Source organism: Plantactinospora mayteni (assembly GCF_016862935.1).
Classification (GTDB): Bacteria; Actinomycetota; Actinomycetes; order Mycobacteriales; family Micromonosporaceae; genus Plantactinospora; species Plantactinospora mayteni.
Map to the genome: position 1 here is coordinate 57,672 of NZ_BONX01000054.1, position 57,671 is coordinate 115,342.

Below are 57,671 nucleotides of genomic sequence, written 5' to 3' on the forward strand. Positions count from 1 at the left end.
CGCGACCGCGGTGACCGTGGCCGCCCCCGACGTCGCCGCGGCGCAGCCCGCGACCCGGCCGGTCGCCGCGCCGGACGTCGTGGGGAAGGCCGCCGCGATCCCCACCCCGGAGCAGTACTTCGGGTTCCGGATCGGCTCCGACGGCAGGCTCGCCACCTGGGACCGCATGGTCCCGTACTTCCGGCTCATCGCGGACCGCAGCGACCGGGTCAGCTTCCAGGAGGTCGGCAAGACCACCAACGGCAACCCGTACGTGCTGCTCACCATCACCTCGCCGAAGAACCACCGGAACCTGGACCGGCTGATCGCGATCAACGACCGGCTGGCCGACCCGCGCGGCCTGTCGCCGACCGAGGCCCAGGAACTGGCCCGGACCGGCAAGCCCTTCTACTTCGTGTACGCCGGCATCCACTCCACCGAGGTCGGCAACTCGCAGGCCACCATCGAGTGGGCACACCGGCTGGCCACCGAGAAGTCCGAGTATGTGACGGAGATCCTGGACAACCTGGTGATCCTGCTGGTGCCGGCGCAGAACCCGGACGGGCTGGTGCTGGTCAACGACTACTTCGTGGCCACCGAGGGGACCAACTACACGCGTACCTACCCGGACCTCTACCAGAAGTACACCGGGCACGACGACAACCGCGACTGGTTCATGTTGACCCAGGTCGAGAGCCATCATGCCGTCGCGATCCAGGCGAAGTACCACCCGCAGGTGTTGCAGGACTCGCACCAGGCCGGCGCGGGCTCGCCCCGGATGTTCACCCCGCCCTACCTGTCGCCGTACGACCCGAACATCGACGCGATCACCGTGCAGCAGACCGACGCGCTCGGCCTGGCGATGCAGCGCGGCATGACCGCCGCCGGCATGAAGGGCGTCGGCTGGGGCATGACCTACGACTACTGGACCCCGTCCCGGCAGTACTGCGTCTACCACAACACCGTCCGGATCCTCACCGAGGCGGCGAGCTGCTCGAACCTGGCGTTCCCGAACGTCAGCGACCGGCCGATCGGCAGCCAGGAGTCGTCGATCAGCTTCATCGAGCCGTACGACCAGAAGACCTGGACGCTGCGGCAGATCGTCGACTACGTCTCGCAGGCGTTCTATTCCGGCATCGAGTCGGTCGCCTACGACAACTACAACTGGCTCTACAACTTCTATCGGGTCGGTCGCAAGGCGGTGACCCGGACCAGTCCCCGGGCCTACGTCATCCCGGCCGGTCAGCGCGACCCGCAGGCGGTCCGGGACGCCCTCGACATCCTGCACCGGGGCGCGGTCGAGGTACGCCAGGCACAGTCGGCGTTCACCATCGGCGACCAGCGCTATCCGGCCGGCTCGTACGTGGTCTACCTGAACCAGCCGTACGGCGGCTTCGCCAAGACCCTGCTGGAGGTGCAGGAGTATCCGCACCTGCTGCAATATCCGGGCGGCCCGCCGCAGCGCCCGTACGACGTGACCGCGCAGACCCTGCCGATGCTGCTCGGCTTCCGCGCCGACCTGGTCGACACCTCCTTCGCGGCCAGCACCAAGCTGCTCACCGAGATCAGGCCGGCCCCGGTCAGCATGCCGGCGGCACCGCCGGCCACCGGTGCGTACACCATCGGCCCGGAGTCCTACGGCGTGTTCCGGATCGTGGCCCGGCTGCAACGGCAGGGCATCCCCGTCTTCCGGGCCGCCGCCCAGTTCACCGACGGCGGGCGCACCTTCCCGGCCGGTACCTTCGTGCTGCCGCCGACCGACGCGGCCCGGCAGATGCTCCAGGAGCAGTCGCGCGACACCGGCATCCCGGTGGCGGCCATCTCGACCGTGCCCCGGGTCGCCGGGGCGCAGCTCAAGCCGGGCACCCGGATCGGGCTGCTCAAGCCGGCCAACAACATGCAGTCCGGCTGGCTGATGTGGCAGTTCGACCAGTACGGGGTGAACTACTCCGTGGTACGGGCGCAGGACTACCAGAACCTCGCCGGCCGGTTCGACGCGATCGTCATGCCGCACGGGGTGAGCCGGAACTCGATCGTCAACGGGCTGAACCGGAACAACTATCCGGCGGAGTGGAGCTGGGCGTTCGGGGTCGGCGAGGAGGGCTGGACGAAGCTGCGCGAGTTCGTGACGGCCGGCGGCACCCTGGTGGCGTACGGCAGCGCGACCCCGACCGCACAGGCGCTCTTCGAGTTGCCGCTCCGCTCGGTGCTGCCGACCGACTCGTCGGTCTTCTACTGCCCGGGGGCGCTGCTCAGCCAGGAGATCGACACCTCCGAGCCGGCCGGCTGGGGCATGGACCCGGACAACCCGGTCTGGTTCGACGAGGACCGCGCCTACGAGGTCACCGACCCGGACAAGTACCCGGTGCGGGTGGTCGCGAAGTATCCGGACAGCGGGGAGCAGTTGCAGAGCGGCTGGCTGATCGGCGGCGAGTATCTCAACGGCGCCGTCAACGGTCTGAGCTGGACGGTCGGCACCGGCTCGGTGGTGACCTTCGGCAGTGAGGTCGCCTTCCGTACCTGGAACCGGGGCGAGGCCAAGATGGTCTTCAACGCCTTGTACCACGGTCCGTCCGCGAAGCTCACCCCCGAGCAGTTCGCCCGGCTCGGCCGCTAGGAAACGTCCGGGCGGGACCGGGTTGCCGGTCCCGCCCGGCGCAGCGCAGGATCAGCACCGCCAGGGTGCCGATCGGTCAGCCGCCGATCAGGTCGAACCGTTCCCACGGGCCGATCGCCGTCCGGTTGGCGATCAGCGGGGCGGCTCCGGCGTTCTCGGCGACCACGTACCGGTTGTTCACCGTGGCGCGCAGGCTGACACTGCCGTCACCGTTGCGGACCAACTGGAACGTCTCCCAGCCGCCGACCGCCGTTCGGTTGGCGACCAGCGGGTTCGCCCCGGCGTTCTCGGCGGCGACGTACCGGCCGTTGGCCCGGGCACGCAGCGCGACGTTGCCGCCGCCGAGCTCCACCAGCTCGAACTGTTCCGCCGTGCCGATCGCGGTCCGGTTGGCGATCAGCGGGGCGGTACCGGCCGGGTCGGCGGTGACGTACCGGCCGTTGGCGTGGGCACGCAGGCTCACCGGGCGACCCGGTTCCGGCTGCGGTCCCGGACCCACCGCCGGGTTGTACTGGCGCACCCAGTACCGGGTCCGGTCCAGGTAGGCGGTCTCGGCGGCGGCGCCGGTCTGCCCGTACGCCCCGGAGTAGGTCAGGTAGCCGTGTCCGCCCGGCGGGCTGCTGCTGGCCGGTTCGATCGTCGAGCCCTCGTGCCACTCGTTGAACGAGGTGATCGAGACCCAGCTCGGCGGTCCGCCGTTCGCGGCGCTCAGGGCGTTGCCCCACTGCCGGTCGTAGGCCGCCCCGTTGGCCCGGTCGACCGTCGGGGTGGTGTTGCCGGGTACCGCCCGGTCGTCGAGGTAGCCGGGCGCCACCGAGGGGGCCCAGACCAGGCCGTTCGCCTTGCAGAAGGCGTTGGCGTTGGCCCAGCCGGGCGCGGTCGCCCCGGCGATCCCGTCGTAGGTGTACATGCCGCCGAAGTGCGCGACCTTCGTGGTGTCGGTGGTCTGGGCCAGCACGATGCTGTTCCCCTTGACCTGCTCCAGCGGCGTCCAGTCGGTGATCCGCAGGCTCTCGAAGACGTAGAACGCCGACCGGTTGCCGTGCGCGGCGTCCCGGTGGAAGGCGGGGTGGCCGCCGTACCGGTTGTGGATGTAGTTGATGTCGGCGACGGTCGAGGCGGCGGTCCGCCCGCTGTACGGCTCCAGGTGCCAGGCGACCTGGAGGCCGTGTTCGGCGGCGGCGTCCAGCACGATCGGGGTCAGGTTGTCCTCGAAGGAGCCCTGTCCCCACCAGCTGTAGACCAGCACTCCGACCCCGGCCCGGCTGATCCAGGCCATGTGCTGCCGCACCGCCGCCGGATCACCGGAGTCGTACGCCCCCAGCGTCGGATAGAAGTTGGCGCCGACGTCCTGCGGCGGGGTGTGGTTGCCCTGCTGCCAGTGCCGGTAGCTGCCGGAGTGCGCCGGATTGCCGTACCACGAGTAGTAGAAGATGTGCACGTTGTCGGCGGTCTGCGGCGGAGCTGCCGCCACGGCCGGTACGGCGGTGCCGGGCGGCGCGGCGGCGGCCGGCGGTGTGGCCGGCGCGGCGAGCCCGGCCGCCAGCAGCAGGGTGGCGGCGGTGCTCCGCAGCCAACGCGTTCTCAGGTACATCAGGATTACCTCCGTTGTCGCGCCGGAACCAGGGGCGGTGCGGTCGGTGGCCGCCGACCGCACCGCCCGGCCCGGCGGTGCTCAGCGAGCCCCTTCCAGTTCCCGCTGCGGTCCGTCGTGGCCGCAGGTGGAGGTCGGGGCGCGTGCGCCGCGCGGTTCAGGTTGGCAAGGGTCCAGCTATTGACGAGGGGTTCAGCCGGTTGGCAAGGGATCAGCTATTGACGAGGGTTCAGCCGTCGACGAGGGTGAACTTCTCCCACGGGCCGATCGCGGCCCGGTTGGCGACCAGCGGCTCGGTGCCGGCGTTCTCGGCGACGACGTACATGTTGTTCACCGTGGCCCGCAGGCTGACCGTGCCGTCCGGGTTGCGGACCAGGGCGAACGTCTCCCACGCCCCGGCCGCCGCCCGGTTGGCGACCAGCGGGTTCGCCCCGGCGTTCTCGGCGCAGACGTACATCCCGGTGTTCCGGGACCGCAGTGCGACGTTGCCGCCGCCCAGGTCGACCAGGTCGAACTGTTCGGTGGCCCCGATGCTTGCCTTGTTGGCGATCAGCGGGCTACTGCCGACGGCGCTGACGTACTGGTTGTTGGCCGTGGCCCGCAGCCCGGTCGCCGGTCCGCCGCCGGTGCTGCCGGTGGCGAAGGTGAACGAGTCCACGTCGAAGAGGTTGCCGGCACCGCCCTTGAAGACCAGGAAGAGCGTGGTCGTCCCGGACGGCTGGTTGGTCAGGTTGGTGGAGACGTTGGTGAAGGTGTCCCAGCTACCGGTGTTCGGCACGGCGACGGTGCCGAGCAGGGTACCGGTGGCCGAGCCGGTCCGGACCTCGATGGTGCCGCCCGGCCCGCCGGAGGAGACCCGCGCGGTGAACCGGGTGGCGTTGCCGAGCTGGTACGGCTGGTACGAGATCCAGTCGTTGTTGTCGATGAATCCGGCGGTCCGACCGCCCTCGGCGGCGGCGTGCTCGGCGGTCTGCACCCCGCCGGACTGGGCGCCGAAGTGCTCACCCTGGCGGTGCCTCGGTTGCAGCGTCCGGATGCTGTGCGAGGTGAGGTTGCCGTTGTCGGTGTAGCTGGCGTCGAAGACGCCGTAGATGTTCGCGGCGGCGTCGTGCTCACCGTCCACCGGCACGCTGATGGTGCCGGAGCAACCGGTCTTGGAGGTGATCTCGTGGGCGTGGCTGTCGTGCCCGAGGGCGTAGGTGAGCCGGACCCGGGCGCAGTCGATCGTGCCGTCCTCCGGATCGCTCACCGTCACCTGGAACGGAACGGTGTCGCCGAAGCTGAACAGCGCACCGTTGCCGGGCACGGTCAGGTTCACCGTCGGCGCCGAGTTGCCGACCGTCACCACCAGGCTGGCGGTGCCGGTCAGCCCGGCCGGGTCGGTGACCCGCAGCGTCGGGCTGTACGTCCCGTTGGCCGTGTACGTCTTCGTCGGGTTCGCCGCTGTCGACGTCGTCCCGTCGCCGAACGTCCACAGGTAGCTCAGCGCCCCACCCTCCGGGTCCGAGCTGCCGGCCGAGGAGAAGTTCACGGTCAACGGGCTCGGACCGGAGGTGCGGTTGGCGGTGGCGACCGCGATCGGGTTCCGGTTGCCGCCGCCGATGTACTCGATCCGGTACAGCGCCTGGTTGTTCGCGCCGGTGCCGTAGTCGAGCACGTAGAGCGCGCCGTCCGGGCCGAACGCCTGGTCCATCACCTGGGTACCCCGCCACGGGAAGTCGCTGATCTCCCCGGGGGAGCCGTCGGCGTTCACCGCGATCGCCTTGATCCAGCGCCGGCCGTACTCACCGGCGAAGAAGCGGCCGTTGAGCGAGGCCGGGAACTTGACGCTGGAGTTGAGGTTGGCGTCGTACCGGTAGACCGGGCCGCCCATCGGTGACTCGGAACCGCTGCCGAACTCCGGCGGTGAGCCGGCGTCGCCGTACTTGATCCAGCTCGGCTTGGCCGGCGGCAGGGTGGTCAGCCCGGTGTTCCGGAACGAGTTGTTGGTCGGCCCGCCGGCGCAGTTGTACTTCGCCTGCGACGGCCCGGACGGGAAGGTGTACTCGTTGTACGTCTCCGCCGTGGTGTTCGTGCCCGTGCAGTACGGCCAGCCGTAGTTGCCCGGTGAGGTGATCCGGTTGAACTCGACCTGCCCGCCCGGCCCCCGGTTAGCGTCGCCGACGCCCGCGTCCGGCCCGTAGTCGCCGAGGTAGACGATCCCGGTCGCCTTGTCGACGCTCATCCGGAACGGGTTCCGGAAGCCCATCGCATAGATCTCCGGCCGCGTCCCGGCGGTGCCCGGCGCGAACATGTTCCCGGCCGGGATCGTGTAGGTGCCATCGGCCTGCGGCTTGATCCGCAGCACCTTGCCCCGCAGGTCGTTGGTGTTGCCCGACGAGCGCTGCGCGTCGAACTGCGGGTTCCGGTTGGTCCGCTCGTCGATCGGGGTGTACGAGTTGGACTCGAACGGGTTGGTGTCGTCACCGGTCGACAGATAGAGGTTGCCGGCGGCGTCGAAGTCGATGTCCCCGCCGACGTGGCAGCACTGCCCCCGGTCGTTCGGCACCTGGAGCACCACCCGCTCGCTGCCCATGTTCAGCGTGTCGTCGGCGTTCATGGTGAACCGGGAGAGCCGCAGGTGCCCCTTCCAGCGCTCGAAGTCGGCGGCGGTGCCGGTGGTCGGGGCGTCCCCGGCCGGGGTGCTCAGCGGCGGCGAGTAGTAGAGGTAGACGTAGCGGTTGCTGGCGAAGTTCGGGTCGGCGGCGACGCCCTGCAACCCCTCCTCGTCGTGGGTGTAGACCGGGATGGTGCCGGCGACCTTGGTGTTGCCGGCCGCGTCGGTGACCCGGACCGTGCCGTTGCGGGCGGTGTGCACCACCGACCGGTTCGGGAGCACGGCCAGGGACATCGCCTCGCCGATCTCGGCCGAGCCGGTGGCGAGGGTGACCTGCTGGTAGTCGGCGGCGGGGACCGGATCGGCCTGGGCCGCCACCATCGGCAGCGCGGCGAAGATCGCGGCGGCGGTGGCGACCGTCGCGGTCGCGTACGACCACGGTCGTCGTCTGGTGGGGTGCGGTGTCACGGGGGACCTTCCTTCGGGTGGCGGGGGTGCGCGGGCCGCGCCCCGGGTCGCGGGGCGCGGCCCACGTGTGGTGGGGACGGGCGGAGTGGCGGTCAGCCGCCGTAGACGTTGAGGTCCCAGAGCGAGTAGCCCCACTGGGTGGCGCGCTGGGTACCGGTGATCCGGACGTACCGGCCGGACGCCGAGATCGGCACGTCGTCGACGCCGCCGTCCCCGGTGGTCGTCGCGTAGACCTGGGTCCAGGTCGAGTTGTTCGGCGAGACCTGGATCTGGTACGCCCGGCCGTACGCCGTCTCCCAGTTCAGCCGGACGCGGTTCAACGGGTACGACGCGCCGAGGTCGACGGTGATCGACTGCGGGTCGCTGTACGCGCTGCCCCAGCGGGTACCGGAGTTGCCGTCGACCGCGTTCGCCGCCACGTGCGGGCTGCCCGGCTCGACGCTGGTGGCCGTGACCGACTTGCCCCGGGCCAGGTCGGTGGCGGGCGGCTGGGTCGGCCCGTCGGTCTTGATCCGGACGTTCCGGTAGTTGATGTCCAGCCCGGCGCCGTCGTTCTGGAGTCCGATGTAGCCGTTGGCGATGTTCCGGCCGCTGGTGTAGTCGTTCACCTTGACGCCGTTGAGCCAGACCTCGACCCGCTGGCCGTGCACGCCGATCTCGTAGCTGTTCCACGAGCCGGGCGGGTTCAGCGCGGCGTCCCGGATCGCGGCGTTCGGCGCGGAGAAGCTGTAGACGCTGCCGGTGGTCCGGGACGGGTCGCCGTCGGTGGCGTCGATCTGGATCTCGTGGCCGGCGTCGACCGGCCGCCACGGGTCACCCTGCGGGTCGGGGAAGCCGATGAAGACCCCGCCGTTGTCGTCGCCCGGCATCATCCAGTCGACCTTCAGCGAGTAGTTCGCGTAGGTGCGGACCGGGAACCAGAGCAGCCCCATCCCGCCGAACGAGGTCAGCGTGCCGTCGGCCAGGGTGAAGCCGCCCGGCCCGGCCTGCCGCCACTGCCCGAAGGTGGCCTGGGTGCCGTCGAAGATCGCCGTGTAGCCGGTCTCGGGCCGGCAGTCGGCCGGGGCAGCGCCCGCGGCGATCCGCAGGCCGCCGAGCAGCATCCGGGTGAAGTTCGGATCCGAGTACGACTCGTCGGTGTGCCCGAGCCCGGTATACCAGGCACGCCCGCCGCCGTAGTTCTGGCACCAGGTGATCGGGTGGTCGCCACCCATCGACCCGCCGCTGTACGACGACTCGTCCAGACTGGCCAGCACCTTCACCCGGGACCGGGGATTGGTCCGGTAGTTGTACCACTCGTCGGTGCGGGTCCAGCTCGCCGGCAGGTGCGAGGTGGAGACGTTGCCCCGGTCCTCCACCCGGATCCTCGCCTGCTGGGTCGCCGGATGCGAGGCGAAGTACGCCCCGACCAGCCCGCCGTACCAGGCCCAGTCGTACTCGGTGTCGGCGGCGGCGTGCACCCCGACGTACCCGCCACCGCCCGCGATGTACGACTCGAAGGCGCTCTGCTGCCCGGCGTTGAGTACGTCGCCGGTGGTGTTCAGGAAGACCACCGCCTGGTACTGGCCGAGGTTGCCGGTGCTGAACGCCGCCGCGTCCTCGGTGGCGGTCACGGTGAAGCCGTTGGCGGTGCCGAGCTGCCGGATCGCGGCGATCCCGGGTGCGATCGAGGAGTGCCGGAAACCGGCGGTCTTGGAGAAGACCAGCACCCGGGTCAGCGGGGCGGCCTCGGCCGGTGCCGGTGCCGGTGTCAGCACCGTGATTGCGCCGGCCAGGGCGAGTCCGGCGGCCACCGTGGCGGCTGCCGAGGCGAGAAGACGTCTGCGCATTTGCGAACTCCTAGCGAGGGGGTTGGGGCCCGGGGGCTGCCTGTCGGCAGGGGCAGCCCCCGGGCGGTTCCGTCGCCCGGGACACGGGCGGCGGTACCGACGACCGGCCATCGGCGTAGCCGGCCGCCGGGTCGGATCACTGGGGGATCAGCCGATCGACGGACGTGGTTCGGTCGGGGTCAGGGCAGGGTCCAGTTCTGTGCGCCGGAGGCGTTGCAGTCGTAGATCTGCAACTGCCGGCCGTTGCTCGGGTTGGAGGCGGGGATGTCCAGGCACCGGTTGGCCTGCGGGTTGCGCAGGCTGCCGTTGGCACCGGCCGCCCACTGCTGCGCCCCGGTGCCGTTACATGTCCAGAGCTGCACCAGCGTGCCGTTGGTGGTACCGCTGGCCGCCACGTCCAGGCACTTGCCGAGCGCCCGGACCGTGCCGTCGCCGGGCAGCGTCCACTGCTGGTTGGCCGAGCCCGCGATGCAGTCCCACATCTGCACCCGGGTCCCGTCGGCGGTGCCACCGGCGTTGACGTCGACGCACTTGTTCATCCCCCGGATCGGCCCGGTACGCGGCCCGGGTCCACCGCCGGCCGGGGTGCTGACCCCGGCACCGGTGAAGGTGTAGCTGTCCAGGTCGAGCAGGGCGCCGCCGCTGCCGCCGGTGAAGACGACGTAGAGGTCGTGGGTGCCGTCGTCCGGCTTTGTCACCGGGGCGGTGACCTCGGTGTAGTTGTCCCAGCCGCCGGTGTTCGGCACGGTCACCCTGGCGACCTCCGGGCCGGTCGGCGAGTCGTACCGGAAGGAGACGACGTTGCCGGCCTTGTCCGACGAGACCCGGGCCCGTACCCCGGTGATGCCCTTCAGGCTGACCGCGTGGTGCCGGACGTACTCGCCGGTCTGGATGTCGCCGAGCCGCCGGCCGCCCTCGGCCCCGGCGGCGTTGATCACCTGCGGGCCGTTCAGCGAGACGTAGTGCTCGGCCTGCCACTGCTTGGGCCAGAGGGTGATCTCCTTCTCCCCGGTCAGCGGCACCGATCCGGTGGCGCCCCGGTCGGTGTAGCTCGACCGGAGCACGAAGAAGAGCACCGCGTCCGGGCCGGCGTGCACCGGTCCGGTGTTGACGGTGAAGCCGCAGCCGCTGCCCTGCCCCTCCTCGTGTGCGTGCTCCTGGTGGCCGAGCGCGGCCCGGATCACCACGTTGGCGCAGGGCACGGTGCCGTCCTGCGGGTCGCTGGCGGTGCCGGTGGAGGTGACGTTCTCGTCCCAGGAGATCAGGCCGCCGTTGGGCAGTCCGTCCAGGGTGACCGTCGGCCGGTTGTTGCCGACCACGATGGCGACCTGGGTGGTGCCGGAGCGGCCGGTACCGTCGTTGACGGTCAGCCGGGCCCGCTTGTCGCCGTTGCTGGTGTAGGTGTACGTCGGGTTCGCCGCCGTCGAGTCGACGGTCCCGTTGCTGTCGAAGTCCCAGGCGTACGTCAGCGGGTCGCCGTCCGGGTCGGAACTGCCGGCGCTGGAGAAGCTGACCTGGAGCGGGGCGAGCCCGTTGTCCCGGTTGACCGAGGCGACGGCGGTCGGGGAGCGGCCACCGGCGACGTAGTTGATTTTGTAGAGCCCGGCGGCGACGTCACCGGAGAAGTAGCCGTTGCCGTACTCCAGCAGGTAGAGCGAGCCGTCCGGGCCGAACTCCATGTCGATCGGGTGCACGAACTGCATCCCGGCGAGCACCGGCTCGATGATCGTCGGGCTGCCGGTACGGGCGTTGCCGTTGTCGAACTGGACCTCCTTGATCCAGTTGCGGCAGTACTCGGTGATGATCAGCTTGTTGTCGTAGTACGCCGGCCACTTCACCTCGGAGTTGAGGTTCGGGTCGTAGTGGTAGACCTCGGCGTGGTTCGGCGAGCCGCAGCCGCCCGGGTTGTCCAGTGCCGGCCACTCCTTGCTGCCGCCGTGCTGCTCCCAGACCAGCGCGCCCCGGGTCGCCGGCAACTGCCGCTGGCCGGTGTTGTTCGGCGAGTCGTTGACCGGACCGGTACCGCCGCCGCACGGGAACCAGCCGCGCGGCGAGTTGGTGGCGAAGTTCCAGTCGTTGTAGGCGACGTTCGGCCCACCGCAGTACGGCCAGCCGTGGTTACCCGGCGCGGTGGCCCGGTTGTACTCGTCGTACGCCGCCGGTCCCCGGTTGGCGATCGTGGCACCCGCGTCCGGCCCGACCTCGCCCCAGTACAGGGTGTTCGAGTTCTTCCTGTCGACCCAGATCCGGTACGGGTTGCGTACCCCCATGATGTAGACCTCGGGCCGGGTCTGCGCGGTGCCCGGCGCGAAGAGGTTGCCGGCCGGGATCGTGTAGGTCCCGTTGTCCTCCGGATGGATCCGGTTGATCTTCCCGCGCAGGTCGTTGGTGTTGCCCGAGGTCCGCTGCGCGTCATACTGCGGGTCGCGGCCGGGGCGCTCGTCGATCGGCGCCATCCCGGCCGAGTCGCCGCCGGAGTTGGTGTTGTCACCGACCGCGAAGTAGAGGTTCTCCTGACTGTCCCAGGTCATCGAGCCGGCCGAGTGGCAGCAGAGCCGCCGCTCCGTCGGCCACTCGATCAGCCTCGTCTCGCCGCCCAGTTGCAGCGTGCTGGTGTTGAAGGTGAACCGCGAGATCCGGTTCACCAGCGGGGTGGCGACCGGCGAATAGAAGAGATAGACCCAGCGGTTGGTGGCGAAGCGCGGGTGCAGGGTGATGCCGATCAGCCCGTCCTCGAACCGGGCGTCGAGCGGCAACGTCAGGGCGACGGTGGTCGAGCTGGTGGCCGGGTTGTAGAGCCGGACCTGCCCGCCGCCGGAGCTGGTGCCCCGGTTGATATAGAGCACCTTGCCGTCGGGCAGCACGGACAGCTCGATCGGTTCGCCCATGGAGAGCCCGCCGTCGAGCTTGACCTTCTCGAACTGGGTGGTGGGTGGCGGTGCGGCGGTCGCCGGTGGGGCGGCGACGCTGACCGCGACCAGCGGCGGCAGCAGCGCGGCGACGGTGGCCAGCACGACGGCGGCGACGGTACGACGCGGAGGGGTTCTTCGGTTCATTGGCGCGCTCCGGCGGTTTCGGTTGGTGGTGGGTGGGGTGCGGCCCGGTCGTCGACGGGCGTACGGGCCCGGGGCCGGGACCCGACCGGGCCCGGTCACCCGGGACAGGGGTGCAATGGTGCGGTGTGGTCCGGGGCGGGGCCGCCGACGCCCGACCCGGAGGTGCTGCCGGCGGGACACCCGGGATGCGACTGTCCCGCCCCCACGGCCGACGGGTCGGGGGTGGACCCGCCGGCCGTGGCACGTCTCAGACGGAGACCAGGTCGAACCTCTCCCAGGGGCCGATCGAGTCCCGGTTGGCGATCAGGGCCGCCGCGCCGCCGTTCTCGGCGACGACGTACTTGTTGTTCACCGTCGCCCGCAGGCTGACCGAGCCGTCCGAGTTGCGGACCAGGGCGAACGTCTCCCACGCCCCGGCCGAGGGCCGGTTCGCGATCAGCGGGTTGGCCCCGGCATTGTCCGCGCAGACGAACTGGTTGTTCACCCTGGCCCGCAGCCCGATGTTGCCGCCGCCGAGGTCCACCTGGTCGAACTGCTCCCACGACCCGACGGCTGCGGCGTTGGCGATCAGGTTGCCGGCACCGGCGTTGCTGGCGCTGACGTACTGGCCGTTGACCTGGGCGCGCAGCGCCACCGCGCCGGTCGGCTGGGTGCCGCCGGTGAGGATCCGAAGCGCGTCGATCATGCCGACCGAGGTGGTCTTGTTGACGATCCGGATCGTGTGGCTGCCGTTGGGCAGCCCGGTCCTGCGCCAGACGACCTGCTGGGCCTGGCGGGCGCCGGAGGCGTTCAGGTTGACGTTCGCCTGGAACACGTTGTCGAGATAGACGTCGACGTTCCCCATGTCGCTGAAGCGTTCGGAGAGATATTCGACGCCGGTCCCGGTGAAGGTGTAGGAGGCGGTGGCGTTGACGGTGTTGCTGTGGTGGGTGTCGTCGTTGTAGTCGCCGTAGCCGCGTGCGGTGGTGAGGTGCCAGTTGGCGTCGTAGGTCAACAGGGTGTTGTTGACCAGGTCGCCGCCGCCCGGGTTGCCGGGGCCGCCGCCGAGGCCGAGCGTCGAGGCGGTGCCGGAGAGCGACTTCACGCCCTGGTTGGCGCTGCCGGTCAGCGTGGTCGCGGAGTAGCTGGAGAGCGGCTTGCCGGTCCGCTCCACCACGTAGTTCGTGTTCGCCGCCGTGGCAAAGGTGATCTCGCCGGCCGAGCTGGTCGTCAGGATGGCGTTGTCCGAGGTACGCCGGACGCGTACCTCCTGGCCGCCCCACGGGTTCACCACCCGGGCCTGCTTGCCGTGCAGGCTGCGCAGCCCGACGTACTTGATCTCGCCGGCCTCCCGCTCGGAGCTGACCACGAAACCGTCCTTGGCCAGTAGGCTGAACTTGCCGACGAAGCTGGAGTCGGTCGGCACCGCCGGAAAGACCCGGATCTTGTCGTTGTACGACTGCATCAGCGACTCGTTCATCGCCGCCAGGTGGATGCCGAGATACTCGAAGACCCCGTTGGTGTTGTTGGTCATCCCGTTCGGGTAGTTCTGGTATTTCTGGAGCATCGTCTTCATGCCCTGGAACGCCTGGTTGCCCAGCCCGAGCCGGGCGGCGTGCACGTGGTCGTTCGACCAGACGTTGCCGTACGGGTGCGGCCGGACGTTCCAGGTGTTGACCGCGGTCTGCTGGTCGGGGTAGCCGATCCCGGTCTGGTCGTAGGGCCAGACGAGTTCCAGCGCCACGTTCTCGTTGTTCCGGGTCTGCGAGATCGGCGGGTCGTGCGGCAGGTACGCCCCGTTCTGGATCTGGTACGGCGCCAGGTTGTTGACGATGTTCTGCCAGTTCGCCCGCAGTCCCGGGTCCAGCCCGAGCTGCTGGCTCACCTGGATCGTCAGCGGGAAGAGCAGCCGTACCGCCGCCAGGTCGGTGATCGCGTTCCGGACGTCCCAGTACGTCTCGTGCGAGTTCGAGTTCGCCATGTAGTAGCGGCCGGAGGAGTCCCGGCTCAGGATGTCCTCGTAGAACTTCACCGCCTCCCGCATGTACGGGTACGCGGTGTTCCGCAGGTACGCCTCGTCGTTGGTGTACCGGTATTGCAGGTACATGTTGTAGGCGGCCTCGGTACCGGTGGAGTAGAGGTCGTTGACGTAGTCGCTGTTGATGGTGCCCCGGGCGTTGCCGTCCCAGCCCATCGTCTCCGGTACCCAGAGCCCGTCACTGCCGTAGCGGGTCGTGGTGTAGGACTTCAGCGCGGCAAGATTGCGGCTGTAGAGCCGGTTGAACCCGGCCATCAGGTCGACGTGGTTGCTGGCCAGGAACGAGTTGTAGACGTCGCGCTGGTTCCAGTACCAGTAGCCGTTGCTCCATTTCGAGTTGTCCTGGGTGGCCCGGAAGACGCCGTTGATGAAGTGCAGCGGATAGTTGCCGAACCCGCCCGCCGCGATCATGTAGGTGGCCAGGTAGTAGACGTTCTCCAGATAGTCGGCGTCCCCGCCCGCGTTGGAGTACTGCACGAACGACTTCGCCCAGAAGTCGTGCCACCAGTTGCGGTAGTTGTTGAGCGTGGTGTTGTAGCCGGTCGACTTCACCGCCGCGAGCTGGTTCTTCGCCTGCTGCACCGAGTTCTGCCCCGGGGAGTTGACCCGGGAGGCGGCGGTGAACCAGACGGTGTAGCTGCTGGTCGGGGTGATGTTCAGGCGTACCCGGGTGCCGTTGACCACCTGCGACGTATAGCTCGCGCCTTCGACGGTGGCCGCCAGGGTGTAGCCGAAGTTGTTCGGGTCGGCCTGGCCCCGGCTGATCCCCACCCCGGTCGAGTCGGCGAAGGTGCTCGCCGTGCGCCAGGTGGTCAGGTTGGGTACGTCGGCGATGTTCTGGACGCTGTTCAGGTCCCAGAGGCTCAGGTCGAGCCCGACACTGGTCACCCCCGGCCGGCTGTCCTCGACGTGGATGCCCATCACCTCGGAGTTGGGCGAGCCCATGATGGTGATGGTGCGATTGTTGTCGTAGCGGGTGGTCAGCGTGCCGTCATAGAGCGACAGTCGCTGCTGGTAGGTGCTGTAGCCGCTGTCGAACTGCGGATTGCTGAACAGGTTGACGTTGCCGGCCGCATAGGTCGACTGCTGGGCCAGGTCGACGTTGGAGACCTGCATCGACAGGCCGTTCTGGCTCCACACCATCGCCCCGGTGCGCCCGTTGCCGACGGTCAGCCCGTGCAGCGGGTTGGTGTTCGGCCGGTTGTAGACGATGTCGTGCTTCGACAGGTAGTTGGCATAGTTGACGTTCAGCGCGCCGGTGCTCGAATTGAACGCGGCGTCCGTGGGCGCCGCTGCGGCCGGGACGGCCGGGCCGGTGGCGACGAGGCCGCCCGTGAGCAGGGCGGCGAGCATGACGCGGATCGGCGTACTCACCTTCATCGACACGATCCCCTTCTAGATCGTCCGGTGGGAAGATGTCTCGCGCCCCGGAGGCCGGTGCAGCTCCCCATCCGCCGAAAACGGGGAGCGACGTCGAGACGGACCGGGCCGGTGAGCCACCCGAGGTCGCTGACCTGTGGGTAACCATCGACTCATGTCTGTGACTTGCAGTTAACATTGGATGTCTTGCATCCGTCAATCCCTTGCCGTGATGTTTTTGAACGCTCTGGCGCTAGGGGATGCCGCGAGATCGCCTACATACATCGGAGGTATGGCCCGACCTGGGCCTGGCCGGAGTGCGGCAAGCGGCCCGCCCCGGACCGGGGGAGGCGGTCCGGGGCGGGCCAGGGGGTGATGAGGCGGTCAGGGGCAGGGGATCAGCGGCGGCGGCGGGGCACCCAGTAGAGGAGTTGGCCGGCGATCAGCGCGGGGTGCGTGTCTGGCAGGGCTTGCAGTGCGCGGGCGAGGTGGGAGGCGAGGTACATCATCAGACCCACCCGGTCACCCCGGAAGCCGATCAGCAGGGCAAGGCGGGCCGGCGCGCACGGCCAGGGGTCGGAGCAGGTCTGACACTGGTACGACTGCGTCGGGCTGTGCCGACCGGCCGGGTAGCGCCGCGCGTTCCGCCGCATGTGCCGGTACCAGCGCTCCTGCGGCCCGATCACGCGGTCACGACCGGGCGGCGCTGTGCCGGGACCGGTGCTGCTGTGCCGGAGTCAGGCCGCCCGCGCGGCCGTTGGCCAGGTGGGAGTGGGTGGGTCCGTCCCAGCCGTGGCGACGGTTGGTGGCCCTGGTGCGGGGTGTGGTCGGTGGGGCCGGCACGGATGCCGTCGCGCGGACGGCGGCCCGGTAGTCCGCGCGGGACAGCGGCGGAGTTGGTGGTGGCTGGTAGGGCATCGGCACCAGCTCGACCGAGTCCGGGCAACGCCACCGAAAGCCACACCGGCAGTACCGCCAGAGTCGGCGCCAGTCGCGGCGGTGATACGGCCTGATTCTGCGGCGCAATTTCATGCTGCCTCCCGTCGGCGGAATGTGGACGGGGGCGGCGCCCGGCTCCGACCATTGGCACCGCCCCCGTAGGCACCCACCCGAATTGGAAGGTCACGGGGGCGGGCAAGTGCCTGGATTCCACCCTGGACCGTGGCCCCATTACGGCGGAAGATGCTGGTCGGGCACGGGAAACCCGCAGGCAAGCCATCGAATATGACCATGAACGCCGAAGTCATTTGGGGGACGTGAAAGCCTATGTCTGCAAGCGAATATCTGGTAAAGGACCTTCGCCGCACACGGGATCTCCTCGGCCTGACCCAAGAGGCGTGGGCGGGGCGGGTCCACTTCTCCGCAAAGCACGTCGGCGCCGTGGAGCGAGGCGAGCGCGCAGCGCTCCCGGACTATCTGACAGCCGTGGATCGCGCGTTCGGGACCACGTTCATGGAGTTCTACCGGAAGTTCGTGATGGGGGAACTCACTCCGATCTGGTATCGGCCGTTCTTCGAGAGCGAGGGCCGGGCGAGCCTGCTCAGGGTCTATCAACCTCTGCTGGTCCCGGGCATCCTGCAAACCGAGGCATACGCGCGGGCCGTCCTGGCGGGATACCGTGTCCACCCGGACGCCGTGGATGGCATGGTGGCGACGCGGCTCGGTCGACAGGAGATCCTGTACCGCCGGCCCGACCCCTGCCAGTTGGTCGCGGTCGTGGACGAAGGGGTCCTGCACCGCCAAGTGGGCGATGCGACGGTCATGCGTGACCAGTTGAAGGCTCTGGTGACAGTCTGTGAGCATCCCAACGTTCGGGTGCAGGTCGTTCCGTTCGGCGCCGGCGTCTACGCCGGGCTGGACGGCCCGATGGTGCTCGCGACCGTCGACGGCCGGTCGGTCGGCTTCCTCGAAGGACACCTGAAGGGTCACGTTGTCGAGAGCCCGGACGCCACGGCGGACCTTGAAGGCGCATGGGAGGCCATCCGGGACTACGCTCTGCCCGGTAACCAAAGCCTGGAACTGATCATGAGGACGGCCGAGAAATGGACGTGAACACCGCCCCGAACTGGCACAAGTCGTCGCGCAGCGACACCGGACAGTGCGTCGAGGTGGCCGACAACCTCCCCGGCCGCGTCCTCGTACGGGACAGCAAGAACCCGGAGGGGCCAGTTTTGACGTTCAGCTCCCGACAGTGGCGCGGGTTCATCGCCCAGACCACCGCTGGCTTCTGAGTGGGTAAGGCTCGCGGTCTACCTGCTGCCATCGGTTACGAGGGGTCGTCCCGCCCGATGCCGGTGGTATTCGGCAGGTCGTGTGAATCTGTCGGGGTCGTTGAGCGAGTCCCTGTATGGCCGCACGTTCCGCACGTTCCGGACGTTCCGCACAGTCCGACTGACGGCGTCCCGGTGCGGCTCGGATCGTGGTCTCCTACTACCCCTCAGGGGGCAGTAAGAGACCACGCAACGACAGCCGTACGGTTAGGAAGCCTGCTCCCCGCGCACGCGGGCCGTCGGCTGATGCTTACCCAACCGATCCGGCCGCTCCTGTCCGGCTGTCCCGGAGACGGCCGTCGCCGCCCGCGCCGGCCGCAGCATCCAGGACCTCCGCGAATCGCCCCGGCTCTCTGATGCCGTATCAGGCGCCGTCCTGCGGAACCGACGCGACGATGCGCTGGTAGCCGTCCCGGTCACGCGGGACGCGGGGCTCCTCCAAGGCGCGAACCGCGACGGGATCGCCGGTGGGCTCGAGCACCGCTCCCGCGATGTTCTCCCAGGCGAGTCCCTCGGCGTAGAAGTCGATCCCGTACTGCGCGACGATCTTCGGCTCGCCGTCGACCTCCATCGCCCTGTACTGGTACGCGTAGGCGATGTAGTTGGTCTCCTTGCCGCCGCCGACGTCGGCCGCGAAGCAGGTGCCCCACCCGGGCACGTCGTACTCCACGACCAGGTACAACGGGCGGCGTACCGGCGTCGACGCCTTCTCCGCGATCTCGGCCAGTTCCTCGGCCGGCAGACCCCGAGGACGCATGAACGGGGACGTCATGCTGGTGCCGGGTGAGGAGTACATGAAGCTCTCCGTACGCGCGACCCGTTGTTCGAGCTGATCGTCCGGCTCCGCGAGGTTGGCGACGTCCTGCTCGTACACCGCCGTGAGGAACTCCTGGAAGAAGGTCACGGCCTCGTCGATGTTCACGTCAACTCTCACTCTTTCTCACGAGGTGCCACACATCGAGCATTGTTCAGAACGGTGCGTCCACTGACCAACCAGGGCATCACCCCTCGGACACGAGGGTTTCCAGTGCGAAGAGCACCACGTGCTGCCAGAACATGGCCGGGCTGTCGAAGGACGGCCGGTCGACGTCGCGGATCTCCCCGACCAGGCGGCGCACCTCGTCCCCGATCTCTTCCTGCGACTCGTCCTCGTCCACGCTGTAGAGCAGGTCGAGGCCCTTGAACTTCAACCGGAGCTGGTACGCGGTCTCAAGGAATCGCTCCAGGGACGTGTTGATCAGCGCGAGCTTCCGGTCGCCGCTCCCCGGCTCGTACCAGTAGATGTGGTTGTCCGACCGCGACAGGCAGGCGAAGCCGCCCATGCCTGCGGCGATCACGATGTCATCCCGAACCTCCGGCGGGAACTTGTCCGGAGTCGCGGTGTCAAGGGCCTGGCTGATGGTCTGCGGCGGGTCGGTCCGGACGTTGCCGAAATACAGTTGGCCCAGGAGTGACTGGGGCATGCCGACTTCGGTCAGCAGCCGCCGGTCCTCGGGGTTGGCGAAGTGGCGCTCGGCGACCTCCGGCGGCATCGTCTCGACCCAGAGCGGGCCGAACGCCGACACCAGTGCCGCATGCGTGACCATCTCGGGCTCCTCAGCCGGTCATCGAATCGGATATAGAACGTGCTGGAATCTGTGCGGACTCCGGCATCCTACGTAGATCGTCCGGCCGGTCCTCGCCGTAGCGACTGTGCGCGACCTACTCCGACGCGCTCCGGCCGCCCTGCTACGGCCTGGCGACGATCTACTACGAGGCGGTCCGGATCTTCGGCGCGTCGCATGCTCCCGCGCCGTCGCCATGACCTCGACACATCCCTCGCACGCCCGCTCCCGGTCCAGGCCCGCAACATCGCGCGGGCTTCGCGGGTGGCGACCTCGATCATCGGGTACGGGCTCAAGCGCGAAGCCGATCTGAAGTCGGTGCGACATACCGTGCCGGTGCACGTTGACCGCAACCAGTTGCACCCGGCGCCGACGGCCGTGGTCCGCCAACCACCGCCCGACGGCGGTGCAGGCGTTGGCCCCTGCCCGGCTCACGTACGAGTACCTCGGCGGACCCAACTCGCCCCGCCGCGTACGGAAATTTCTCGACGAAATCTCGGCGGAGCGTGTCGGATCGAGGCTGCGCCGTTCGTAGCAGAAGTGAAGGCAGCCCGAGGACGGCCATACCGAACGACGATCAACCAAGGCCATCAAACGACGGGAAGGGAACCACGATCATGAAGCTGACCACCACCACGATGGTCACCGTCGACGGAGTCATGCAGGGACTCGGCGCGCCGGACGAGGACCGTCGGGGCGGATTCGAGCGTGGCGGATGGCAGGCGCCGACGTGGGACGACGAGGCCGGGACGTTCCTGAACCAGGTCTACCGGCCCACCGGCCGCCCGCAGTACGCAACGGCGACGGCCGACTCGACCACGTGACGTAGCTGCCGCACCGGCCCTGACCTGCCGGTCGGGTGAGCAGTGACCGAAACACGTCGATGTATTGGGCAACTCGACGGGTGGCCAGTCTGTCCCACCGCACCCCGATCAACCGTTACTCGATTCGAGGAGAACATCATGACCGCTACCTACACCTTCGACATCTTTTCCAGCCTCGACGGCTTCGGCGCCGCCAGCGGCAACTGGACCGGCTACTGGGGCAAGCAAGGCCCGGAGCTGCTCGACCACCGCCTCGCCCTGTACGACCAGGAGCAGCGGATGGTCTTCGGGGCCAACACGTATCGGGCGTTCGCGCAGATGGTTGCCGCGAGCACCGAGGAGTCCGAGGTGCGTGACCCGTGGGTCACCCGGATGCGGAACCTGCCGGCGACGGTGGTGTCGAGCACGCTGGAAGGATCCCTCGACTGGCCGGACGCGACCGTCGTGCGCGGCGACGCCGTCGACATCGTCGCCCGGCTCAAGAAGGAGTCCGAGGTGCCGTTGCGCTCGCACGGCAGCCTGTCGCTGAACCGGGCGTTGATGGCCGCCGGACTGGTCGACCGCGTCCAGGTGACGATCTTTCCGGTGATCACCGGGCAGACCGGGCTGGACCCCATTTTCCAGGGTGCGGCCGACTTCGACCTTGAGCTGATCGAGAGCCGGACGCTCGACGGCCACACCCAGGAACTCATCTACCGGCCCATCCTGCATATCTGAGTCCGTGCTGTTGTTGGCGCGTATGTGATTTTCCGATATGCCGACGATATGTCGCGGCCGGTACGGTGAACCAGCCTCTGTGTTGCTACCGCCTCGGCTGTGTTGCTGCCGCCTCGGCGGGGCGCCGCACTGGAAGGAGAACACATTGGCTAATGACGGAGAATGGGATCGGCGTTCGGTGTTGCGGGGCGCTGCCGTGCTGGCCGGTGCCGCCGCGACCGTCCCATTGCTGGGTGAGTCGGCCATGGCACAGGCCAGCCCCGGCGGTGACGCGGACGCACTGTTCAAGGCCGGGAAGTTCGAGCGGGCCGGGCGTGCGTACGAGGCGATCCTGAAGAAAGACCCCACGAATCTGCACGCGGCCCGCCAGCGCGGCTATGTCGGGCTACTGGCCAACCGGTTTCCCGAGGCTGAGAAGTATCTCGGGATGGCCCTCGAACTCGCACCCGACGACAAGGACACCAACCAACTCCTGGGTGACTGCTACATCCGGCAAGACAAACTGTCCCTCTCCATACCACGCTGGCAGGCGGCCGGCGAGGGAATCTATGCCGAATGGTTCGCGGCGGTCCGCGGCACGCCGTATCAGATCAACGGCGACGTCGCGCGGCTCCCATGGCAGCAGCTCGACCCGTTTCCGCTGGTAGAGGCCACCGTCAACGGCGGACCGCCGAAGCGCTTCACGTTCTACACCGGGGCCCCGTGGCTGGGCGTGTCCTCGACGGTAGCCGAGGAGGCCGGGCTGAGCGCCGTGGCCAAGCAAAAGATCGATTACAAAGACGGCGCCATATGGATGTACTTCGGGGTGCTGGACTCGTTCAAGATCGGCGGCATCGAACTGCGCAACATCCCCGTGGGCTGGTCGGAGTCGGAGTCGGGTGGAGATGTCACCACCGAGCACGACGGCATGATCGGCACGTGGGTCTTCTACCACTTGCTGACCACCTTCGACTATGCGGGCCGGTCGCTGATCCTGCGGCGCAGCACCCCCGAAACGACCAGGAAGGCACGCGCCGACGCCGACCGGGTGGGCGCGAAGCCCCTGCCGCTGTGGCTGGCCCGTGAGCACATGCTCCACAGCAGGGGCAGCATCGCCGGCTCCGGCACCCGGGTGATGGCCGTGAACTTCGGCGGAACCGGCGAGATCGCCGCGGGCATGTCCGTCGAAACGGCCGAGCAGTTGCGGATCCGCACCGACTACGACCGCCCGGTCGAGACTTTCGCCCACAGCCACCCAGCCGTCGTCTACCCCTGCTATCCGAAGGAGGTCCGCATCGGCACCGCCGCCGCCAGGGACGTCTACTGCTACGCGAACGAAAACCGTAAGCCCGCCCCGTACGGGTTCGACGTGCTGGGCCACTTCTCCCACAGCTTCTGGAAGCCCTACCACATCACCGTCGACTTCACCGGCATGAACGTCTACATCGCCCGAGGCAGAGCCGCCTGAGGGCGCGGGCCGGGGCCGTCCGGTCATGGGGGGCGCAGAAACGCGGCCTCACCATCGAGACCTCCGGCGACATCACCCCGACCATCGGCTCCCACGCGCTCCTGCTTCAGATGACGGCGAACCTCGTGCACAACGCGATCGTCCACAACCTGCCCGCACAAGGCGCCGTCTGGGTCACGACCCGTGTCCACGCCCGAACTGTGGTGCTCACTGTCGACAACATCGGCGAGCAGCTCACCCGACAGATGGTTTCCACGCTTGTCGAGCCGTTTCAGCGCGGTACCACACGCATCCGCACCGACCACTCAGGCGTCGGCCTCGGCCTGGCAATCGTCAAGAGCATCACCCAGGCACACGACGGAACCCTCACCCTCACCCCCCGCCCCGATGGCGGGCTCCGTGTCACGGTGCAACTACCCGCCGCGCCACCGCACCCTGGCAGATGACGGGCAGGGGAAGTCTCGGACGGTCTTCGCACAGACCTGCCGGCCCCTGGCGAGGCCGGCAGGCGAGGACGCTCTTGGTGGCTCAGGGGCTCAACGCTGTAGCACCCAGAGTTCATACGGCGTCAGTGGCTTGTTCTGGTTAGTGGAGCATTCAAAACCAACCCACTTGTCAGGATGATGGTCAACTAGGTAACTGCCCTGCTCTAGGCATTGTCCCCACCACGCGTAGTCACCCCAATGCACCCACGCGTCGACCGGAGCCTGCGTCTGCGTCTGCTTCGGGGCTGTGGTGATGCTGGCCGCAGACGCCTGTCCTCCGACGGCAATCGGCGCCATGAGCGTCACTGCTGCGGCCAGTAGCGTCAGGATCCTTCGCATCGTTCACTCCTTCGGATCAGATGGTGCGTTGGTCCCCGGTTACCGATGCGAACTCAGCGGGGATATCCCCACAGCTCGTACGGATACTGCGGCGTGCCCATGTTCGTCCTGCACTCGACTGCGGAGTACCAGTCGGGGTGCTGTCGGACAATTTCTCGACCCCAGTAGATGCAGTCCTCGATATAACCAAAACGCCCGAGGTAAACCCAGTCGGCCGCCTTCGCTTCTGCTGACGAGGTGATCGTGGCGGTATCGACCGTTGATGCCGACGCCGGCGCGGCGCCAGCAAAGGGGATCGCGAGAGCGCCGATCATTGCCAGCAGTGCGAGAAACTTGCGCATCACTCACTCCTTCGGGAGGCGTATCAGACGTGGTGGAGCCAGAGTTGCCAACTGCCGTCCACGTTCAGGCTGCACTGCCAGTTGTCGTAGAGGTGAGGGTAATGCATGGCGAACTTGGCTCCCCAGTCATTGCAGACGGTCCAGTTTGCGAAATACGACTGGGTGTCAAACCAGAACCCGCTGGTCGTACTCGCGGTCTGCGTCGACGCCTGTTGGGCGGGCTGTGGCGGCGTGGCCGCGGAGGCCGGTGCCGCACCGGCAAACGAGATGGCGACGGCGGCTACAGCAGCCGGCAGTACGGTCAGGATCTTCCGCATCAGTCGTTCCTTTCAGGTGATTGTTCGGGCTAGTTGGCCTGCGTGTCGTGCGCGCTCAAAGGTATTGCAGGGTTTTCACCTCCCTAGATGCCGCGCCGGTCAGCTCTCGATGACGGATCCGTACGGCGGAACCGTGATAGTGCGGGCTCCGGCGGTGCCACCGAGGACGATCTTGCGTATAACCCTGTTGTTGGATCCCGTTGTCTCGACGAGGTTCCCGTTCGGATTGGCGATGATTTCGACGAAGTACTCGCCGTTGGGGAGGTCCGTGACGTCGAAGGACTGACCGGGAAGAGTCTGCGCGTAGGTGTCTCCCCAGCCAACGGCCAGCGCCTGGCTGACGGCGAGCGACGAGACGTTCCCACAGGACGAGTGCAGATCCCGGTTTCCTGGATCGAGGCTGGCATTGTCGACAAGAGTGTCCACGGCGTCGGTATTCGCGAGACAGAATGCCTCTTTCTGGCTGCGGACGATCTCCTGTTGATCAGCGCCGAGTAGGCTGTAGCGAGCGAAGTCCGTGAAGTGCCAGTGCTCGTGCCCCCGCCGTGCGTCCCACTCCATCGTGCCGACCTGCTCGAACCCGGACGGCCGACCAGACCCGTCGACGGCGTACTGATATGCGTCCATTACGTCCTGACCCGGCCGACGATAACCACGCACGATCATCGGCGCCGGTCCGGCGTTCCAGACTGTCGCGCTGAAGATGACGTGGTCCCGGCCGTTCCTGCTGTCGATGGCGAGCCCCTTGGGTGGCAGTGGCCGAAGATCCGGTCGTTGGTGGCTGGCCTTGGCCGTTGAAGGTGCCCGGGCCGCTGAAGGTGCGTGGTGTGGTGGGTCCGCCGACGGGACGCCGGCCGGGTGCGAGGCGGGACCAGCGGGCGTGACCGGTCCCTGGCTGATCGTTCGCACCGTGACGTGTACGACCTTCACCTCGGCAGGCATGTCGAGGAAACCGCGATACGGCTCGTTGACCGAGATGGTCGCCGTGTATTCGCCGTTCGGAATGTCAGGTCGGAAGGTCTCCGAGGAGTTCACCGGCGCGGCCCACCCGGTGTTGATTCCCCAGAGCGCGCCAAGCGCAAAGGGGTTCGTGGCGCACGCGGTCGGGAAAGACGAATTCTGGACGGCGTCAGGTCGCGCCGCAACGGCCGCCGAGTTGGGACAGAATGTCTGGTCACGATCCAGGGCGATCACACCCGCCGCATTGGTCAGGGTGATGTGGAAGAAGTTCGTCAGACCCGAGAGGTCCTGCACCAGACCACTCGGAAGTGGCCTTTGGACAGTTCGGCCGCCCTGGTTGATCACCTGAGTTGCCGTAACCGGTTTGTCGTACGAGCTGCGTACGGCCCGGACTTGGAACGATAATCCGTCGGCTCTGATGAATGTGCTCAGATCGAGCCTGGGTGGAATGACCACCCCTGGAGCCACCTGAATCCGGTCCAAGGTAACCGAGGCTGCTCCGACCACAAGCCGCAGCCCTGACGCCGATGAAGGCGCAGCACCTCCCGGCGCCGAGCTGAACAGGGTCAGCGTCAGGGCGATGCTCACGACCAACCGGCAGACGACTCGCACGCGGCGCACCTCCGTGGTGTAGACACAGGGCCAGCGAGGGCACACAATTCCAACGTGATTTGCCGTGTGCGGCGATCAGGCTGGCTTTGTAGCTGTCACTTCACTCTGCGGCGAGCACCTTTCAGGCACCTTTCACAAGACTTTCGGAGGACGTCATCCGCGTGGGGTCAGATAGCCCCGGGAGAAGGCGGTGGCCACGGCTGCCGCCCGGTCGTTGACGCCGAGTTTCGCGTACACGTGTAGCAGGTGGGTTTTGACCGTCGCCTCGCTGATGAAAAGCTGCCTGGCGGCCTCGCGGTTGGTCGACCCCTGGGCGATCAGCTCCAGGACCTCCAGCTCGCGCTGCGACAGCGGCTCCGAGGCCGGCTGGCGGATCTGTCCCATCAGCCGGGTCGCGACGGCGGGGGAGAGGACCGCCTGTCCGCGCGCGGCAGCCTCGACCGCCCGGAACAGTTCCTCCCGCGGGGCGTCCTTCAGCAGGTACCCGGTGGCGCCGGCCTCGATCGCGGGCAGCACGTCGCTGTCGGTGTCGTAGGTGGTGAGCACCAGGATCCGGGCCGGCACCCCGCGGCTGGCCAGCTCCTTGATCGCGGTGACCCCGTCGGTCCTCGGCATCCGCAGATCCATCAGGATCACGTCGGGTCGGAGCCTCTCCCCGGCGATGATGGCCTCGGCGCCGTCACCGGCCTCGCCGAGCACCTCGAAGCGCGGATCGGTGCTGAACATGCCCCGCAACCCGTCCCGCACCACCGGATGGTCGTCGACGATCAGCAGCGATATCAGTGAACCTTTTTCAACCTCCCCTTGCGGTCCGCCGTGGCCGCAGGTGGAAGTCGGGGCGCATGCGCCGCGCGGTTCAGGTTGAAAAAGGTTCAATCCGCACCCCCGGCGGGGATGGCCGGCACGACCGCCGAGATCGCCGTGCCGCCACCCGGCTCGGACTCGATGTCCAACCGGCCCGCGAGGCGCTGCACCCGCTGCCGCATGCCGGCCAGTCCGAACCCTCCGTTCGGGGCAGCGCTGGCCCGGTTGGCGCCGGGCTCGAAGCCGACCCCGTCGTCCCGTACGTCGAGCGTCACCAGATCCTCCATATAGGACAGCGTCAGGCCGACCCGGCTGGCCCGCGCGTGTTTCGCCACGTTGGCCAGCGCCTCCTGCGCGGTACGCAACAGCGCCACCTCGACGTCGGCGTGCATCGGCCGGGCGTCGCCGGTGGTGGTCAGTACCGTGTCGACGTGGTGCACGTCCGCCCAACGCCTGGCCACGTCGTTGATCGCGTCCGGGAGCCGGGCCTCGGCGAGCATCGCCGGCTCCACCGCGTGTACCGTCCGACGCGCCTCGGTCAGGCTCTCCCGGGCCAGGTTCATCGCGTTCGTCACGTACCGGCGTGCCGTCGACGGCTCGTCCAGGGTCTGCTCGGCGGCCTGGAGCTGGGTGAGGATGCCGGCGAGCCCCTGGGCGAGGGTGTCGTGGATCTCCCGGGCCATCCGCTGCCGCTCGTCGAGCACCCCGGCCTCGCGGGCCTGTACCAGCAGTTGGGCGTGCAGGCCGGCGTTCTCCTCCAGCGCCGCCTCCAGCTTGACGTTGGCCTCGTGCAGCTCGGCGAGCGCCCGCTTCTGCCGGTGGTTGCGCTGGTCGGCCAGTTCGGCGAAGTAGAAGAACGCGCTGGCCAGCACGACGCTGACCAGGCTGACCGCGATCCATTCCCACCACGCCCCGGCGATGACGTCGGCGGCCCGACCCAGGTAGCCCACCGCCGAGATCGTCGCCGTGGCGGCCACGCCGGCATAGCGCCAGCGGCCATTCAGGTACAGGAACGCCTGGGGATACCCGACGAAGATGAAGATGGTGAAGAAGGGCGCGACCGCCACCAGGCCGGCGGCCAGCACCATCAGGCCGGTGTAGTAGAGGCCCATCAGCGGGCCGTTCTGGTGCCATTCCGGGTGGAGGGTGTGGAAACAGATCAACCAGAGCGTGACCGCGAGCGTCAGCCCGAGCACGGTCGGGACGTGCACCGGCATGTCCCAGGTCGGCTGGAGCAGCGTGAGCAGGGTGCTGGCCGCCAGGAGGAGGTAGGGGAGGACGTTGAGGACCCCGATCTCCCTGCGCTCCCAGCGGTCGAACTCCGCACGCAGCTCCGCCTCGATGCTCACGACCTACTCCCAGCGGAAGTACCGCGCGGCCAGCCCTCCGGCCACGATCGTCCATCCCAGCATGACAGCCAGGTGTAGCGGCTGCGGCCAGTGCCCGGCCGTCGCGTCCTGCAACGACTGCACGGCGGGGCCGAGCGGGGTGAGGTCGCTGATCGTCCGCAGCACGCCGTTCATGTTGTCGCGTGGTATCCAGAGGCCGGCGAAGAAGACGATCGGGAAGAACAGCACGGTTCCGATCGCGCCGGCGCTCTTGCCGGTCGGCGCGAGCGAGGCGACGAGCAGGCCGATCGCGAACATCGCCAGCGCTGCCAGTACGTAGCCCAGCAGGTAGGCCGGTAGCTGCCGGGGCAGGCTCACGTCGAACGCCAGCCGGCCGACGGCCAGTACGACCACCATCGTCAGCACGGACAGGATCGTGGACATCAGCAACTGCGCGCCGAGCATCGTCCCCGGCTTGACCGGGGTGGTCCGCATGCGCCGGAGCACGCCCTTCTCCCGGTAGGTGGCGAAGAGCTGGGACAGGCCGTTGAGGGCGAACGTGGCGAGGCCCAACGCGACGACGATCGGTACGTACAGGTCGATCACCCGCAGGCCGCCGATGGACGGGTCGGGTTCCCGGAACGACGGGACCGCCCCGAAGATGACGAGCAGGATCGGCGGGAACGCGAGCGCGAAGAACACGATCATCGGCTCGCGGAAGAAGAGTTTGGTCTCGGTGACGGTGAGCCGGGACAGGGCGGACACGATGTCGTTCTCCTCAGGCGTCGAAGGGTCGGCCGGTCAGCGCGACGAAGGCGTCTTCCAGCGAGGTCTGCTCGACCCGCAGGTCGGCGGCGACGACCTGGTTGCGGGCGAGCACGGTGGTCACCGCGAGCAGCAGATCTCCGGTACCGCTCACCACGAGCTGGCTGCCGGCCCGCTCCACCGACGTGACCTCCGGCAACGCGGTCAACACGGCGTGGTCCAGCGGTGCCGACGGCCGGAACCGGATCCGCTGCCGCTCGTCGACCCGGGAGACCAACCCGGCCGGGGAATCGAGCGCGACGAGCCGACCAGAGTCGATTACGGCGAGCCGGTCACAGAGCCGTTCCGCCTCCTCCATGAAGTGCGTGACCAGCAGGATCGTCACGCCCCGGTCGCGGATGTCCTCGATCAGGTCCCAGGTGTCGCGCCGCGCCTGCGGGTCCAGCCCGGTGGTCAGCTCGTCGAGCACCGCCACCCTCGGGTTGCCGACCAGCGCGAGCGCGATCGACAGCCGCTGCTTCTGCCCGCCGGACAACCGCCGGAACTGCGTGCCGAGCTTGCCGCTGAGCCGCAGGGTGTCGACCAGATCCCGCCAGTCGGCCGGGTGGCGATAGAAGGAGCTGAACAGCTCCATCGCCTCGCCGACCGTGAGCTTGTCGGGCAGCTCGCTCTCCTGGAGTTGCGCACCGAGCAACTGCCGCAGCTCACCGGTGTCGCGTCGCGGGTCGATGTCGCAGACCCGGATGGTCCCGCCGTCCGGGGTACGCAGCCCCTCGACGCACTCGACCGTCGTGGTCTTGCCGGCCCCGTTGGGACCCAGGATGCCGAAGATCTCGCCCTGCTCGACGGCGAAACCGACCCCGTCCACCACGGTGTGGTCGCCGTAGCGCTTGACGAGGCCGTCAACCTCGATGATTGCCATACCAGCAGCGTGCCGTCCGCGCTCCGGCGCCGAATCGACCACGCGGTCACGGCCGGCGCGGGCCGCGATGGGTACGCCGATCAACCGATCGGTGGATGCCAGCCGGACCACCCGGGCGGCTGCCCAAGCGGGGCAGCTCGACAGTCTGCTGACCGGACACCTGGCGGCTCGTCGGCTCTGTCCGGCAAGGCTGCGTCCGGGTGATGCCGGCGGCCCGGCTAACCCATCGACTTGGCCCCGTCGATCGCCTCCCGGACGATGTCGGCGTGCCCGGCGTGCTGCGCCGTCTCGGCGATGACGTGCTGGAGTACCCGCCGCGCGCTCCACCGCGCCCCCGGCTCGAACCACGGCGCGGGCGGCAGCTCGTGGTCGGCGTCGAGATCGGGGAGCGTACGCACCAGCTCGTCCGTACGCCGCGCGACCTCCTCGTACTCCTCCAGCAGCCCGGCCAGGGTCTCCCCGGCTTCCATCCGGAACCCGGCCGCATACGCCTCGTACGCGGCGGGATCGTCGCCGGCCGCCATCGCCGAGCCTCCCTCGACGATGAACCGGGTCCACTGCCGCTCCGTCGCCGTGACGTGCTTGATCAGCCCGCCAACGCAGAGCGCGCTGACCGTGCTGCGGGTGGCCGCCTGCTCGTCGCTGAGCCCGCGCGCGGTGAAGCGCAGGAAGAACCGCGCCTTGCCCAGGGACTCCAGCAGGTCGGCCCGCTCGCCGGTCAGAGTCTTCTCGGAGGTCGTCGTCGCCATGGTCGTCTTCCTTCGTCTCGAAGTGCCATCGCCGTGTTCTGCCCTGACGCTACGACCCATTGCGGTCACTTCCTGGCCGCTATGGCTCGTACCGACGCGAAGTTCGTCGGTCGTTGCTGGCACCATTCGCCAGATGCAGAGCATGACGTCTCCCGATGGTCAACGGGTGTGGGTCCCGGCCGGCGACGGATACGAGCTGAGCCTGGACGGCACGGGTCTGGCATGTCGCGACCGGCAGGGCCGACCCTGCGCGCCGATCCCGCGCCAGGTAGGGGCGACCAGGACCTATCCGGCCTGGGCGCTGATCCAGGACCCGGACGGGGCTCAAGCGGCTCTCGCGGTCATACCCGGCCTGGACCGAGCCGCCAGCGGCAAGCCACACGACGCCGCGGCCGTCTACAAGGAACTGTCCAGCCGGCTACCCGTCGCGCACCAGCCGGTGTTCCTGGAACACGCCGGCCGGGCGCTCGTTGCCGCCGGTGACCCGAAGCGAGCCGCCGTGATGTTCGCCCGGGCGCGCGAGGTCGAGGAGGCGCACCACCTGCCGGTCGACCCGGCGATCTGGTTGGCGGCACACCGGGAGTTCGCGACGGCCGGGGCGTTGAGTGCAAAATCCGCCGACTCGTTCGGGCGCCGGTTGGCGGATCTCCTCGATCCGGAGCCCGCTCTCACGGCGCTGGTCGAGTTGGCGGTGCTCCGTACCCGGAGCGGGCTGCCGCCCTGGCCCGCGCTGCCCCGGCAGCTCACGTCGGCGACCCGTCGGGCCGGCCGGGACGTGGGAGCCGAACAGCAGCGACTCGTCGATCGGCTGCTGCCGCTGCCCGCCTTCCGCGAGTCGCCCAGACCGGTCTGGTCGTACTGGCGCCCGGCGATCATCGCCCTGGCGAACTCCTCCCCGGAGGTGCGGAGCCGGTTGCTCGACCTGTTCCCGGTCGTCGACGGTGGCTGGTGGCTGGGTGTGCTCCAGGACGGCGGCGCGCTGACCACGTTCAGCAGCGATGTCGGGGCCCCGGCCGACTGGCTCCGCCGGGCTCTGCTGCAAGCGAAGAAGCTGCGGGGGGTCGTGCCGGTCGAGTTCGTGGGACTGATCGCCCGGTTGAGTGCCCGACTGATCGCCGACGGGGTGCCGGTCCGGCTGCATGGCCTGGGCGGTTGTGGCGTGCGGATGCTGGAGGTGTGCCTCCAGCATGGCGTATCCGTGGTGGCGCCGGCCGAGGACAGCTTCCCGGGCGACCTGCACGACTGGCTGCGTTACCGGCGCCCGAACGAGGACCTTCCCATGCTGGCCGCCCATCCCACCTTCGCGCCTCTGTTGGACCAGGAGCTGAGCGACCCGTCCGACCGTGACCGTGCCGATCTGGAGCGTGTTCCGGCGCTTCGGGCCCGGCTCCGGAAGGTTGCCGGCACCCGGTCGGCCGCCCTCGCGGAACTGCCCCGGCATCCGGCGGACGACGCTGCGGTCTTCCACGCGCTGTCCGGGCTGGAGGGCCGGGGCAGCGCCGAACCCGGAATGCTGTACGGCATCCAGTTCGCCAGCCGGATCCTGGCCGGCTCGCCGGACGTGACCGGGTGGGACAACGGCCCTGACCTGCCGGGCGGCGACACCTGGACGTCCCTGATCGGCCGTATCGGTGTGGTGGCCCTGCGCGCCGTGGCCGCCTCGACCCGCCCCGAGCGTCGCGAGCGGTTGCTGGCGCTGTTGGAGGTGTGGGCGGAGACGATCTTCGCCGAGCCGGACGGCCGGTTACGGGTCGGGGTGGCCGAGGCCGAGCGCGTCCTCGCCGCCGACGCGACCGGAACGGCCATCGCGACGGGTTGGGGCGAGAGAACGGGCGAGCGCCGGTTCGTCGACCTGCGTACCGGCGACGGCGAGCCGCCGTCCCTGGGGCGGGTGGTCGAGGTGGCCGACGTACCGCGCGGCTGGGGCGGTGCCGACCGGCTGCGTCGGCTCGTCGCCCTCGTCCGGGACCGGGGTCCGGTGCCGTGGGACACGGACGCCGTACTGCTGCTCGCGGAGCGTACCGGGCTGAGTCGCGCCGGGGCGGCACTCGTCCTGGCTGGGGTACCCGGCGCCTGGCGCTACTACACGCCGTTGCTGGACGCGACGGAACGCGACGTCCTGCGGATCACGACCGTCGAGGTCGACAGGGCCAAGGAGGAACTGCACCGGGTCACCGACGAGCAGCGGCTCGACCTGCTGGCCGACGTGCTGCCCGATGAGCCGGCCGAGCTGTGGGAGCCGGGCGGCCTGCGCACGGTGGCCGAACGGGTGGCGGAGACCTGGGTCTGCTTGTTCGGTCGCAGGGTTCGGATTCCGGAGGAGACCGTGTCCTCGGCCGGATCGCTCGCCACCGAGATGTCCGCCGTCGACCTCTGTGCCTCGCTCGCTGAGCCACACACCGTTCCGCTGCTTACCACCGACGTGGACACCTGGTTGGAGAAGGCTGGTTTTGAGCACTACCGCTACCTTCGCGTGGCGAGCGCCGATGACGAGGCCGACGTCGAGCGGTTGGTGGCCACCCTCGCTCTTGGAGTCCGCTGGGCCTACGCCGCGTTGCCGGCTGGCGATCCGGTCCGCGCGGGCGTACCCGCAACGGTAGAGTTGCTGCGTGCGCGGCTGGCCAATCCGGGGCTGATCCTGACGGCGGGCTCGCCCGCCTTCGGCTATCGAACCCCCGGGGAGGCTCGCGCCGCGTTCGGGGCCGAGCCGTACCGTGGCCCGGTGCCGCTCGAGCTGGAGACCGTCGACGACGGGCTGGCGATCGTCGTGCCACAGGGCGGGGACGTTCGGGAGCGCCTCTATTTCCGGCCCGCACTCCTCACCGGTGACGACCGATGCCGACGCCTGCTGGACGTGTGCCAGTACCCGGAGGCACTCGACGTCGTCAGGTGGCTGCTCGGCGAGGACTGCGATCGAATGCTTTCGCGGATCAGGTCCGGCGCCCTGCCCGAGGGCGCCTTCGAGGCGGATCCGTCGGTGACCGTGCCCGACCTGGTGGCGGAGGTGTCTGAGCGGTTTGATCTCAAGCCCGAACCGGCCGCTCTCTACCTGCAACTCCTGACGCTGCTCAACCCCACCGATCGGCACGTACGTCGCTGGAACGGCTGGCAACCAGTGCGGCACAAGCAGGCGGTCGCGGCGCTGGTCGAGCGGGGGCTGGTGGTCGAGGCGAAGCGGGCGCGGGCCGGGCGCGGGGTGTTCCTGCCGGGCGGCTGGACCGAGTGGGCGAAGCCCAGCCTGCCGCTGGAGACCTGGAAGGCGGACCTGTACGGACTGAAGCTCTATCACGGCGAGGTGACGTCCGACGGCGTGTTCTGGCCCCACCGGCCGCTACCCGAGCTGTACGCCACCGCCTGGCAGCGGGTTCGTACCGGCGACCAGCCCGGCTAGCTGGCGCTGCTGCGGATTCTCGCGGACCGGGCCGGGTTGACCGGGGCGTTGTCGGCCGGGCTGGCGCGCAGATAAACGGCGCCTTGCCGGACCTGTACCTCGGTCGGTCGTGCTCGTCCGCCGCCACGAGCGCGGTCTTGACCCGGGCGTACTCGGTGGCGAGGTCCGGGTGGCGGTGCAGGTGGTCGCGGAAGAGCGGCAGGTGTCGCCAGTGCGGGGAGGGCGGCCTCCCAGATGTGCAGGTGGTGGGTGGTTCAACAAGATCGCCGGACCACCCCCACGGGCGTGGGGGTGGTCCGGACGGCGTCGCTCTTGCCGTGCGCCATGACCCAGACGCTGCCACGGCAGACACCCTGGCAGCTACAAGGCAGCCGTGGTCTTTTCCAGGATGCTGGCAAGTGCGCTGTAGTCGACGTCCTGCCCTTCTTTGATGTCGACGGTCTTGCGCTCGCCGTTGCCCATCGCCCGGAGGAATCCCTTGACCTCAGGGATGTCCGTCGCGTTGAACACCATGAACGAGACCTTGGCCTTGGCTATCGCGATGACGGCCGCGTGGTGTCCGTTCTTGACGTAGTGCGGCTTGCCGTACTCAAGCCGTTCCTCGACACCTGGAATGGCCTGGCCGATCATCGCACGTAGTTTCTCGCATACGTCGATCTGCCACGGCTGTGCCTTGTTGATGTACTGGGTGACGTCGTCGTTCACGGTCTTCTCCTGGCTTGCTGCTCGCGGGAAATCGAAGTTGCCTTCGCGGGGCGCGCCCGAGCGGATCCGGGTGGTGTTCGTCAGTCGGTGGTGGGGTGGTAGGTGAGGACGACGACTCCCGAGGTGAATGTCGTCGTGCCGGTGAGTTGCACGGGGGTGGCGCTGTCGGGCCGGAAAAGGGGTTCGCCCCCGCCCTTGATGACGGGGTAGATCCAGATGCGGTACTCGTCGAGCAGCCCGTGCTTGGCGAGGTCGTCGGTGAGCCGGCCGCAGCCCCAGGTGAGGATGTCGTTGCCGGGTTGGGACTTCAGCTCGGTGACCTCGGAGATCAGGTCGCCACCCGGGATGATCGTCGAGTTGTCCCAGTCGGCGGGCTTGTCCAAGGTGGCGGAGACCGCGTACTTGGCGATGCTGTTGACGTGGTCGCCGTAGGGGTTGCCGCCCATGTTGGGCCAGGTTTCGGCCATGCCCTGGTAGGTGACGCGGCCGAGTAGCAGTGCGTCGCAACCCAGAGTGAGCTTCAGGGCGTACTCCATGGCGTCCTGGCTGTTGTGCTGCATAGACCACAGGTGGGGGTTGTCAATGTACCCGTCGAGCGTGGTGTACGTGGAGGCGATGATTTTCCGCATGGCTGGTTCCTTCCGAGTGATTTGTGGCAATCAACTGATACGGCATGTGCGATCGTGATCGCTGGCCGTCGAATCTGCCTGGTGACCTCCTAGGGTCGGCGATGCCCCATGGTGCGGGTCGGGGCGTGCCGCGCGAGGCGGGCGTCGCGGGTGGCCGGTGCGCCTCTACTTGAGACGGAAGACGTGGACCATGTGGGGTGCGTCGATGAGGGTGTGCGGCGCCAGTGCGTGGTATGCCCAGACGTGAACCCATGCGTTGCCGGTTCGCACCGTGAGCACCGTCTTGAACATTCCCGGCGCGAAGTAGGTCAACAGCAGGAAGGCGACCGACAGGGCGGCGTTGCTCGGTGTGGTGAACACCGTCCATGCGTCCCAGATGTGCAGCGCCGTATAGGTGAGCCCGCCCAGGATTACCGTGGTCGCGGTCGATCCGGTGAGTCGGAGAAAGCGCGGCACCAGGATTGCGTAGATGAAGATCATGGCGGGTAGCACGGCGCCAGCGAGGTACAGCGTGAAGGTGAGGGAAGCCCCGAGCACGAGTTGACCGGTGGTGAGATCGAAGATCCCTGGAGCGAGCACGGCGATCTGGACGAGTGATTCGATCAAGAGGATGGCGCCGATGAGAAGGCTGTCGGCCCGGCGGTTGCTCGAGCGGAGGTTGAGCGCCTCGGCGGAGTAGCGCCGCCGGAAGAACAGGAGCGGAACGACCGCGTAGACGAGGAGGTTGTAGGTCGCCCACGCGATGGACTCGGCGGGGCTGACGTGTTCGTGCGTTCCATAGATCGAGCCGGCGAGGTGAAGCCCGAAGGGGTGCCATCCGGCGAGTCGGGCAAGGATGAAGCCCAGCCCCAGCCCACCAGCCCCATAGAGGAGCAGGAGCAGCGTCTCGCGGGCGGCCACCGAGCGCTCCGGCGCGCGGTCGGCCAGGTTGGGCAGCGTCCGCTTGCGCGTGAGCCAGTACGTCAGCACGGTGAGCAGGACTACCTCGGCGAGGGCCAGGTTGGCGTCCAGCAGGTGGCCGACCGGCGTCTGGGTCGCAGCGGTTGACCAGTCGAACGGCAGCGCGTCTCCCGCCACGGCAAGGACCACCGCGTTGATCCCGAGCCAACCGATGGCGGTGAGGTGGACGGCGCGACTGTGGAGCAGTGCGGTCAGGCCATGCCGGGGCGGTCGTGGCTGTACGTCGGCCTTGCGGGAGAGCGTCACCATCTATCTCCGGAGGTTTTTGTGATACGACTGTGCTACGACGGGCTACCCTAACACAACTGTGCTATAAAAGTTCCATGCCCAAAGTGGTGGATCCGGCAGAGCGTCGACGAGAGCTGGTCGAGGCGGTATTGCGGGTGATGCGCCGCGACGGTCTGGAGCAAGCCTCAGTCCGCAACGTCGCCCGTGAGGCGGGACTGTCGATGGGCTCGCTGCGTCACTACTTCGCAAGCCAGTCCGAACTCATGGTGTTCGCGTTCCGGACGGTCATCGACCGGATCGAGTCCCGCCTCGCCGCGTTGGAGCCCGAGCCCGACCCGACGCGACGAGCGCAGCGCCTACTGGCGGAGCTGCTCCCGCTCGACGACGAACGGCGGGCAGAGAACGAAGTCTGGTTGGCCTTCAACTCCCGGGCCATGGTCGACCCTGCGCTTCGGGCCCTGCGTGACGAGGGATACGACGCCCTGCGGGCCGGCTGTCAAGCGATGGTTACCGACCTCTCGGCGGCCGGTCTGGCCCCGACCGACGTACGGACGGAGGCCGAACGGCTACACGCCCTGCTGGACGGCCTTGCCGTGCACGCGGCCATGCGGCCGGACATCCACACGGCCGAGTCGTTGACAGCCGCCATCGCACGTCACCTCGACGCCCTCGCGATCGAACGCTCTGCGCGCGACGCGGCTGAGGGCGAGGACCCAGCGTGAGCGACCCCGATCCGGTTTTCATAACGGTGGCATCGGGACGTGGCGCCGCCCGACGGGCGACCGGGTAGGTCGGCCCGCCGGGCGGCGGTGGGGGTGGGGTGGAACGTCCTGCGGGTCAGCCGAACGCGCGGGCCTGCCAGGTGCGTACCTGGTCGGCCGGTAGCGCCTCCGGCAGGATCGCCATCCGGTCGACCTCACCGGTCAACCGCTGCCCGCCGCCCTGGTCGGCACCGAACCGCAGCTCCCGGGTGGCGCAGCCGACGATGCCGCCGTCCGGCACCTTGGCCGTACCGGCCTGCTGGCCGTCGAGGTAGACGACGATGTTGCCGGCGTCGTCCATCGTGACCACCAGGTCGACGTACCGGCCGGTGGGGATGGTGGCGTTGCTGGTGACTCCGGTGCCGGAGCCGATGAACCGGAGTTGGTTGCTCGGCGTCAGGTCGATCAGGATCCCGTCCGTGCCGGGGTCGCCACCGGGCTGGAAGTCGAAGAGCCGTCGGTAGCTGCCGCTGGTGGTCACCTTCACCTCGGCCGCGAACGTCGCCTTCTCCAGATAGCCCAGGGTGGTCGGCGCGGTACGCAGGTACCGGTTGCCGTCCAGCACCAGCGCGCTGCCGGTCGGCCCGTCCGCGACGTACGCCCCGCCGGTCTGCACCGTCGCGGTCCGCCCGTTCGGCGAGTGGTCGGTCACCGTGTCGCCGGAGACCGGGTCCCAGGCGACCAGTGGCACGCCCGGGGCGGGCCGGGCGCACGGCGGCGGCACCGGTAGCGCGATCGACGTGCTTGCGGTGGCCCGCCACTTGTCGTGCACCAACCGCGCCTCGATCCGGTTCGGCCCCGGTGCGGCTTCCCGGCTCGGCGTGACGGTGAACCGGTAGGTCTGCGAGTCAGCCGGCCACAGCCTCGGCACCTGGACCTGTCCCGGCCGGACCTGCCAGCCCGCCGGCAGCGCCAGCTTCAGCGCCGACGGCGGCACCTTCGCGTCGCCGATCGCCGAGACGGTCACCGCCACGGTCCCCGACTCGTCGGTCTCCAGCGTCGCCGGAGCGTCGATGGTGAACCCGACCTGGGCAGTGGCGACGTACCGGTGACCCTGGCGGGCGGTGAAGGTGAGCCGATCACCCTTCGCCTCCCCGTTCACCTTCTTGCCCGTCGTCGCGTCGACCAGCTCGTACGGCCCGGCGAAGAGCGGACTGCGCACCGTCACGTCGCCGGTCTTGTCGGCGGTCACCGCGATCTCGGTGGCGGCCCCGGCCGACCACTTCGTGTCGACGGTCACCCCACCCCGGGCCCGCAGCCCGCTCACCGCGCCGTCCTTCCAGGCACTCGGCAGCGCCGGTAACACGTGCACCTCACCACTCTGGCTCTGCAACAGCATCTCGGCGATCCCCGCCGTGGCGCCGAAGTTGCCGTCGATCTGGAACGGCGGGTGGGTGTCCCAGAGGTTCGCCAGGGTGCTCTGCCGAAGCTGCTCGGTCAGCATCTTGTGCGCGTGGTCCCCGTCGAGCAGCCGGGACCAGAAGTTGATTTTCCACGCCTTGCTCCAGCCCGTACCGCCGTCACCGCGTGCGGTGAGCGAGACCTTGGCGGCGGCGGCCAGCTCCGGGTCGTCCAGCGCGGTGATCTGGGCGCCCGGGTGCAGGGCGAACAGATGCGAGACGTGCCGGTGCTGGTCGTTCGGGTTGTCCAGGTCTGCCTTCCACTCCTGGAGCTGCCCCCAGGAGCCGACCCGCAGCCCCGGGTCGAGCTTCGCCAGCGTGTCCCGCAGCTCCCGCCGGAACGCGTTGTCGCCGCCGACGATCCCGGCCGCCTCGATCGTGTTGGTGAAGAGTTCCCAGACGATCTGCTGCGACATCGAGGCACCGGCGGTGAAGTCGCCGTTCTCCGGCGAGTAGCTCGGCGAGACCACCAGCTTGCCGTCGCGCGGGTCGACGACCAGCTCGTCCAGCCAGAAGAGCGCCAGCTCCTTCATCAACGGGTACGCCCGCTGCCGGAGGAACTTGTCGTCCCCGGTGAACCGGTAGTGCTCGTAGTAGTGCTGGGCCAGCCACGCCCCGGCCTCGGGGAACCAGAACGACTGCGGATAGCTGTGCAGGCCGGTGAAGCCGTAGACGTTGGTCTCGTTGTTCACCACCCAGCCCCGGTTGCCGTAGACCTGCTCTGCGGTGACCTTGCCCGGCGGCACCATCGCGTCGACGTAGTCGAAGAACGGGGCGGTGGTCTCCGACAGGTTCGTCGTTTCCGCCGGCCAGTAGTTCATCTGGAGGTTGATGTTGACGTGGTAGTCGGCGTCCCACGGCGGGTTGGTGACGTTGTTCCAGACGCCCTGGAGGTTCGCCGGCAGCGAGCCGGCCCGGGAGGAGGCGACCAGCAGGTAGCGGCCGTACTGGAAGAAGAGCGCCTCCAGCGCGCGGTCCGCCGCCGACGCCCCGCCCCGGTATGCCTTCAGCAGCTCGTCGGTGGGGATGGCCGGCATCTCCTGGCCGATGTCCAGGCGTACCCGGTCGAAGAGCGCGCGGTAGTCGGCGGTGTGCGCGGCGAGCAGCGCGGCGTAGGACTTCCGGGCCGCCGCGTCGACCGTGGCGGTGACCTTGGCGTGCGGGTCGGCTCCCCGGTACGTCGGGTAGCTGCCCGCGTAGTCCGTACCGGCGCCGAGCACCAGCGTGGCGGAGTCGGCCCCGGCCACCGTGACTGTGCCGTCGGTGCCGTCGCTGACCGTACCGCCGTCGGCGGTGACCTGGATCTGCGACTCGTATTTCAGCTTGTTGTCGTTCAGGGTGCCGGCGAAGGTGATCCGGCCACCGCTGGCGGTGACGTTCTTCGACCGGTTGTTCGGCGCGGTCACCCCGGTGGTGAAGCCGATCTTCCCGGGCTGGTCGGCGCTGAGTCGCACCACCAGCACGCCGTCGGGCTGGCTGGCGAAGTACTCCCTGGTGTAGCGCACCCCGTCGTCGGTGTAGGAGACCTTGGCGACCGCCCGGCCGATGTTCAGCTCCCGGCGGTAGTTGCTGACCGTGCCCGGGTCCTCGGTCAGCCGCAGCGACAGATCCCCGAACGTGTTGTACGACCCGAAGCCGCTCTTCGGCTGGCCGAGCCGGTTCGCCACCTCCTGCGGGCTGAGCCGGCCCCGCTCGTTGATCAGGCGCTGCACCTCTTCGATCGCGCCGGGGCGGGGCGAGGTCCAGTTGCCGAAGTTGTAGCCGCCGGCCGAGCCGGGGCCACCGGTCCAGAGGGTCTTCTCGTTGAACTGCACGGTCTCGGCGGCGACCCGGCCGAAGACCATGCCGCCGAGCGCGCCGTTGCCGATCGGCAGCGCCTGGGTCTCCCAGTCGGCGGCGGGTTCGTCGTACCAGAGAGTCAGCGCGTCCTCGGCGGAGGCGGCGCTGCCCGACGTGTGGTCGGGGGCGGCGGAGGCGGGGGTGGTGGTGGAGAAGGCGGGCACGAACGCGGTCAGTGCGGCCACCAGCGCGGCGGCCGTCCACCGGCGCGGCATGGGCCGCCGGTTAGGGTCATCCATTACTGTCTCCGGGTCGTCCAGATGGGCCGGGGGAGAACTCTGGCGGGGCGGACGTCGCGGCCACGACCACGCGTCCGGCACGCATCCGATGTTTGGCGATGAGGTTACAAAGGCCACCTCGGAGAAACAAGAGCGGATCTTGGGTAGCCTTCCCTGGTCACCCGTGCACGACGCGCTCGGTTCCCGGTTCCGTCCAGGCTTGCCGGCCCGCTGGCCGGGTCGGCAGTACGCCGTGATTACCGTCTTGGTCTTGTGCCCCCACGAGCCCACCTGATAGACATCGGATGTATTGCTGACGGGTTACCACGGAAGTCTGGGGGGCGACGGGTGAGGCTGTTGCGGGTGGGCGCACCGGGGCAGGAGTCCCCGGCGCTGCGGGACGAGGCCGGGCGATTGCGTGACCTCGGTGGAGTGGTCGACGACCTGGACGGATCGTTCCTGGCCGGCGGCGGCATCGAGCGGCTGGCCGGGCTCGACGTCGAGGGACTGCCGGTCCTTCCCGAGGGCCTGCGGGTCGGGCCACCGCTGCGGCCGGGAAAGATTATCTGCATCGGCCTGAACTACCGGGACCACGCCGCCGAGACCGGCGCCCCGATCCCCGCCGAGCCGGTGGTCTTCATGAAGGCTCCGGACACCGTGGTCGGCCCGGACGACCCGGTGCTGGTGCCACGCGGCAGCACCAAGACGGACTGGGAGGTCGAGCTGGCCGTGGTGATCGGACGGACCGCCCGTTACCTGTCCAGTCCGGCGGAGGCGCTCGGCTGCGTCGCCGGCTACGCGCTCTCGCACGACGTGTCGGAGCGGGAGTTCCAGCTCGAACGCGGCGGCCAGTGGGACAAGGGCAAGAACTGCGAGACCTTCAACCCGTTCGGCCCCTGGCTGGTCACCGCCGACGAGGTACCCGACCCGCAGGACCTCGGGCTGCGGCTCTGGGTCAACGGCGCGCCCAAGCAGGACGGCAACACCAAGGACATGGTCTTCCCGGTCGCCGAGATCGTGCACTACCTGAGCCAGTTCCTGGTGCTCTATCCGGGCGATGTCATCAACACCGGCACCCCGGCCGGCGTCGCGCTCGGCCAGCCCGAGCCGAAGCCCTACCTGCGCGCCGGTGACGTGGTCGAACTCGAAATCGACGGGCTGGGGCGGCAGCGCCAGACGGTGGGGCAGGCATGATCTTCACCGGACTGGAGATCGCCGACATCCGCTTCCCGACCTCCCGCGAACTCGACGGGTCCGACGCGATGAACCCCGACCCCGACTACTCCGCCGCGTACGTGGCGATCCGCACCGACGCGGGGGACGGGCACGAGGGGCACGGCTTCGCCTTCACCATCGGGCGGGGCAACGACGTGCAGGCGGCGGCGATCGCCTCGCTGCGGCCGTACCTGATCGGGCGCCCGGTCGAAGCCGTCCTGGCCGACCTCGGCGGCTTCTGGCGCGAACTGGTGCACGACTCGCAGCTTCGCTGGCTCGGGCCGGAGAAGGGCGTGATGCACATGGCGATCGCCGCCGTGGTCAACGCGCTCTGGGACCTCCGGGCCAAGCGGGCCGGACTGCCGCTCTGGCGGCTGCTCGCCAGGATGAGCCCGGAGGAACTGGTCGACCTGGTCGACTTCCGCTATCTCAGCGACGCGCTGACCCGGGACGAGGCGCTGGCGATCCTGCACGCCGCCCGCCCCGGCTGGGCCGAGCGCGAGGAACACCTGCTGCGCGAGGGCTTCCCCGCCTACACCACCTCGCCCGGCTGGCTCGGCTACGACGACGACAAGCTGCGCCGGCTCTGCAAGGAGGCGCTGGCCGATGGCTTCACCCAGATCAAGCTGAAGGTCGGCGCCGACCTGGCCGACGACATCCGGCGGATGGGCATCGCCCGGCAGACCTGCGGGCCGGACGTCCGGATCGCCGTCGACGCCAACCAGCGCTGGGACGTGCCGCAGGCGATCCAATGGGTACGCGAGCTGGCGCCGTTCGACCCGTACTGGATCGAGGAGCCGACCAGCCCGGACGACGTCGTCGGGCACGCCACCATCGCCCGGGAACTCGCCCCGGTCCGGATCGCCACCGGCGAGCACGTTGCCAACCGGGTGGTCTTCAAGCAACTGCTCCAGCTCGACGCGGTCTCGTACGTGCAGATCGACGCCAGCCGGGTCGCCGGGGTCAACGAGAACATCGCGATCCTGTTGCTCGCGGCGAAGTTCGGTGTGCCGGTCTGCCCGCACGCCGGCGGGGTCGGGCTCTGCGAACTCGTCCAGCACCTGTCGATGTTCGACTACGTCGCCGTTTCCGGCTCGATGCAGGACCGGGTCATCGAGTACGTCGACCACCTGCACGAGCACTTCGTCGACCCGGTGGTGATCCGCCGTGGCCGGTACGTGGCGCCGACCGCACCCGGCTTCAGCGCCACGATGCGCCCGGAGACGCTGACCGAGTACGCCTATCCGGACGGCCCGGTCTGGGCCACGACCGCGACGCCCGAAGTGGGGACTCAGGCGGCCGAGGTGGCGGTGCCATGACCAGCGAAGACGTGTCCAGCGAAGACGTGTCCAGCGAAGACGTGCCCGGCGAAGACGTGTCCGGCGCCGGGGCAGGCGCGGGCCGGGGCGAGTTCGCCGGCCTGGCGGCGGTGGTGACCGGGGGCGCCTCCGGCATCGGGCTGGCCACCGCCACCCTGCTGGCCGCCCGGGGCGCCCGGGTCGCCTGCCTGGACCTGAACCCGGGCGGCGTACCCGAGCCCCTGCTCGGGATAGCCACCGACGTCTCCGACGACACCTCGGTACGCGCCGGGGTCGCCGCCGCGGCCGAGGCGCTCGGCGGCATCGACGTACTCGTCAACAACGCCGGGATCGGCGCGCAGGGCACCGTGGAGAGCAACCCGGACGACGAGTGGCACCGGGTCTTCGACGTGAACGTGGTCGGCATGGTCCGGGTGAGCCGGGCCGCGCTGCCGTACCTGCGCCGCTCGGCCCAGGCCGCGATCGTCAACACCTGCTCGATCGCGGCCTGGGCCGGGCTGCCCAACCGGGCCCTCTACAGCGCCAGCAAGGGTGCCGTGCAGTCGCTGACCCTGGCGATGGCGGCCGACCATGTCCGGGAGGGGATCCGGGTCAACTGCGTCAACCCCGGCACCGTGGACACCCCCTGGGTACGCCGGCTGCTGGGCTCCGCCGACGACCCGGCGGCGGAACTCGCCGCGCTCCAGGCCCGCCAGCCCACCGGCCGGCTGGTCGGTGCGGAGGAAGTGGCGGCGGCGATCGCCTACCTGGCCAGTCCGCTGTCCGGCGCGACCACCGGCACCGTGCTGGGGGTGGACGGCGGCATGCACGGACTGCGGCTGCGACCGGCCGCACCGAGCTGACGGTCCCGACCCCGGACCTCCGATGTGGAGCGGCGACTCGCGGGTAGGTCGCCGGTCCCGCTCCCTGCTGCCCGCCGATCGGTTGTCCGCGCTCGCCGCCCCAACACCCATCCGATGTAACGATTCCGCACCCTCGGGCCCGGGTCGCCAGATTGCCGGTCCTGGGTCTTGCGGGGGCAAGGACGGACTGATAGACATCCGATGTATTACCCGCGTGTTTCCGATTGCCTCCAAGAATTGCCCACCGTATCCGCACCGGATGGAGGACCACAGTGAGACATACCGCCAAGTCCCTGGCGGGGATCGCGATGGCCGCGACGCTCGCCGTCGGCACGGTCGCCTGTGGCGACTCGTCGTCGACGGAGCCGGGCGCCGGGGCCGGACAGAGCCCGCAGATCGGCATCGACCTGCCCCGCGCCGACTCCGACTTCTGGAACTCGTACGCCAAGTACGTCCCGCAGTTCGCCGACGAGTACGACATCAACCTGATGTCCCCGACCAACTCGCAGAACGACGTCGCCAAGCTGGTGGCGAACGTGCAGGCGATGGTGAGCCAGGGCGCCAAGGCGATCGTGATGGCGCCGCAGGACACCGGCGCGATCGCCTCCACCCTCACCACCCTGGAGTCGAAGAAGATCCCGGTGGTCTCCGTCGACACCCGCCCCGACAAGGGCAAGGTCTTCATGGTGGTCCGGGCCGACAACCGGGCGTACGGGCAGAAGGCGTGCGAGTTCCTCGGCGAGAAGCTCGGCGGCAAGGGCAAGGTGATCGAGTTCCAGGGCTCGCTCTCCTCGATCAACGGCCGGGACCGCTCCGAGGCGTTCGCCGAGTGCATGAAGACGAAGTTCCCCGGCATCACCATCTTCGAGGAGCCGACCGAGTGGGAGGGGCCGAAGGCCGCCGCCGCCCTACAGACCCGGCTCGCCCAGCACCCTGACATCAAGGGCATCTACATGCAGGCCGGCGGCGTCTTCCTGGCGCCGACGCTCCAGGTGCTGAAGGCCAAGAACCTGCTGGTGCCGCCGACCGACCCGAAGCACATCTTCGTGGTCTCCAACGACGGCATCCCGCAGGAGTTCGAGGCGATCCGCAAGGGCGAGATCGACGCCACCGTCTCGCAGCCCGCCGACCTCTATGCCAAGTGGGCGCTCTATTACGCCAAGGCGGCGGCCGAGGGCAAGACCTTCCAGCCCGGTCCGACCGACCACAACAGCACCATCATCGACGTCGGCAACGGCCTCGAGGACCAGATCGCCGCACCGCTGGTCACCAAGGAGAACGTCGACGACCAGGCGCTCTGGGGAAACCAGATCGGCAAGTGATGACCGGTCAGACGCAGACCGCAGGCACCGTGGCCGGGGCCGTCGCCCCGGCCGCGGAGGCCCGCGACATCTCGAAACGGTACGGCGCGACGGTCGCCCTGCACTCCGCCGGCATCACCATCGCACCGGGTGAGACACACGCCCTGGTCGGGCGCAACGGCGCCGGCAAGTCCACCCTGGTCTCGATCCTCACCGGGTTGCAGCGGCCGGACAGCGGCCAGGTGCGCTTCGACGGCACGCCCGCGCCCGCGCTGGCCGACCGGGACGCCTGGCGGCAACGGGTCGCCTGCGTCTACCAGAAGTCCACCATCATCCCCACCCTGACGGTCGCGGAGAACCTCTTCCTCAACCGCCAGGCCGGTCGCGGGCTGATCGACTGGCGCGGCCTGCGGCGCCGCGCCGCCGACCTGTTGGAGGGGTACGCCGTCGCCGTCGACCCGGCCGCGCCGGCCGGCAGCCTCACCGTCGAGCAGCGCCAGCTCGTCGAGATCGCCCGCGCGCTCTCGTTCGGCGCCACGTTCATCATCCTGGACGAGCCGACCGCCCAGCTCGACGCCGCCGCGATCGAACGGCTCTTCGGCCGGATGCGCGAGTTGCAGGCCGCCGGGGTGACCTTCCTGTTCATCTCGCACCACCTCCAGGAGGTGTACGAGGTCTGCCAGACCGTGACGGTGCTGCGCGACGCCCGGCACATCCTGACCCAGCCGGTCGACACGCTCTCCCGGGAGGCGCTGGTCGCCGCGATGACCGGCGACGCCGGGGAGACCCTGGCCGGGATCGACCGGCCGGCCGTACCGGAGAGCGCGCCGGTGGTGCTCGACGTGGCCGGGCTCGGCCTGGCCGGCTTCTACCAGGACATCGACCTGCGGGTGCGGGCCGGTGAACTGGTCGGGCTGATCGGCTCGGGCAGCAGCGGCAAGGTGGCACTCGCCGAGACGATCGCCGGACTGCGCCGCGCCGACACCGGCACGGTCAGCCTGGCCGGCAACACCCCGAAGCCGGGCAGCGTGCCCGCCGCACTCGCCGCCGGTCTCGGTTACCTGCCGCAGGACCGGCACCGGGAGGGGCTGGTACCGCTGCTGTCGGTGGCGGAGAACGCCACCCTGCCGATCACGGACCGGCTCGGCCCGGCCGGGATCATCGCGCCGACCCGGCAGCGCGCCGTGGCTCAGCGCATGATCGAGGCGTACGACATCAAGACCGACGGTCCGCACCAACCGGTCAACGGCCTCTCCGGCGGCAACGCCCAGAAGGTGGTACTCGCCCGCGCCCTGGCCAACGACCCGAAGGCGCTGGTGATGGTGAGCCCGACCGCCGGGGTGGACGTCCGCTCCAAGGATTCGCTGCTGCGGGCGGTCGCCGAGGCGGCAGCCCAGGGTACCGGGGTGCTGATCGTCTCCGACGAACTCGACGACCTGCGCTCGTGTGACCGGGTGCTGGTGATGTTCCACGGACGGGTGGTCCGGGAGGTCTCCCGGGGCTGGGCGGATGCCGAGCTGGTGACCGCAGTAGAAGGAGTTGAGCAGCCGTGACCGGCACCCAGACAATCGCCAAGCCGCCGGCCCCCACCGGAGGTCGCCCCGGACTGGGCGGCCGGATACCGCTGGCCCGGCTGCGGGACCTCGCCCTGGTCCCCGCGATCCTGCTGCTCGTCGTGGTGGGCGCGATCATCGACCCGGTGTTCCTCTCCAGCGCCAACATCACCAACGTGCTGCAACAGCAGACCGAGCTGGCCCTCCTCGTACTCGCCGAGGCGATCATCCTGATCGCCGGCAAGTTCGACCTGTCGCTGGAGTCGACGATCGGGCTCGCCCCGGCGCTGGCCCTGGCGCTGGTCATCCCGGCCGCCAGCAACGGGCTCGGCACCGAGCTGCCGGCCGGCCTGGCGATCCCGATCTGCCTGCTCGTCGGGGTGGCGATCGGGGCGTTCAACGGGCTGCTGATCCTGCGCTTCAAACTCTCCGCCTTCATCGTCACCCTGGGCATGCTGATCGTGCTGCGCGGTCTCCAGATCGGCATCACCGGCGGGCAGAACCTCTTCGACATCCCGCCGTCGGTGCTCTATCTCGGCAACGCGGTCTGGTTCGGCGTACCGGCGTCGATCTGGATCAGCGGGACGCTCTTCGTGGTCGGGATCGCGGCGCTCGGGTTCTTCCGGCACGGGCGGGCGGTCTACGCGATCGGCGGCAACACCGACGCGGCCCGGGCGGCGGGGATCCGTACCGACCGGGTGGTCTGGATCATCCTGATGGTCGGCGGGCTGCTGGCGGCCCTGGCCGGGCTGCTGATGACCGGCCGGCTCGGCTCGGTCGCGGCGGCACAGGGCGACGGCATGATCTTCACCGTCTTCGCCGCGGCGGTGATCGGTGGAATCAGCCTCGACGGTGGCAAGGGGACGCTCTTCGGCGCGCTCTGCGGCGTCATCGTGCTCGGTCTGATCAACAACATCCTGACCCTCGCCGGGGTCTCCGCCCAGTGGATCCAGGCCATCTACGGTGCCATCATCCTGATCGCGCTGATCCTGGCCCGACTCACCTCCGGCAAGGCACAGGACTAGCGGACCGCCGGCCCCGGTCCCGTGGCGACGCCGACCCACGGGACCGGGTTCCGGTCCGGCCGGACAGGCATCGGAAGGAGCTTCGCAGCCATGCAGCGGATCGCCCTGCACACCCGGCTCAAGCCGGGGCGGGAGGCTGAGTACGACCGCGTCCACCAGGTCATCCCCGCCGAGCTGGCCAGTACGCTGCGGGCCGCCGGGGTGCACACTTGGCGGATCTGGCGGGACGGGCCGGACCTGTTCCACCTGGTGGAGGTCGAGGACTACCAGCGGATGCGGCACGAACTGCGCGACCATCCGGCGAACGTGCCGTGGCAGGCCCGGATGGCGGAACTGCTGGAGGTGCGGGACGACTACTCCGGCAACGACTCGGGCCTGTCGCTGGTCTGGGAGTTGCCGACAGACGGCGAGGAGACGGCATGACGGGGATCAGGGTGGGGCACTCCAAGGTGGCCGTGAGCCGGCTCGGCCTCGGCTGCGCCCCGATCGGCAACCTCTACACGGCGGTCGGCGAAGCCGAGGCGCTGGCCACGGTGGCGGCGGCCTGGGACGCCGGCATCCGCTACTTCGACACCGCCCCGCACTACGGCCTCGGGCTCTCCGAACGGCGGCTCGGCGACGCGCTGCGTACGCTGCCGCGTGACGAGTACACCGTGAGCAGCAAGGTGGGGCGGCTGCTGGTGCCGGACCGGTCCGGGGCGGGGCGGCGGGACGACGAGGGTTTCGACGTACCGGCCGACCACCGGCGGCTCTGGGACTTCAGCGCCGACGGTGTGCGACGGTCGCTGGAGGCGAGCCTGGTCCGGCTCGGGCTGGACCGGATCGACCTGGTGCTGATCCACGATCCGGAGGACCACCAGACGCAGGCGTTGGAGCAGGGCTATCCGGCCCTGCACGAGCTGCGCGCCCAGGGGGTCGTCGGCGCGATCGGGGTCGGCTCGAAGCAGTGGCAGGTGCTGCACCGGTTCGTCGCCGAGACCGAGGTCGACGCGGTGATGGTGGCCGGCCGGTACACCCTGCTGGAGCAGCCGGCACTGGACAGCCTGCTGCCGGAGTGCGAGCGGCGCGGGGTCTCGGTGCTCAACGCGGGCGTCTTCAACAGCGGACTGCTCGCCGTCGAACGGCCGCACGCCGGACTTCCGTACGACTACGCCGACGCCCCGGCCGAGATCCTGGACCGGGCCCGGGCGATCGCCACGCTCTGCGCCGAACACGGCAGCACGCTGCCGGCGGCGGCGCTCGCCTTCGCCGGCGCGCACCCGGCGGTCGCCTCCGTGGTGGTCGGCGCGAACAACCCCGAGCAGGTACGCCGGAACGCCGCGCTGCACGCGGCGGCGCCGCCGCCCGGGGAGTTCTGGTCGGAGCTGGTGACCGTGGGACTGCTCCGCCCGGACGCGCCGGTCCCCACCCAACGGGTCGGTACGCCGTGATCGTCGACGCGCACCACCACCTGTGGCGGATCGAGGACGGCTACCGGTGGCTGGACGCACCCGAGCTGGCCCCGATCCGCCGCTCCTTCCAGCCGGCCGACCTGCTCGCCGAGCTGACGGCGGCCGGGGTCGACCGGACGGTGCTGGTCGAGGGCGGCCGGTGCGACACCGCCGAGGCGGAGATCCTGCTCGGGCACGCCGCCACCACTCCGGCGATCGCCGGAGTGGTCGCCTGGGCGGACCCGGCCGATCCGGAGCTGCCGGAGACGATCACCCGCTACCGCCGGCTGCCCGGTGGTGAGCTGCTGGTCGGGATCCGGCCGCAGGTGCAGGCCGAGACCGATCCGGGTTACCTGGACCGGCCGGAGGTGCGGCGCGGTCTGCGTACCATCGCGGAAGCCGGACTGGCCTTCGACGTGGTGTGCCGGGCGGACCAGTTGGCGGCGGTGGCCCGCGCCGCCCGGGAGGTGCCGGAGCTGCGGTTCGTGCTGGACCACCTCGGTAAGCCGGCGATCCGGGACGGTGCGGCCGGGCTGGCCGCCTGGGCCGGTCCGGTCGCGGAGTTGGCGGCCGTGCCGAACGCCACGGCGAAGCTCTCGGGGCTGGTGACCGAGGCGGACTGGGGGCGGTGGCGGCCGGCGGACCTGCGGCCGTTCGTGGCCGAGGCGGTCCGGCTGTTCGGGCCGGCGCGGCTGATGTTCGGCTCGGACTGGCCGGTCTGCCGGCTCGCCGCCGGCTACGGCGCGGTGCTGGCGGCGCTGACCGAGGTACTGCCGCCGCTCTCGACGGCCGAGCGGTCGGCGGTCTTCGGCGAAACGGCGGTGCGGACCTACCGGCTCGGCAGCTAGCCGGCGCCTAGGGTTCGCGGTACAGGTAGGACGTGGGAGGAACGCGTGGCGGTCACAGACGAGGCGATCGACAAAATCAAACAGATGATCGTCGCCGGCGAACTGCGCCCCGGTGACCGGCTGCCCCGGGAACCCGACCTGGCCGAGCGGCTCGGACTGTCCCGCAACTCGCTGCGGGAGGCGGTCAAGGCGCTCTCGCTGATCCGGGTCCTCGACGTACGCCAGGGCGACGGCACGTACGTGACCAGCCTCGACCCGGCGCTGCTGCTGGACGCGCTGAGCTTCGTCGTCGACTTCCACCGCGACGACACCGTACTGGAGTTCCTGGAGGTACGCCGGATCCTGGAACCGGCCGCGACGGCGCTGGCGGCGCAGCGGATGACCGAGGAACATCTGGGAAACCTGCGGGCGGTGCTGGACGGGCTCGGCGACGACCCGACGATCGACGAGCTGGTCGCCAACGACCTCGAGTTCCATCGGCAGATCGCGGCGTGTGCCGGCAACAACGTGCTGACGTCGCTGCTGGACAGCCTCTCCGGGCCGACGACCCGGGCCCGGGTGTGGCGTGGGCTGACCCAGGAGGGTGCGGTCAGCAAGACCCGGGAGCAGCACGCGGCGATCCTGGACGCGGTCGCGTCGGGGCAGCCGGAACTGGCCCGGGCGTGGGCGACCGTGCACATCGCCGGGGTGGAGGAGTGGCTGCGCCGGGTGCTGTGACGCCCTCGCGACAGCGCCGTCGCTATTCGCCGTCAGGCCGGGTGTGGGGAGTCAGTTCGGGCGCAGGGTAACCGAGAAGGTCGACGAGGTCGCCGGTCGCCGCGGCGAAGACCTCCTGGACATCGTCGTCGAAGTGGTTGCGCCAATCGCCGGGCGCTCCCTTACGGTAGTGAGAGATCGACCCGACGCTCTCTCGGCTGCTCCGCATTCGTGAGAAGCTGTACCTGGACAGCAGGGTCGCCAGATCGGATGGCGAGAGCGGGATCCCGCAGTGGCGCATCAGCCGGTCCACCTCTTCCGCCTGCTGCTCCCCGGTCAGGTCCTCGTACTTGAACAGGCGGATGGCTTCCGTGCTCGGCGCACTCGCCCACCCTCGAAGGATTTTGAAGGTGCCCTTCTTGGCGAGATGGTCGATGACGTGCAGCAGGCCCTCCTTCTTCGGCTGCTCCTGGAGGACCTTCCGCACCTGGAGGATGTCACCCATCGCAGTGTGCGAACTCCGATAGGAGAAATAGCGGGAGACGATGATGTCACGCGGATCCCGGAGGATGAAGAACGCCCGGTAGTGGTCGGGCTTCGGGATGTTCATGAAGCCGTTGTAGGAGAGGAAGAGAGTGGAGACCAAGCGGCCTGGCGGGAAGGCTTGCGGGTAACGCCACTTGTGGGGGCGTGGATCGAGGGGCAGTAGTCCGGAATGGCGATACACGATCGGATCGTTGAGCAGGGCCTTGATCCATTGGCTGGCCGTCTTTTGCGTCGTGCAGTGATACACGTTTCCAAACTCACTCGGCGACTCCACGGGAACCGTGAGTCGCAGTCTGGCGTTGTGGGCTTCACTCATCACGCGTCGTGCCACCACACGCAAGGAATTGGATGTGTGCTGCTTGGTGAACTTCACGGCACGCTTCATCATCGGCTAAACCCTCTCCATACCTGCGCGGCGGGGAACACCGCAGGACAGTGAACCTTTTTCAACCTGAGCCGCGCGGCGCTCGCGCACCGCGTCTGACCGCACGGTCCATCGGACCGTAAGGGGAGGTTGAAAAAGGTTCAGTCGGGACATCTGTTCAGGTGGTCCGGGTCGTGTCAGGATCCAGGCTGCCGAGCACGGCGGATGTGGGCTGGGAGGTGGGCCGGGCCAGCGATCCGCACGTCGTCCGGGAACCTCGCGCTGGGCGTACGCCCGGCAGGCGACCACGGCTGAGAGGCGTCGGCTGAGCCGTCAGTCCGTGATCACCGGGGATGCCCATCCATACAAGCTACAAGATCATATCGGCTTACGTAACATCGGCTTAACAACTGGACATAGCTCGGCCGCAGGATGGCAGGACGCCATGTCGAGATTGCCATCCGCGACGGTCAGGTCACGCTGGCCCTGTCAGCAGGCACTCAGCGTCGTGGATCGACGTGGATTTTCGGGGCGGCGCCCCAGTCCGGATCGCGCTCGCCGCGCAGTACGCCCGCCACCTCGTCCAGCCCGACCGTCGCCGCCACCAGCGGACGCGGGTCGACCGCCCCGGAGGCGTACAGCTCGATGGTGCCGGCGAGCCCGCCGGAGGCGCTGAGTACGCCGACCGCCGTCACGTCCCTGAGCACCAGTTCACGGGTGTCGAGCAGGCTCGGTCGTTCGGACAGTCCGATGTAGACGACCCGGCCACCGGGCTCGACCCGCCGCACCGCGAGCGCGGGCAGCCGTTCGTCGGTGGCGGCGTCGGCCACCGCGTCGAAGGCGAGCGCGGCCGGCTCCGGCAGCGTTCGCGCGGTCCAGGCGTACCCGAAGCCGAGCCGGCGGGCGAAGTCGAGGGACGGCTCGTCCCGGCCGAGCAGGTGCACCTCGGCACCCCGGGCCGCCGCGATCTGTGCCACCAGCAGACCGATCGTGCCCGGCCCGAGCACCAGCAGCCGGCGGCCGGGCCCGACCCGCGCCGCCTCGACCACCCGCAACGCGTTGCCGCCCGGCTCGACCAGCGCACCGAGCGTCACGTCGACCTGGTCTGGCAGCGGGTGCAGGGCCCGGACCGGTACCGGCAGCCGCTCGGCGAGCGCACCCGGCCAGCCGCCCCGGATACCGATCTCGTGGCGGTCCGCGCAGAGGTGTTGCCGTCCACCGAGGCACCGGGCGCACCGGGCGCAGCCGAGCATGGTGTCACCGGTGACCCGCCGGCCCAGCCAGCTCTCGGGCACACCGGGGCCGACCGCCGACACCACCCCGCACCACTCGTGCCCGATCCGCAGCGGATAGCGGGCGTCGCCGCTGTGCAGGTATGCCATCTGCCCGGAGAAGAACTCGGCGTCGGTGCCGCAGACACCGGCCCGCAGTACGTCCACGACGACCTCGTCCGGCCCGGCGACCGGCGGCGCGACCTCGCGTACCTCGGCCGCACCCGGACCGGTCAGCACGAACGCACGCACGGTCAGCTCGCCGTCCCCGACGCGGCGGCACGGTGCGGCAGCGGCGCAGTTCGAGGAAGACGGCGGAAGCCGTATCCGAAGTTGTTCTTGATAATGGAGAGTATGCCTGCACTCCGGAGCGATCAGTGGTACGCCGGCTCGGACCGTAACGCCTACCTGCACCGCGCGTGGATGCGGCGCGGCCTGCCGGACTCGGCGTTCGAGGGGCGCCCGCAGATCGCGATCGCCAACACCGCCTCCGACCTCACCCCCTGCAACCGGCACCTGGACGAGGTCGCGGCCAGCGTCGCGAACGGGATCTGGGAGGCCGGTGGGGTGCCGCTGAACCTGCCGGTGGTCTCGCTGGGGGAGACGCAGGTCAGGCCGACCGCGATGCTCTGGCGGAACATGGCCGCGATGGCGATCGAGGAGATGATCCGGGCCAACCCGGTCGACGGGGTGGTGCTGCTCGGCGGCTGTGACAAGACCATCCCGGCGCTGCTGATGGGCGCCGCCTCGGTCGACCTGCCGGCGGTGGTGCTGCCCGGTGGGCCGATGCTGACCGGCACGTTCCGGGGCGTGCCGCTCGGCTGCGGCACCGACGTGTGGCGGCTCTCCGAGGAGGTACGCGCCGGGACGCTCTCCCCGGAGGGCTTCCTCGACTCCGAGTCGTCGATGATCCGCAGCCGTGGCCACTGCAACACGATGGGTACGGCCTCCACGATGGGCCTGCTCGCCGAGGTACTCGGGATGACCCTGCCGGGTACCGCCGGCCTGCCGGCCCCGGACAGCCGGCTGCTGGCCCGCTCGCACGGTACCGGCAAGCTGATCGTCGAGATGGTCGCGCGGCAGCGCCGGCCCAGTCAGGTGCTGACCGAGGCGTCGTTCCGGAACGCGATCGTGGCGCTGGCCGCGCTGGGCGGCTCGACCAACGCGGTCGTGCACCTGCTGGCGATCGCCGGCCGGGTCGGCGTGCCGATCACCCTGGACGACGTCGACCGGCTCGGCAGCGGCGTACCGCTGTTGGTCGACCTGCAACCGGCCGGCCGCTTCCTGATGGAGGACTTCCACCGGGCCGGTGGCCTGCCGGCGGTGCTGAACCAGGTCGCCGACCTGCTCGAGGGATCGGCGTTGACGGTGACCGGCCGGCCGATCGGCGACTACCTCGCCGGGCACGAGATCAGTGACCCGGAGGTGATCCGGGCCCGGAGCGCGCCGCTGATGCCGGAGGCGGGCATCGCGGTGCTGCGCGGCAGCCTCGCCCCGGCCGGCGCGATCATCAAGCCCGCAGCCGCCTCGCCGCACCTGCTGCGGCACCGGGGCCGGGCGGTCGTCTTCGACTCCGTCGAGGAACTGCATGCCCGGCTCGACGCCCCGGATCTCGACGTCGACGCCGACTCGGTACTGGTGTTGCGCGGCTGTGGGCCGAAGGGCTATCCGGGGATGCCGGAGGTGGCCAACCTGCCGCTGCCGGAGAAGCTGCTGCGCCAGGGCGTACGCGACATGGTGCGGATCTGCGACGGCCGGATGAGCGGCACCGCGTACGGGACGGTGGTGCTGCACGTCGCGCCAGAGGCCGCCGCCGGTGGGCCGCTGGGTCGGGTACGCACCGGTGACCCGATCGTGCTGGACGTCGAGGCGCGACGGCTCGACGTGGACATCCCGGCCGACGAGTTGGCGGCCCGGCCGCCCGCCCCGGCGATGGTGTCCGCACTGGCGCAGCCGGCGCGGGGCTGGGAGCGGCTCTACGTGGACACCGTGCTCGGCGCCGACACCGGTGCCGACCTGGCGTTCCTGGTCGGCGGCAGCGGCGACCGGGTGGCCCGCGAGTCGCACTGACGAGCCCGGCGCCGGCCCGGGTGTGGCGGCCGGCTCGGGGTCGGCCCGGGTGTGGCGGCCGGCTCAGGGCTGGCCCGAGTGTGGCGGCCGGGAGCGGCTGCCGGTCAGTGCCGTCCGGCTCTGGACAGCGCCTCCTCGGCCTGGGTGGCCAGGGTGCCGACCAGGTCGGCGGCGGGCGGCAGGTCGGTGATCAGGTCGATGGCCTCGCCAGCCCAGACCGGTAGCGGTGGTATCGCGCCCCGGGCCACGTCGTCCTGGTAGTCCTGTCCGGCCCGGGAGTCGCCGACGAGTTCGGCCTCGCGGCCACGCCACCGGTCGAGGTGCGGGTGGCCGAGCGTCCGGGCGGGATACTTCGACGGCCATCGGGAGCCGCGGAGCACGTCCAGTACGCTGCTGCGCTCGGTCTCCTCGCCCCGTCCGTCGACGATCGCCTTGGCGATCTCGGGCGGGACCAGCGCCTCGGCGGTGGCCTGGAAACGGCTGCCGATCAGGGCTCCGGCGGCGCCCAGGGCCAGGGCTGCGGCGAGGCCCCGGCCGTCGGCGATCCCGCCGGCCGCCAGCACCGGCACCGGCGCCGCGAGATCCACCACGACGGGTACGAAGGGCAGGGTGGAGCGTCCCCGCCGGGCGCCGTGGCCACCGGCTTCGGTGCCCTGCGCCACGATGAGATCGGCGCCCAGCTCCACCGCCTGCCTGGCCTCCGCCAGGTCGGTGACCTGGATGACCAGGACCGCCCCCGCCCGCCGGACGGGTGCCACGAACGGGCTCGGGTCGCCGAAGGAGAACATGACCGCCCGGGGGCCGTAGTCCAGCGCACGCTCCACCGCCCCGACGTCGATCGCCCAGGTCAGGAAACCGACGCCCCACGGCCGATCCGTGCCGGCGGCGACGATCGGCGCCTCACGGTCCAGCCACGCCCGATCCCCGTGGGCCGCGCCGAGCATCCCGAGGCCGCCGCCGCGCGAGACGGCCGCCGCCAGTGCACCACCGGCCGACCCGCCCATCGGCGCCAGCGCGATCGGATGCCGTACTCCGAACAACCGCGTGAACTCCGTCGACAACGCCATCGTCGTATCATCGCTGCCACGCCGTCGGGTCGGGTGCCAGATAACGTTATCCTGCGTCCACAATTGACTGTGACGGCAGTCACAACGCTCAGTCCGGTGGCGGCAGCTCGCCGGAGCCCCGGGCGATCAGCTCGACCGGGACCGTGACGGTCTGGACCGGCCGGGCCGGATCGGCCGACCGGGCCACCAGCAGGTCGATCGCGGTACGGCCGATCACCGCGCTGTTCTGCGCCACCACCGTCAGCCCGGGGCGCAGGATGTCGGCGAGCGGGAAGTCGTCGAAACCGACCAGGGCCACCCGGCCGGCGTCGGCGCCCAGGTGCCGCAGTACCTCGATGGTGGTCTCCGCGTTGCCGGTGATCAGTGCGGTGGCCGGGGTCGGCCCGCTGAACACGGCGGCCAGCGCGGCGGAGATCCGGCCCGGCGAGACCGCTCCGGGATGGGTCATCCCGTCCAGCGGTCCGCCGCTGGCCGCGACGCAGGCCCGGAAGGCCGCCGCCCGCTCGCGGCCGGTGAAGATCCGCTCGTCGTCGCCGATGTAGCCGATCCGCTGGTGCCCGTGCAGGGCGAGTTGCCGGTACGCCATGCCGATCCCGGCGGCGTTGTCGGAGAGTACGGCGTCGGCCTCGACCCCACCCGTCGGCCGGTCGACCGCCACCAGCGGCAGCCCGGCGGCCAGTTCGGTCGAGAGGTAGTCGTGGCTCATCCCGATCGGCTCGATCACGATGCCGTCCACCCGGCGCCGGCACATCGACATCACCGCGGCGCGCTCACGCTGCTCGTCGTCCTCGGTCGACATGGCGAGCACGGCCAGCCCGGCCTCCCGGGCCGCGTTGTCGACCGCGCTGAGCACCGGGTGCGCGTCGGCCAGATTGCGTACCGCCGCGCCGACCGTGCCACTGGTGCCCCGGCGCAACTGCTGGGCCCGCTCGTCCGGGGCGTAGCCGAGGGCGCTGATCGCCGCCTGTACCCGGCTGGCCAACTGCGCGCCCACCGTCGGGTCCTCGTTGACGACCCTGGACACCGTACGGAGCGCGACGCCGGCCTCCCGGGCCACGTCGAGCATGGTCGGCCGCTTCCGCCGTCCACTCCGGCCGGACGAGGCAGCCACCCGCTCGGTCATCGCCTGATCCTCCCCTCCGGGCGCCACTTCCGGGCAGCGCCCCGGCAACACCCTTGACACCCACCCGAAACTTCCCTAGCTTGCGGGATAACGTTATCTCACCCTGATCTTCCTGCCTAGTGCGAGCCGCGACACGCCCGCCGCCCCCGCAAGGCCCGAAGCCAGCGCCGCAGCACGTGTCACCCCAGCGCCACCCACCCCGTACTCCCTGGAAAAGCCCGTCCGTAGGAGGACCCCTTGATACGGAAGCCGCTTCTCGCGGCGTGCGTCGCCGGTCTCCTCGCCCTCACCGCCGCCTGTTCCGGTGGCGGCGGCGCAGGGGGCGAAGGCGACGAAACCGCCCTGACCTACCTTGTCTTCGAGACTCCGAGCCTCACCGCGAAGTTCTGGGACGACTCGATCGCGGCGGCCCAGGCCGAGGTGCCGGGAGCGAAGATCAACAAGATCGTCGCGCCGAGCACCGACCGGGACGCGTACGCCAAGCAGCTCCAGCAGTCCGGCCAGTTCCCGGACCTGCTCCAGTCGATCACGCCCGCCAACTTCGTCGGCGCCGGCCTGCTCAAGCCGTACGACAAGACCTGGATCGACGCCAACTTCCTGCTGCCGTCGGCCAACACGCTCAAGGGCGAGGTCTACATCCCGCCGACCAACTCGCAGATCGTGCCGCAGGTCTACTACAACAAGGAACTCTTCACCAAGGCCGGCATCACCGCCCCGCCGAAGAACTGGGCCGAGTTCCTGGACGCCTGCGCCAAGCTGAAGGCCGCCGGTACCACCCCGATCGAGCTGGGCGGCGCCGACCCGTTCGCCGCCAGCATGCCGCTGGTCGGCATCATCAGCGCCGACATCCTCGGCAAGAACAGGAACTGGC

46 protein-coding genes and 1 pseudogene (2 of these 47 cut by a window edge) are annotated in these 57,671 nt (G+C 69.6%); 21 read left to right on the forward strand and 26 right to left on the reverse strand.

What is annotated here, in order from left to right; all coding sequences use genetic code 11:
* On the forward strand, nt 1-2,596 hold the 3' portion of the coding sequence (locus Pma05_RS35185; RefSeq protein WP_203861845.1) for a M14 family zinc carboxypeptidase. The gene continues 71 nt to the left of window position 1, outside the view; 2,596 of the gene's 2,667 nt are visible here — the last part of the coding sequence; the start codon falls outside the window, past its left edge; its stop codon occupies nt 2,594-2,596.
* Nucleotides 2,597-2,672: 76 nt separating this feature from the next.
* Here Pma05_RS35185 and Pma05_RS35190 read toward each other — a convergent pair whose 3' ends face one another.
* The 6 genes from Pma05_RS35190 to Pma05_RS35215 form a co-directional block, all read right to left on the reverse strand.
* Entirely contained in the window at nt 2,673-4,190 is a 1,518-nt protein-coding gene (locus Pma05_RS35190) for a glycoside hydrolase family 99 protein (protein WP_203861846.1), read from the reverse strand.
* A gap of 229 nt (nt 4,191-4,419) precedes the next feature.
* A complete protein-coding gene (locus tag Pma05_RS35195) occupies nt 4,420-7,167 on the reverse strand; it encodes a PQQ-dependent sugar dehydrogenase (protein ID WP_203861897.1) in 2,748 nt (915 codons plus the stop codon).
* Between the two features lie 179 nt (nt 7,168-7,346).
* Nucleotides 7,347-9,083 carry a ThuA domain-containing protein gene (locus Pma05_RS35200; RefSeq protein WP_203861847.1) on the reverse strand — a complete coding sequence of 579 codons (1,737 nt, stop codon included), beginning with the start codon at nt 9,081-9,083 and terminating at the stop codon, nt 7,347-7,349.
* Nucleotides 9,084-9,262: 179 nt separating this feature from the next.
* Nucleotides 9,263-12,139, reverse strand: a complete 2,877-nt coding sequence (locus tag Pma05_RS35205; RefSeq protein WP_203861848.1) for a ricin-type beta-trefoil lectin domain protein — start codon at nt 12,137-12,139, stop codon at nt 9,263-9,265.
* Nucleotides 12,140-12,386: 247 nt separating this feature from the next.
* Nucleotides 12,387-15,536 (reverse strand): glycosyl hydrolase family 95 catalytic domain-containing protein, encoded by a 3,150-nt coding sequence (locus tag Pma05_RS35210; RefSeq protein ID WP_239313765.1) that lies wholly within the window; start codon nt 15,534-15,536, stop codon nt 12,387-12,389.
* A 377-nt stretch (nt 15,537-15,913) separates the two neighbouring features.
* Entirely contained in the window at nt 15,914-16,201 is a 288-nt protein-coding gene (locus tag Pma05_RS35215) for a hypothetical protein (RefSeq protein WP_203861849.1), read from the reverse strand.
* A gap of 580 nt (nt 16,202-16,781) precedes the next feature.
* Here Pma05_RS35215 and Pma05_RS35220 point away from each other — a divergent pair.
* Entirely contained in the window at nt 16,782-17,567 is a 786-nt protein-coding gene (locus Pma05_RS35220; protein ID WP_203861850.1) for a helix-turn-helix domain-containing protein, read from the forward strand.
* Complete coding sequence (locus Pma05_RS35225) at nt 17,558-17,746, forward strand: DUF397 domain-containing protein (RefSeq protein ID WP_203861851.1); 189 nt, start codon at nt 17,558-17,560, stop codon at nt 17,744-17,746. Before Pma05_RS35220 ends, Pma05_RS35225 begins: the two co-directional genes overlap by 10 nt.
* A 403-nt stretch (nt 17,747-18,149) precedes the next feature.
* On the opposite strand, the gene Pma05_RS35230 is transcribed toward Pma05_RS35225, so the two are convergent.
* Together Pma05_RS35230 and Pma05_RS35235 are read right to left on the reverse strand one after the other, a co-directional pair.
* Nucleotides 18,150-18,707 (reverse strand): hypothetical protein, encoded by a 558-nt coding sequence (locus tag Pma05_RS35230; protein ID WP_203861852.1) that lies wholly within the window; start codon nt 18,705-18,707, stop codon nt 18,150-18,152.
* Between the two features lie 79 nt (nt 18,708-18,786).
* The gene (locus tag Pma05_RS35235; RefSeq protein ID WP_203861853.1) at nt 18,787-19,371 is read right to left on the reverse strand and encodes an SUKH-4 family immunity protein; all 585 of its coding nucleotides are present in this window, start codon (nt 19,369-19,371) and stop codon (nt 18,787-18,789) included.
* A gap of 635 nt (nt 19,372-20,006) precedes the next feature.
* Here Pma05_RS35235 and Pma05_RS35240 point away from each other — a divergent pair.
* The 4 genes from Pma05_RS35240 to Pma05_RS35255 all read left to right on the forward strand — a co-directional run bounded on the left by Pma05_RS35240 (nt 20,007) and on the right by Pma05_RS35255 (nt 22,823).
* A complete protein-coding gene (locus Pma05_RS35240; RefSeq protein WP_203861854.1) occupies nt 20,007-20,213 on the forward strand; it encodes a hypothetical protein in 207 nt (68 codons plus the stop codon).
* Between the two features lie 138 nt (nt 20,214-20,351).
* Complete coding sequence (locus Pma05_RS35245; protein WP_203861855.1) at nt 20,352-20,930, forward strand: dihydrofolate reductase family protein; 579 nt, start codon at nt 20,352-20,354, stop codon at nt 20,928-20,930.
* Nucleotides 20,931-21,075: 145 nt separating this feature from the next.
* Nucleotides 21,076-22,377 (forward strand): aspartyl protease family protein, encoded by a 1,302-nt coding sequence (locus Pma05_RS35250; protein ID WP_203861856.1) that lies wholly within the window; start codon nt 21,076-21,078, stop codon nt 22,375-22,377.
* Between the two features lie 110 nt (nt 22,378-22,487).
* A complete protein-coding gene (locus Pma05_RS35255) occupies nt 22,488-22,823 on the forward strand; it encodes a sensor histidine kinase (protein WP_203861857.1) in 336 nt (111 codons plus the stop codon).
* A gap of 90 nt (nt 22,824-22,913) precedes the next feature.
* On the opposite strand, the gene Pma05_RS35260 is transcribed toward Pma05_RS35255, so the two are convergent.
* The 9 genes from Pma05_RS35260 to Pma05_RS35300 form a co-directional block, all read right to left on the reverse strand.
* Nucleotides 22,914-23,201, reverse strand: a complete 288-nt coding sequence (locus Pma05_RS35260; RefSeq protein WP_203861858.1) for a hypothetical protein — start codon at nt 23,199-23,201, stop codon at nt 22,914-22,916.
* 53 nt (nt 23,202-23,254) lie between these two features.
* Nucleotides 23,255-23,542 carry an OmpH/Skp family outer membrane protein gene (locus tag Pma05_RS35265; RefSeq protein WP_203861859.1) on the reverse strand — a complete coding sequence of 96 codons (288 nt, stop codon included), beginning with the start codon at nt 23,540-23,542 and terminating at the stop codon, nt 23,255-23,257.
* A gap of 23 nt (nt 23,543-23,565) precedes the next feature.
* Entirely contained in the window at nt 23,566-23,859 is a 294-nt protein-coding gene (locus tag Pma05_RS35270; protein WP_203861860.1) for a hypothetical protein, read from the reverse strand.
* Between the two features lie 99 nt (nt 23,860-23,958).
* Entirely contained in the window at nt 23,959-25,407 is a 1,449-nt protein-coding gene (locus Pma05_RS35275; RefSeq protein WP_203861861.1) for a lysyl oxidase family protein, read from the reverse strand.
* Nucleotides 25,408-25,584: 177 nt separating this feature from the next.
* Nucleotides 25,585-26,214: a response regulator gene (locus Pma05_RS35280; RefSeq protein ID WP_203861898.1), complete on the reverse strand. Its 630-nt coding sequence runs from the start codon at nt 26,212-26,214 to the stop codon at nt 25,585-25,587.
* A gap of 89 nt (nt 26,215-26,303) precedes the next feature.
* The gene (locus Pma05_RS35285) at nt 26,304-27,584 is read right to left on the reverse strand and encodes a sensor histidine kinase (RefSeq protein ID WP_239313768.1); all 1,281 of its coding nucleotides are present in this window, start codon (nt 27,582-27,584) and stop codon (nt 26,304-26,306) included.
* Between the two features lie 3 nt (nt 27,585-27,587).
* Nucleotides 27,588-28,328 carry an ABC transporter permease gene (locus Pma05_RS35290; protein WP_203861862.1) on the reverse strand — a complete coding sequence of 247 codons (741 nt, stop codon included), beginning with the start codon at nt 28,326-28,328 and terminating at the stop codon, nt 27,588-27,590.
* A 13-nt stretch (nt 28,329-28,341) separates the two neighbouring features.
* Complete coding sequence (locus tag Pma05_RS35295) at nt 28,342-29,250, reverse strand: ABC transporter ATP-binding protein (RefSeq protein ID WP_203861863.1); 909 nt, start codon at nt 29,248-29,250, stop codon at nt 28,342-28,344.
* Between the two features lie 218 nt (nt 29,251-29,468).
* The gene (locus Pma05_RS35300) at nt 29,469-29,999 is read right to left on the reverse strand and encodes a DinB family protein (RefSeq protein WP_203861864.1); all 531 of its coding nucleotides are present in this window, start codon (nt 29,997-29,999) and stop codon (nt 29,469-29,471) included.
* 133 nt (nt 30,000-30,132) lie between these two features.
* On the opposite strand from Pma05_RS35300, the gene Pma05_RS43085 reads away from it, so the two are divergent.
* Nucleotides 30,133-33,390 carry a hypothetical protein gene (locus Pma05_RS43085; RefSeq protein WP_239313771.1) on the forward strand — a complete coding sequence of 1,086 codons (3,258 nt, stop codon included), beginning with the start codon at nt 30,133-30,135 and terminating at the stop codon, nt 33,388-33,390.
* An 82-nt stretch (nt 33,391-33,472) separates the two neighbouring features.
* Here the strand turns inward: Pma05_RS43085 and Pma05_RS44140 are convergent.
* From Pma05_RS44140 to Pma05_RS35320, 4 genes and pseudogenes are all read right to left on the reverse strand, one after another.
* Nucleotides 33,473-33,742 (reverse strand): annotated as a pseudogene (locus Pma05_RS44140) (GrpB family protein); the annotation flags it as partial.
* An 8-nt stretch (nt 33,743-33,750) separates the two neighbouring features.
* A complete protein-coding gene (locus Pma05_RS35310) occupies nt 33,751-34,095 on the reverse strand; it encodes a DUF1801 domain-containing protein (RefSeq protein WP_203861865.1) in 345 nt (114 codons plus the stop codon).
* Nucleotides 34,096-34,175: 80 nt separating this feature from the next.
* On the reverse strand, nt 34,176-34,724 hold the full coding sequence (locus tag Pma05_RS35315; protein ID WP_203861866.1) for a dihydrofolate reductase family protein: 549 nt from the start codon (nt 34,722-34,724) through the stop codon (nt 34,176-34,178).
* Nucleotides 34,725-34,889: 165 nt separating this feature from the next.
* Nucleotides 34,890-35,933, reverse strand: a complete 1,044-nt coding sequence (locus tag Pma05_RS35320; protein WP_203861867.1) for a hypothetical protein — start codon at nt 35,931-35,933, stop codon at nt 34,890-34,892.
* Between the two features lie 74 nt (nt 35,934-36,007).
* Between Pma05_RS35320 and Pma05_RS35325 the strand changes: the two genes are divergently transcribed.
* Nucleotides 36,008-36,634, forward strand: a complete 627-nt coding sequence (locus Pma05_RS35325; protein ID WP_203861868.1) for a TetR/AcrR family transcriptional regulator — start codon at nt 36,008-36,010, stop codon at nt 36,632-36,634.
* Between the two features lie 115 nt (nt 36,635-36,749).
* On the opposite strand, the gene Pma05_RS35330 is transcribed toward Pma05_RS35325, so the two are convergent.
* A complete protein-coding gene (locus tag Pma05_RS35330) occupies nt 36,750-40,151 on the reverse strand; it encodes a glycosyl hydrolase family 95 catalytic domain-containing protein (protein WP_203861869.1) in 3,402 nt (1,133 codons plus the stop codon).
* 327 nt (nt 40,152-40,478) lie between these two features.
* Between Pma05_RS35330 and Pma05_RS35335 the strand changes: the two genes are divergently transcribed.
* The 10 genes from Pma05_RS35335 (at nt 40,479) to Pma05_RS35380 (ending at nt 50,380) form a co-directional block, all read left to right on the forward strand.
* The gene (locus tag Pma05_RS35335) at nt 40,479-41,324 is read left to right on the forward strand and encodes a fumarylacetoacetate hydrolase family protein (protein WP_203861870.1); all 846 of its coding nucleotides are present in this window, start codon (nt 40,479-40,481) and stop codon (nt 41,322-41,324) included.
* Nucleotides 41,321-42,664 carry an L-fuconate dehydratase gene (locus tag Pma05_RS35340; RefSeq protein ID WP_203861871.1) on the forward strand — a complete coding sequence of 448 codons (1,344 nt, stop codon included), beginning with the start codon at nt 41,321-41,323 and terminating at the stop codon, nt 42,662-42,664. The genes Pma05_RS35335 and Pma05_RS35340 overlap by 4 nt, the downstream gene beginning before the upstream one ends.
* A complete protein-coding gene (locus Pma05_RS35345; RefSeq protein WP_203861872.1) occupies nt 42,661-43,506 on the forward strand; it encodes an SDR family NAD(P)-dependent oxidoreductase in 846 nt (281 codons plus the stop codon). The genes Pma05_RS35340 and Pma05_RS35345 overlap by 4 nt, the downstream gene beginning before the upstream one ends.
* A gap of 272 nt (nt 43,507-43,778) precedes the next feature.
* A complete protein-coding gene (locus Pma05_RS35350; protein ID WP_239313774.1) occupies nt 43,779-44,828 on the forward strand; it encodes a sugar ABC transporter substrate-binding protein in 1,050 nt (349 codons plus the stop codon).
* The gene (locus tag Pma05_RS35355; protein WP_203861873.1) at nt 44,828-46,360 is read left to right on the forward strand and encodes a sugar ABC transporter ATP-binding protein; all 1,533 of its coding nucleotides are present in this window, start codon (nt 44,828-44,830) and stop codon (nt 46,358-46,360) included. Before Pma05_RS35350 ends, Pma05_RS35355 begins: the two co-directional genes overlap by 1 nt.
* Nucleotides 46,357-47,385: an ABC transporter permease gene (locus Pma05_RS35360; RefSeq protein ID WP_203861874.1), complete on the forward strand. Its 1,029-nt coding sequence runs from the start codon at nt 46,357-46,359 to the stop codon at nt 47,383-47,385. Before Pma05_RS35355 ends, Pma05_RS35360 begins: the two co-directional genes overlap by 4 nt.
* A gap of 90 nt (nt 47,386-47,475) precedes the next feature.
* The gene (locus Pma05_RS35365; protein ID WP_203861875.1) at nt 47,476-47,808 is read left to right on the forward strand and encodes an L-rhamnose mutarotase; all 333 of its coding nucleotides are present in this window, start codon (nt 47,476-47,478) and stop codon (nt 47,806-47,808) included.
* Nucleotides 47,805-48,815, forward strand: coding sequence for an aldo/keto reductase (locus Pma05_RS35370; RefSeq protein ID WP_203861876.1), 1,011 nt, complete (start codon nt 47,805-47,807; stop codon nt 48,813-48,815). The genes Pma05_RS35365 and Pma05_RS35370 overlap by 4 nt, the downstream gene beginning before the upstream one ends.
* Nucleotides 48,812-49,663: an amidohydrolase family protein gene (locus Pma05_RS35375; RefSeq protein ID WP_203861877.1), complete on the forward strand. Its 852-nt coding sequence runs from the start codon at nt 48,812-48,814 to the stop codon at nt 49,661-49,663. Before Pma05_RS35370 ends, Pma05_RS35375 begins: the two co-directional genes overlap by 4 nt.
* 45 nt (nt 49,664-49,708) lie before the next feature.
* A complete protein-coding gene (locus tag Pma05_RS35380) occupies nt 49,709-50,380 on the forward strand; it encodes a FadR/GntR family transcriptional regulator (RefSeq protein WP_203861878.1) in 672 nt (223 codons plus the stop codon).
* A 22-nt stretch (nt 50,381-50,402) separates the two neighbouring features.
* Here Pma05_RS35380 and Pma05_RS35385 read toward each other — a convergent pair whose 3' ends face one another.
* Both Pma05_RS35385 and Pma05_RS35390 read right to left on the reverse strand, forming a co-directional pair.
* A complete protein-coding gene (locus Pma05_RS35385) occupies nt 50,403-51,293 on the reverse strand; it encodes a sulfotransferase domain-containing protein (protein ID WP_203861879.1) in 891 nt (296 codons plus the stop codon).
* 476 nt (nt 51,294-51,769) lie between these two features.
* Entirely contained in the window at nt 51,770-52,792 is a 1,023-nt protein-coding gene (locus Pma05_RS35390; protein ID WP_203861880.1) for a zinc-dependent alcohol dehydrogenase, read from the reverse strand.
* Nucleotides 52,793-52,894: 102 nt separating this feature from the next.
* Between Pma05_RS35390 and Pma05_RS35395 the strand changes: the two genes are divergently transcribed.
* On the forward strand, nt 52,895-54,610 hold the full coding sequence (locus Pma05_RS35395) for an IlvD/Edd family dehydratase (protein WP_203861881.1): 1,716 nt from the start codon (nt 52,895-52,897) through the stop codon (nt 54,608-54,610).
* A gap of 104 nt (nt 54,611-54,714) precedes the next feature.
* On the opposite strand, the gene Pma05_RS35400 is transcribed toward Pma05_RS35395, so the two are convergent.
* Entirely contained in the window at nt 54,715-55,677 is a 963-nt protein-coding gene (locus tag Pma05_RS35400) for an NAD(P)H-dependent flavin oxidoreductase (RefSeq protein ID WP_203861882.1), read from the reverse strand.
* Nucleotides 55,678-55,765: 88 nt separating this feature from the next.
* The gene (locus Pma05_RS35405) at nt 55,766-56,800 is read right to left on the reverse strand and encodes a LacI family DNA-binding transcriptional regulator (protein WP_239313777.1); all 1,035 of its coding nucleotides are present in this window, start codon (nt 56,798-56,800) and stop codon (nt 55,766-55,768) included.
* Nucleotides 56,801-57,037: 237 nt separating this feature from the next.
* On the opposite strand from Pma05_RS35405, the gene Pma05_RS35410 reads away from it, so the two are divergent.
* A protein-coding gene (locus Pma05_RS35410; protein WP_203861883.1) for an ABC transporter substrate-binding protein crosses the window boundary here: on the forward strand, nt 57,038-57,671 show its start. Its footprint extends 644 nt past the window's final position; 634 of the gene's 1,278 nt are visible here — the first part of the coding sequence; its start codon is at nt 57,038-57,040; its stop codon lies beyond the right edge, outside the window.

Coding starts and splice junctions, on each gene's coding strand:
- Pma05_RS35190 (WP_203861846.1), bottom strand. CDS start 4,190: ATGTACCTGAGAACGCGTTGGCTGCGGAGCACCGCCGCCACCCTGCTG.
- Pma05_RS35195 (WP_203861897.1), bottom strand. CDS start 7,167: ATGGTGGCGGCCCAGGCCGATCCGGTCCCCGCCGCCGACTACCAGCAG.
- Pma05_RS35200 (WP_203861847.1), bottom strand. CDS start 9,083: ATGCGCAGACGTCTTCTCGCCTCGGCAGCCGCCACGGTGGCCGCCGGA.
- Pma05_RS35205 (WP_203861848.1), bottom strand. CDS start 12,139: ATGAACCGAAGAACCCCTCCGCGTCGTACCGTCGCCGCCGTCGTGCTG.
- Pma05_RS35210 (WP_239313765.1), bottom strand. CDS start 15,536: ATGAAGGTGAGTACGCCGATCCGCGTCATGCTCGCCGCCCTGCTCACG.
- Pma05_RS35220 (WP_203861850.1), top strand. CDS start 16,782: ATGTCTGCAAGCGAATATCTGGTAAAGGACCTTCGCCGCACACGGGAT.
- Pma05_RS35225 (WP_203861851.1), top strand. CDS start 17,558: ATGGACGTGAACACCGCCCCGAACTGGCACAAGTCGTCGCGCAGCGAC.
- Pma05_RS35235 (WP_203861853.1), bottom strand. CDS start 19,371: ATGGTCACGCATGCGGCACTGGTGTCGGCGTTCGGCCCGCTCTGGGTC.
- Pma05_RS35240 (WP_203861854.1), top strand. CDS start 20,007: ATGAAGCTGACCACCACCACGATGGTCACCGTCGACGGAGTCATGCAG.
- Pma05_RS35245 (WP_203861855.1), top strand. CDS start 20,352: ATGACCGCTACCTACACCTTCGACATCTTTTCCAGCCTCGACGGCTTC.
- Pma05_RS35255 (WP_203861857.1), top strand. CDS start 22,488: ATGACGGCGAACCTCGTGCACAACGCGATCGTCCACAACCTGCCCGCA.
- Pma05_RS35260 (WP_203861858.1), bottom strand. CDS start 23,201: ATGCGAAGGATCCTGACGCTACTGGCCGCAGCAGTGACGCTCATGGCG.
- Pma05_RS35265 (WP_203861859.1), bottom strand. CDS start 23,542: ATGCGCAAGTTTCTCGCACTGCTGGCAATGATCGGCGCTCTCGCGATC.
- Pma05_RS35270 (WP_203861860.1), bottom strand. CDS start 23,859: ATGCGGAAGATCCTGACCGTACTGCCGGCTGCTGTAGCCGCCGTCGCC.
- Pma05_RS35295 (WP_203861863.1), bottom strand. CDS start 29,250: ATGGCAATCATCGAGGTTGACGGCCTCGTCAAGCGCTACGGCGACCAC.
- Pma05_RS35300 (WP_203861864.1), bottom strand. CDS start 29,999: ATGGCGACGACGACCTCCGAGAAGACTCTGACCGGCGAGCGGGCCGAC.
- Pma05_RS43085 (WP_239313771.1), top strand. CDS start 30,133: ATGCAGAGCATGACGTCTCCCGATGGTCAACGGGTGTGGGTCCCGGCC.
- Pma05_RS35315 (WP_203861866.1), bottom strand. CDS start 34,724: ATGCGGAAAATCATCGCCTCCACGTACACCACGCTCGACGGGTACATT.
- Pma05_RS35320 (WP_203861867.1), bottom strand. CDS start 35,933: ATGGTGACGCTCTCCCGCAAGGCCGACGTACAGCCACGACCGCCCCGG.
- Pma05_RS35325 (WP_203861868.1), top strand. CDS start 36,008: ATGCCCAAAGTGGTGGATCCGGCAGAGCGTCGACGAGAGCTGGTCGAG.
- Pma05_RS35330 (WP_203861869.1), bottom strand. CDS start 40,151: ATGGATGACCCTAACCGGCGGCCCATGCCGCGCCGGTGGACGGCCGCC.
- Pma05_RS35340 (WP_203861871.1), top strand. CDS start 41,321: ATGATCTTCACCGGACTGGAGATCGCCGACATCCGCTTCCCGACCTCC.
- Pma05_RS35345 (WP_203861872.1), top strand. CDS start 42,661: ATGACCAGCGAAGACGTGTCCAGCGAAGACGTGTCCAGCGAAGACGTG.
- Pma05_RS35355 (WP_203861873.1), top strand. CDS start 44,828: ATGACCGGTCAGACGCAGACCGCAGGCACCGTGGCCGGGGCCGTCGCC.
- Pma05_RS35365 (WP_203861875.1), top strand. CDS start 47,476: ATGCAGCGGATCGCCCTGCACACCCGGCTCAAGCCGGGGCGGGAGGCT.
- Pma05_RS35370 (WP_203861876.1), top strand. CDS start 47,805: ATGACGGGGATCAGGGTGGGGCACTCCAAGGTGGCCGTGAGCCGGCTC.
- Pma05_RS35385 (WP_203861879.1), bottom strand. CDS start 51,293: ATGATGAAGCGTGCCGTGAAGTTCACCAAGCAGCACACATCCAATTCC.
- Pma05_RS35395 (WP_203861881.1), top strand. CDS start 52,895: ATGCCTGCACTCCGGAGCGATCAGTGGTACGCCGGCTCGGACCGTAAC.
- Pma05_RS35400 (WP_203861882.1), bottom strand. CDS start 55,677: ATGGCGTTGTCGACGGAGTTCACGCGGTTGTTCGGAGTACGGCATCCG.
- Pma05_RS35405 (WP_239313777.1), bottom strand. CDS start 56,800: ATGACCGAGCGGGTGGCTGCCTCGTCCGGCCGGAGTGGACGGCGGAAG.